Origin of the sequence: Lyngbya aestuarii BL J, from assembly GCF_000478195.2 — a bacterium.
In the GTDB taxonomy this organism is placed as follows: domain Bacteria; phylum Cyanobacteriota; class Cyanobacteriia; order Cyanobacteriales; family Microcoleaceae; genus Capilliphycus; species Capilliphycus aestuarii.
In genome coordinates this window covers 1-57,671 of the sequence record NZ_AUZM01000011.1, presented here as the reverse complement: position 1 = coordinate 57,671, position 57,671 = coordinate 1, and the positions used below count along the sequence as shown (strand labels likewise).

The window sequence follows — 57,671 nt, the reverse complement described above, 5'->3', positions numbered from 1 at the left end:
CACGATTTTAGAAGGAAAACACGTCGGTGAAAATTTATTTCCGGGCGTCATTTTAGAACTGTCAAATAAAGGGGCGTTAATTCTCGCGGAAGAAGGAAGTGAGTCTTTACCCACAATGTTAACTAATATTAAACTAAACCTCAAATCAGAATTACCTGAAATGCGCGAAGATATTTATGCTAAAGTGTCAGAAAAACCTGCTGAAAATGAAAAGTTTTATATTCGCTTTACTTCCAAACCCCCCGCAGTTGAAGCCAAACTTGATGAAATTTACAAGTTATGTAGTCAGTAATTAAAAGTTCTACTATTTTTAGAGTAAAATGAAACACAGTCAGTTATTAGGTCATCTAAACATGAAAGCTAGTCATTTTAAAATGATATTCAAATCTATATTAACGCTCTCATTTGCACTAATGATTTTGTTGCTTTATCCGGCAAAAGCCTATGCTTGTGCTTGCTGTGCCTATGCTGGACAATGGTTTAATATAACACAAAATCTTGATTCCTCCGTATTAGAACGATTGAATGGGTTAAAATTTGATCAAACAGCGAATCTTTACACAACTGGGGCAGAATTAGAAGAGACGATTATCGGAATTACTTCTCCCTCAGTATCCTACACTTTATCTCACTCTAAAAACAAAAGAAGTTGGAATTTTCGGTTTATTAATCAACAGGGAAAAACCGTCGGTAATTTGTCTTTCTCATTACCCCAAACCTTCATTTCTTTCGGCACCGATTTATATGACAAACCCACACCAGACAATCGACTCTACAAAGAAGAACGTCTGAGCGGTAGAATCACAGGAAGTGGAATTTTTATCCCCGGAATGACCAGTGATACTCAATACACATTTATTACACAGGGTAAAGACAATACTTTGTGTTCTAGCCCCTCAGAACACTGGATTTTAAAAGTATCTGGCTCCAAAGCCTCCTACTCTTTTTATGGTAAATTTAGACAGTGACACCTATCTACCTCGCCTATATTGCCATGTCGTTTTCGTCGGGTTCAAACTGAAATATGCCGCGCGACTTATTATTGAGGGGTTGACAACCGGGGCGCAATCACTTATAATTAACTTATAGAGTCCGCTTGAAAATACACTTGATTATTTATTCAACGTTTTGAGGTCAAACCCTAAATGAGTCGTCAAAAACCCTTTTCTTACGAAGAATTTAAAGCCATTTATTCGCAAGTTCCGCGACTGGTTGTCGAAGTGGTTGTTCAAACCGAAAATGGAATTGTTCTGACGTTGAGAAAAGATGCGTCTTGGAATAATCTTTGGCATCTTCCGGGGGGAACCGTTTTTTATAAAGAATATATTGAGGAGGCTATTCAACGCATCGCCCGAGAAGAACTCAGTATTGAAGTCACAAAACAAAAATTTATTGATTATCTCGAATATCCCAGTGAAGAACAGGAACGAGGCTTTGGTTGGTCGGTGGGGTTAGCATTTCTCTGTGTTCCTAATTCTCCCCTACCTGAGTATAACCAAGAAGGGGAAAAAATACAAGTTTTTGATCACATTCCCGATAATATTGTTGAGGAACATCAAAGGCTTTTAAAAGGATTGTCAGTGTTTAAATAGACACCCATTATGGCGTATCGGTTGAGAGGTTGGAAAGGTTATCAAAAAATTGGTCAATAATCATCCGGGATTTTTCATCCAGACGATTCCACTCTATATCACCTGTCTCATCAATTAAACTGGTATCAATCTCAACTTCTTGACTTTCTTGGGGGGCGTGAGTAGGTTGATAATCTTTGAAACAGACTTGATAACATAATTCCCAGATATCTAGACTCACTTTTTGGTTGTTATGTTCGAGATCAAGTCGATAGCCTGGATAGGGAGTTTGAGTATTGTGGTAGGTTCCCGTCCAAACTGAATCTTCTAGCTTTTTTCGGATGTTGTCTAGAAGTCGGATTAAGACGGGTTGCATAAGTAATTCTGCCTGTTGCCAAGCCACTTGATCTTTAATCTTGGGTCTCATAAAAAATAAATTATACCTTTTTTCTCTATCTGTCTTAAGTTTATCTTGTTGACTTCCCTTCGATAGAATTCTTCGGAAAATTATAATTTTTAGCGGAACTCTCCCCGAACATCGGGCAATGTTTATTCTTGATTCACTTTGGAGATCATAAATTAAAATCTAATTTTGTTCAAAATGAACTTGAAAGTTGAGCAAAATTTTGCTCTAATTAAATCAGCAGTTATTCTAAAAAATATCAATTTTTACGATTAACCTGACTAAAATCTCTAAAATCTCTTAAGATTTAGAGTGGTCAAATCTTGTTAAACTCAATCTCATTTGATCTCAATTTGAACGCGATCGCGAACCAACTCTTGAAAATGATCATATAAATCTATATGGAGTTAAGTTTATGGGATCAAGTGTTGAAAACCAGCTTGAAAAAGACTGTAATATTTATTGTAAAATAATCAAGTATATTGATATCCTTGTACAACAATCTGAAATGGTTTGAGTCTGATGGAGAAAAATTGTAATTCCCGAGAGTTGTAATACCATCAAGCACGCCGAACTGATTATCCCAGTGAGTTAACTCTGTATTGAGGACGATCCAAAAGGCATGAAAATTTCAGATAATATCTAGAGCGAAGCGCACCAGGAGAACAATGCCACACCTGAATCTAGTTGACAACCATCATCACGGACAAACTGCATCTTCACTTCACTCGACAGCCCATCGAGAAGGAATTGCGATTTCTCCCCTGCCAAACATTAACCTCGATCAGATTAACGATCAACTGGGGGAAGCTGAAGCCCATCAGATCATTGAGTGGGGGGCTGATACCTTTGGGGAAGGTTTGGTGATGAGTACCAGTTTTGGCATTCAGTCCGCCGTCATGCTACATCTCGTTACTCAGATTGTACCGGATATTCCTGTCATTTGGATCGATACAGGCTATTTACCGACGGAAACTTATGTATTTGCAGAGGAATTAACCAAACGCCTAAAGCTCAATCTCCAAGTATATCAGTCTACAATCAGTCCAGCCCGAATGGAAGCCTTGTATGGTCGCCTCTGGGAAAAAGAAGATATTGATGCCTTAAATCGTTATGATTATATCCGCAAAGTCGAACCGATGCAACGGGCTTTGCACGAACTCAATGCCACCGCTTGGTTAGCCGGACTGCGATCCAACCAAACTGAACACCGCAAAAGCTTACGTCGAGTTGAGAAGCAGTCGAGTCGCTACAAAATTTACCCGATTTTATCATGGAGTGCCAAGGATATCTACAAATATCTCAGTACCCACGATTTACCTTATCATCCTTACTTCGATCTGGGTTATACTACCGTTGGAGATTGGCATTCTAGCCGTCCGATTAGTGCAGCAGATACCAACGAACGAGATACACGCTTCCGAGGCTTGAAGCAAGAATGTGGTTTACATTTACCCAAAACCGAAGAAGAAGCCAGGAGTTTGGACTCCAGTTTATTGTAGTTTACGGGTAGGGGCAATTGATCAATTGCCCTTCGACTAGGAGAGTTCATCACACAAAACCATCGCATGATGACGAATATGATCCTCAATAAACGTCGAAACAAAATAATAACTGTGATCATATCCCTGTTGCATTCGCAGGGTTAAAAGTTGTCCGACTTCCATACAAGATTGTTCAAAAACTTCAGGTAATAATTGTCCTTGGGCGAGATAAGGATCAGCCGTTCCCACATCAATTAAAATCGGATGCTGAAAATCTCCTCGTAACACTAACTGACTGGCATCATAGTCCCGCCATTTTTCGCGATTAGAACCCAGATAGTGACTAAAAGCTTTTTCACCCCAAGGTGATTGTATCGGGGCGGCGATGGGTGCAAAAGCAGAGACTGATTTATAGGTTTGCGGGTTTTTTAACGCACAAACCAGCGCCCCATGTCCCCCCATTGAATGACCAAAAATACTTTGTTTATCAGGGAAAACGGCGAAATTTTTGTTAATCAGTTCGGGAAGTTCCTCAATCACATAACTATACATCTGATAGTGAGCTTTCCAGGGGTCTTCTGTCGCATCAATATAAAATCCTGCGCCTGTTCCGATATCCCAGTCATTATCTTCTCCGGGAGTTCCTGTCTCACGCGGACTGGTATCGGGTACCACTAACATTAAACCATACTTTGCCGCTAACCGTTGAGCGCCCGCTTTAGCCATAAAATTTTCTTCACTACAGGTTAAACCCGAGAGAAAATAAAGCACTGGAACCTGACTTGACTGGGCTTGTGGGGGTTGATAAACCGAAAACCGCATGACACCCTTACAGGCTGAGGAGTGATGGCTGTAATATCCCACAACACCCCCAAAACAAGCACTTTCACGAATTAAGTTTGGGGAAGACATATACAATAAAGTCTAACAAAATTAAGGGTCTAGAGACTATGCGATCGCAAGCTGAGTTGATTTTATTACAATTTTGCCTCCTTCTGGTAAAATTAAACTCAATTCCTTATTCTGGCCATTGTCCACCCCGCTCACAACTCTTTCGATCTTTTAGGTCTTAATTTAGCAGTTGAGATTGACGTAGAAAATTATGAATCGTTTGATTGATTTTTTGTTCTTCAGAAGCGTTAAATTGTCCATGTCCACCCTGGGGAATTGTTAATAATTGGTTGTTCACTTCAGCTTGATCTAAAGCTTGATGCAGTCGCACCGCATGGGAATAGGGAACAACGGTATCGGCATCACCATGAATTGTTAAAATTGGTGGCAGGTTGGGTTGAATATAATTTAGTGGAGAAACTCGATCTGCAATTTCCAATTTATCGGGTTGATTTCCTAACCAGGTAACAGCATATTCTCGGGTATTTGAACCTGTAATTAAATCTTGAACATCAGTAATTCCATACCAATTAATAATGGCTGCGACTTTGAGTGTTTCTTCTCCCGCATTGGGTAAATTCAATTCCGTAGAAGCGGGAATTAGTCCGGTTGTTAAAGCCAGATGACCTCCGGCAGATTCTCCAGCTAAAATAATTTTATCGGGATCAAAATTATATTTTTCTGCGTGACCAATTACCCAACGCAACGCACACAAACAATCTTCAACCGCAGCCGGGGAATGGGCAATATTAGCCAGTCGATATTCTATATTCACAACCGATAACCCCATTTCTAAATAAGGAATGAGTTTCCTCACCTGTAGTCTCTTTTCTCCGTCTATCCATCCTCCCCCATGAATAAAAATAAGAGTTGGGTTGGGTTGAGAGGTTTTGCGTTGATAGAGATCAAGTTTCAGACGATAGCCGTTAACCGTGAGATAGTTAATATTGACGTGAATATTATATTGATTTGAGAGTTTTGTCATTTTTAATGCTGAACCAGGGCGCTTTCCCCAAGCCCGTTCGAGAAAAAGCGTCAAGGCAAGGAGAAAAATCAGAGTAATCGCGATCGCTGTAGATATAGGTTTGAGCATTGATCGTAACGGATCGGTTGTTTTCTATTCAATCAGTTTTTGGGGTTGTCTGGGGTGAGAAATTTGATGAGCGCAGCAACATTCCCAAGATAACGCTAAGATATTTAAGGATCATTTGGTTGTGTTTTCTATGTTCGACTCGGCTAACCTAACGCCTGATCAAACGCATCACTCCCCCAACGGCTATTCGTTTAACTCCGGCACTGAAAATACTATTCGCATTCGAGGGGCGAGACAGCATAACCTGAAAAATGTTGATCTGGAATTGCCTCGTGATCGCTTAATTGTGTTTACGGGAGTGTCGGGTTCGGGTAAGTCTTCTTTGGCGTTTGATACGATTTTTGCTGAAGGTCAACGCCGCTATGTCGAATCTTTGAGTGCTTACGCTCGTCAATTTCTCGGACAGTTGGATAAACCCGATGTTGATGCTATTGAAGGGTTGAGTCCAGCAATTTCTATCGACCAAAAATCAACGTCTCACAATCCCCGATCTACGGTGGGGACAGTCACGGAGATTTATGATTACCTGCGATTGCTGTTTGGACGAGCGGGTGAACCTCATTGTCCGGTCTGCGATCGCAATATTGCCCCCCAAACGATTGATCAAATGTGCGATCGGGTGATGGAACTTCCAGACCGCACTAAATTTCATATTCTCGCCCCCGTTGTCCGGGGAAAAAAGGGGACTCACCGTAAGCTATTTTCGAGTTTGGCCTCCGAAGGATTTGTTCGCGTGAGGGTAAATGGAGAGATTTTTGAACTGTCAGATTTGCCCGACTTAGATAAAAATTATACACACACTATAGAAATCGTTATTGACCGCTTAATTAAAAAGCCCGATATACAGGAGCGTTTAGCCGATTCCCTGAGTACCTGCCTGCGGTATTCACAGGGGATTGGGATTATCGATGTGTTAAATGATACATTGGGGGGGGTATCCGCGTCGCGATCTGATAGTAAGTATAACCCAACTGACGAAAAAATAGCAAGTTCTGAGAACAAAAGTTCTGGGGAAAAAGCCGATAATTCCTATCAGCATCACCCTTTACCAGAAGTGGGAAAAACCTCTTTATCTCAACTGATCTTTTCTGAAAACTTCGCCTGTCCTGAACATGGGGCGGTGATGGAAGAACTTTCTCCGCGTCTGTTTTCGTTTAACTCTCCCTATGGGGCTTGTCCGAGTTGTCATGGGTTAGGACATCTGCAAACCTTTTCCCCGCAGTTGGTTGTCCCTGATCCAGAGGCACCGCTTTACAGTGCGATCGCCCCGTGGTCAGAAAAAGACGATTCTTATTATTTTTCGTTGCTCTATAGTGTGGGTCAAGCGTTTGGGTTTGATATCAATACCCAGTGGAAGCATTTAACCAAACAACAGCAACAAATTGTCTTGTATGGGTCAGAAGAACCGATTTGGATTGAAACCGATTCTCGTTATCGAGAAAAGCGGGGGTATGAGCGTCCGTATCCGGGTGTAATTCCCTTATTACAACGTCAATATGATGATAGTAGTTCGGAGTTACAAAAGCAGAAATTAGAACAATATTTAATCGATCAAGCTTGCGAAACCTGCAAAGGAAAACGACTTAAACCCGAAGCGTTGGCGGTGAGGTTGGGGCAGTCTGGGATTACCGATTTAACAGAAGTTTCGATTCGCGATTGTTTGCAGCGAATTCAACAATTAGACTTAACCGAAAGACAAGCGCAAATTGGGGATTTAGTATTGAGGGAAATACGCGCCCGGTTGCAGTTTTTATTGGATGTCGGGTTAGATTATCTCACCTTATCTCGAACGGCGGCTTCATTGTCGGGAGGAGAAGCCCAACGAATTCGATTAGCGACTCAAATTGGTTCGGGTTTAACGGGGGTTTTGTATGTCTTGGATGAACCGAGTATTGGGTTACATCAACGGGATAATGGCAGGTTATTAAAAACGTTGATGAAATTGCGGGATTTAGGCAATACATTAATTGTAGTTGAGCATGATGAAGAAACCATTCGCACGGCAGATTTTTTAGTCGATATTGGGCCGGGTGCGGGTTTACATGGCGGTGAAATTGTCGCTGTTGGAAATTTTGACAATATTTTATCTAGCAAAACTTCTTTAACGGGCGCTTATTTATCAGGAAAACGTCAAATACAAACTCCCGCAGAACGTCGTCCGGGAAATGGGCGATCATTAGTTCTTAAAGATGCTCACGGCAATAACCTTAAACATCTTGATGTTGAACTGCCTTTAGGAAAGTTGGTTTGTATTACCGGAGTCTCAGGTTCAGGAAAATCAACCTTAATTAACGAGTTACTTTATCCAGCTTTACAACATCATTTTAGTCGTAAAGTTCCCTTCCCCCAACAGTTGAAAACGTTGACAGGGTTAGAGGCGTTAGATAAGGTGATTGTGATTGATCAATCTCCCATTGGTCGGACACCTCGTTCTAATACGGCGACGTATACAGGAGTATTTGATATTATTCGAGCAACCTTTGCAGAAACTATCGAAGCCAAAGCCAGAGGATATAAACCTGGACGTTTTTCTTTTAACGTTAAAGGTGGAAGATGTGAGGCTTGTAATGGACAGGGGGTAAATGTGATTGAGATGAATTTTTTACCCGATGTTTATGTTCAGTGCGAAGTGTGTAAAGGCGCGAGATATAATCGGGAAACGCTACAAGTTAAATATAAAGGTCAGTCTATTGCTGATGTTTTAAACATGACGGTTGAGGAAGCTTTAGGTGTGTTTGAAAATATTCCCAAAGCCGCAACTCGTTTACAAACTTTGATGGATGTGGGGTTGGGTTATGTGAAATTAGGTCAACCTGCACCAACGCTTTCGGGAGGAGAAGCCCAACGGGTAAAATTAGCCTCAGAATTGTCAAAACGGGCGACGGGAAAAACCTTATATTTAATAGATGAACCAACAACGGGATTATCTTTTTATGATGTACATCAACTGTTGAATGTTTTACAACGGTTGGTGGATAAAGGGAATTCAATGATTGTGATTGAACACAATTTAGATGTAATTCGATGTGGGGATTGGATAATTGATTTGGGACCGGAAGGGGGAGATAAAGGTGGGGAAATTGTGGCAGAAGGAACCCCGGAAGCTGTGGCGAAAAATAAGCGATCGCATACCGGACAATATTTAAAACACGTTCTCAAACAATATCCACCTGTTAAAACAGAATGAGGTGCAATTTAGACTAAATTATGAATGATGAATGATGAATTATGAAAAGCGTGAGGATTATGAACAAAACACCCTCTAACCAAAATAACAATTCTGAAGACGAGCTTTTAGCTGAATATTGCTTCGATTATCAAAAAGCAAAATCTAATCGATTTGCTACCCGTAGTCAAGTACAAAAGTTAACGGTTGTCGTTCTAGATGAGGATGTAGCTCCGGTTTTCACGCGCACCTGAAGCGGTTAATCAAGCCCTCAGAGGATTAATTGAATGAGTGCATAATTGAATTCAAATGATAGCCATTCCAGAAGGTCAATCTATTACTCCCGAAGAATACCTCGAATGGGAAGAAAAACAACCCCTTAAATATGAATATCTGGACGGTCAAGTTTTCGCAATGACAGGAGGAAGTATTTCTCACAATGATATTGCGGTTAACTTGACAACAATCTTAAAAAATCATCTGCGTGGCAAAGGATGTAAAGTATCAATGGCAGATGCCAAACTTGGAGTATCTGAAATCGGACCCTTTTATTATCCAGATGTCATGGTCACTTGCGATGAAACAGACCGACGCGCCACCAAGGTTATTTATCATCCTTGCTTAATTGTTGAAGTGTTATCTCCGGGAACAGAAGCGGTAGACCGGGGTAGGAAATTTCAAAACTATCGTCGAATCTCCAGTTTAAAAGAATATGTTCTAATTGAGACAAGGCAGATTTTCGTTGAAGGGTTTCGCCTCAATCAAAATGGAATTTGGGAACTTTATAATTATGGAGAAGGAGACGAAATCAATTTAACTACCGTTGATTTGAGTTTTCCGATTGAGATGCTTTATGAAGATGTCATTTTGGAGGGGGTAGAAGAAAATTAAAACAAATGGATAAGTTAGAATATTATCGGTCTTGTATTCAAACTTTGTTAGAAAAATATAGTGAGTTCAAACATCAAAATGAAAATGTATAAAACCAACTATTTTTTGACTCCATACGAGATCATTATCAATTAATGCGAGTCGGTTGGAAAGGGTTGCAAAGAGTTTACTATACGGTTTTACATTTCGATATCAAAGATGAAAAGATTTGGCTTCAGCACAATGCAACTGATATTGATGTGGGTCAAGAATTAATCGAAATGGGTATTCCTCAAGAAGACATTGTATTGGGTTTACACCCTCCCTACAAACGTCCTTATACCGGATATGGTGTTGCTTAAAAAATAGAATTGAATATTTAATAGTAAATAACGTTAGCCGCCCCCTAAATCCCTGCCCCCTACTGTCCCCTCCTCGCGCGTTCCCTAAGATTGCAAAGTTGCTCCACTTGGGGAGACCCCAAGTGGAGCAACTAACGAACCCTTTAGGGGGTCGCTCGTCAATTCTGGGGGACTTTTAAAGATGGGAGACTTGAAAATTCCAGTTCCTACCAATTTTGGCTTGCTCGGGGGGCAATCTAATGGGAGACTTGAAAAAATTGGGGACTTTGAAGTTCTTGCTCCCCCAAATTTGGGGGCTGGGGGGCGGAAAAAACTTTTGTCTGGCTACCCATATTTCTAAATATTAATTCAATTTACCAACCGCCTTAAATTTAAGCAAATCAACAACCCAAACAATTGACAAAATCTCAACTCTACCGATATAATACTTATACGGTTGAAGCTATAACTCAATACAACTCAAGCCCAAAACCACCTCAGCACAGAACAACAAAAAACCCTAAAATAAATGAACGCGCTTGGCGCGATAAGGGCTAAAAAATAAGAGTAAAGGGCTAAGTGCTAAAGGTCAAAGGAGAATCCTGAAACGCACAACACACGAAAACCAACAACATTGCTGAAGTCGTCGCGCAAATCATTGAGGTTGCGGTAGGCAGAACGGCAGTAATTAGAATTGAGGAACCAGGAGCCGCCCAGCAGCAACACTTTATTACCCATATCCATTAAGTTGACCAAACTATCAACATAGTTTATATAACGATTACTATTAACAGTTTCACCCCAAACGCTACCAACATTAGTTGACGTTCATATAAAACCATTTGCTTTTCTGACCAACGTTTGTATGTCTGTTTTTTTCTTAGCCACTTTAATTCATCGCGTAGTTTTTCTCGCCAATAACGTGATTCAATCATTTTATTTTTTTTATTTACTTTTTATGTCTGATAAACTTTTGAGAAGACTTTCTTGTTAAAATAGAGATTCCCATCTTAGAGTGAAACAATAGCAGGTTCCTCCAAATAGGCGGGAAATCCTGAAAACAATTGATTCAAATATTGATGAACTTGATCGGCTAGTTCCAAATTTAAACGATAGAGTTGATCACCGTCTTCAATGAATAACTTTTCCTGACTGAGAGACTGATAATCAGGAGTTTGTCGAGAAGCTGGATGAATCAAGACAATTTCTGGTTCTTGGGGAATTAAACCCAGCCGAAGCTGATCTTTCAAAATAGACTGAAGGCGAGATTTACAAGAACGTGTATTAATTCCGCGACTTTCTAAGACTTGGATCACCTGCTGAATAGATAACGTTTGTCCCTCCTCAAAGCTATTTAACAACTCTTTCAGTAGAAAATAATCCCGATATTGGTGTCGGGAACGATCCAAAACTTGAGGATATAGAGGTAAAGTGGCTAACCCCATCGCCACCTGCACCTGATCCCATAGCGATCGCGGATCAATACTGCTCTGTTGGCTATCATTTTGGCAGATCACAGCATTAGGTAATTTTTGTCGCAACCAGCGATTTAACCCCGTCCAGACTCCATTTCCGCCCATACAAAGGGCTTGATTAATACCAATACTTGATCGACCTGCTTTAACAATAACGTGATTAAGTTCAGTATTTAACTGATTGATAAACGGCACCAACACCAACCGTTCAAAATCAATAAAATCGAGTTTCCAGTGATAATCCTCAATCTCCAAAGTGTAATATTGCTGTTGGCTTAAAATCACCTTCAGAGACTTCGCCGCAGCCAACAACGCCACCCCCAACGGTTGACTTTGTAGCTGTTGTTGAAGACAATAACGACGGTGTAAGTCTGGATGTCCTGGTTTAGGCCAAATCAAATCCTGATCCGAAAACTGATCCAAAAGAAGCTGTTTTCCTGTCGGAGAATTGAGTAATAACTGACAAATAATATCTAGATCTAACGCATCTCCTCCATAAGCCCAACTGTGACAGATAAAATGATCATGAGTTAAGTCTTCTATCCGATCCGGAAGTTCTACGATCGCAATTTCTGTCGTGGTTGCTCCCGCATCAATCACTAACGCACTCCCAAACGACATCGAAATCATCCCATCAGAATGAAGTTGGCCAAGCAACGTGGCGATCGCATCTTCTAGCCAAAAAATCTGTTGAGAACTTGGGATCAAGTTAGCGCCCAGGATCGCCGTCTCTACATTAAACCGATAGGCTTCTGTCGCCTGAGAGGGAAAACCAACAATAACGCCTGCTAACCCCCGGAGAACCTCATGCAGCGCTAAGGCGTCCAAACCCACCGATCCACAGGTGTACAATTTTGGTAACATCAACCCTTTCAATGACGGTTGAGAAACAGGCGTTAACGTCGAGAGTAACAGTTGTAAAGCCCGTTGAAACTTACCTAAAAAAACCGTTTGATTGTTCGATAACTTGATTAACGGTATGGGAACTTGGCTAACTTCCGAAGCACTATCTTGAGTAATGCGAATATAGGGAATTGCAATATTGAGATAAGGCTTAAAATTTTCTAACTTTTGGCGTAATCCGTTGGGTGTTTCCTGCCAGTCTACTTCACACCTTAAACGAAATGTGACCTGATCAGAACTGTGATTTTCTTGATCGGATGAAAGTATTGTTTTAGCTTTCCAATAAATGGGATAGACTTTCTGACTATTGCGATTTAGTAAACAGGCTGATACTCCGGCTCCGATATCAAGTGCAAGATACCATTGATCATCGGGGTTGATTTGTGCTTCGTGGCTATTGTCAGGTGACGACATAGTTTATTTAGTGTGGCAATTTGCGATTCAAACTCTCAAAATTAAAATCCTCTAAATCAGACTCATTCTCTGAGTGATTGGTTTTTACCTCATCCTCATCGATAGTTGTGAGTATTTCATCAAGGGTCATCTCAGACGCATTCGCTTCAGCAAAGGGATTAATTTCGCTGAGAGAGGTTTGAGACCATAAATCCTCAAAGGTTTCTACTGTTTTAGCAGTTGCGATCGCCCTTGAGGAAGGAGTTGAAGAAGGAGTTGAAGAAGAAGTTTGAGATGTATCTTCAACCGTGGAAAAGTCTGAGTTAGGATCTTCTTCCCCGATAAAAGATTGCTGTTCTAGATTGATTAAATCTTCTTCAAGCAGTTGTCGGATACTTTTACCCACCATCAAATGAGAGTCTAGCGGTTCATCATCTTCTTCTTGAGCGCGAGGTAAAAGATCTTCATGGGGTGAAGCCTGAATATAGCCTTCTTGATCAAGCAATTCGTGAATTGGATTAGGAATATCGGTGGACTGAGTGGGGATTACGGATGACGAGGGTTCGACTGGAGATTCTAATATAGATTCGCTGAGATCAAAGACTCCAAAGACATCGCTGATCTCATGGGGGCGATCTGCGGGAATTTCCAGGGGTGTTGGTTCTGGATGCTCGGAGAGGGGGGAATTTTCCAGTTCAGCTTGAATTGACTCAGTTTTGGCAATTTCTTCATCGCTCTGAGTAGAAGGGGATTCTACTGGTTCGGAGGGGGTGGAAATTTCCAGTTCAGGTGCGACTGATTCTAAGGAAGTGGTTTCGGTTTGGGTGTTGGGCGTGAGGAAAGATTCGGAAGTCTCGGAGAGGGGGGAATTTTCCAGTTCAGCTTGAATTGACTCAGTAGGGAGAGTTTCCTGATCAGTTGCCGTTGCAGTGGGTTCTAAAGGTTCTGAATGGGTGGAAATTTCCAGTTCGGGTGCGACTGATTCTAAGGAAGTGGTTTCGGTTTGAGTGTTGGGCGTGAGGAAAAATTCAGCAGTCTCGGAGGGGGGGGAAATTTCCAGTTCAGCTTGCATCGACTCAGTTTCGGGAGTTCCCTCATCAGTTGCAGTAGAAGTGGGTTCTAAAAGCTCTGTTGGGGGGGAAATTTCTAGTTCTAACTCTTGAGGTTGACTCTCTTGAGGTTGAATAGCAACACCCGGAGTAACTAAAGACTTGAACTGAAAAGAGGGAGGAAGTTCTACCCCTGCATAGGGGAACAATTCCGGCGCTTGTTCCTGGCGAGAAGGATAAATATAGGGTTCTGTTTGGGGAATCACCGTCGGAACAGGGGAGGGCGACGGCGGAGAGGGCTGAGTCGTCTGTTGAGTTGTTTCCGCTTGTTGTCGGTGCTGTCTCAACCCCCGCAATTCTCGAATCAAAATCCGCCGCTCTTGGCGCATTGCCTGAATTTCTGCTTGAATAGTTTCTGTAAACTGAGTCTGTAACCCCTGTAATTCTTCACGAATGATCAACCGTAAAGATTGTTCTAACGATTGCCGTTCGAGATCAGAATAACGCGGTATGATATCAGAATTATCTGTTGGGTGACTTGGCTCTAGGGATTGCAAATAACTTCGCACCTGTTCTAGAACTTGACGCGAGTGCATGATGCTATCCCCCATAACAACCAAAGGCGGCCGAGGATTCGATCTTGTCAAGGCTTCATCGATATTCGAGATCAAAGCTTTTATACGATCAGGCTGAACACTCACGGCGGTCACCTCCCCCTAGAACTGATACCATGATAGGCTAGGGAAAGAGCCTACTCAAGTAGAATAGACTATTATTTTAGACCCTCTCTCAATCCTCGCCTAAGCGCAATTCACAACAGTATGATACCCTCATGCCAGAGTATATGTCCCGCGACACACAATCTGAAATAATTCAGATGATCCTCTCCACATCTTTCTTTGAAGGTTTGCCGACTGAAGCAATAGATAAAGCTACAGCTCATATTGTCGGCCGCCAACATCCTCCCAATCAAGTGATTTTATTGGAAAATGACTGGGGAAGTTCCGTCTATTTTATTCTGGATGGTTGGGTCAAAATTCGCACCTACAATTTGGACGGGAAGGAAGTTACACTCAATATTTTGGGTAAAGGCGAGATCTTTGGCGAGATGGCTGCCTTAGATGAAGTTCCTCGTTCGACTGATGTGATTACCCTCGCACCGACTATGATCGGAAATATGCCCGCCCAGGATTTTGTTGAGTTAATTACCACTGAACCTAAAGCCGGTATTCGACTGGCTCAATTGATGGGAAGACGCCTACGCCAAGTCAACCGACGACTACGCCTGCGAGAGTCTGATAGTACGTCGCGCGTTGCAGATATTTTGCTATTTTTGGCAGAGGGACAGGGTAAAACCACAGAAAATGGTACGCATATCCCTAACCTTCCTCATCGGGAGTTAAGTGGGTTGAGTGGACTCGCACGGGAGACAGTTACCCGAGTTCTTAGTAAACTGGAAAAAAAAGGATTAATTTTTCGCGATAAAGATATTCTCAGAATTCCAGATGTTCATGCTTTAGAGCGAACATTGGTCTAGTGAGAAAGATCCCCCAACTGGTGATCGTGGAGATCCAATTCATCACTTTCGCTCAAGGTTCTACTATTTAATCCTATTCGCTGTTCTGTGTTCTCCTCCCCCCTAAATTTTTTGTGACTAAGACCAAAAAAACTCAAAATTCTTCTCCCTCTGTCTCTCCCCACCCTAATAACTCTCTGGCCTCCGAGTCCTCTCGTTCTCCCCTGCGGATGGTGGAAACTGCATTTTTAGCGAGTACAGCGAGTTTGATTTGGTTTGTTAATTATTATTTTCCAATTGGGCCTGTATTACGAATCTTTTTCCCTTTACCCATTGCTTTACTTTATTTACGGTGGGGAAAACGAGAAGCCTGGATGGGTGCTTTAACTTCTCTACTGTTGTTAACGGTTTTAATGGGGCCGACTCGGAGTATTATCTTTCTTATCCCCTATGGTTGGATGGGGGTGGCGATGGGAGGATTATGGAAGCGGGGGGCGAACTGGTTTGTTTCGATTGGTGTTGGGGCGATTATCGGTTCGATTGGGTTCTTTTTTCGCTATTGGCTATTATCGATTTTACTGGGTCGAGATCTATGGGTTTATGCGACGACTCAAATTACCGAATTAGCGGAATGGATTTTTATCAAGTTAGGAATACTCGCTCAACCTAGTTTAACGCTGGTACAACTTATTGCTGTGGTCATGGTTGTTGTTAATAGTGCGATTTATCTATTTGTGGTTCATTTGGTGGCATTGTTAATCCTTGATCGCCTCAAAAGCCCGATTCCTCGCCCTCCTCATTGGGTACAAGTATTACTCGACTATGAAGGCTAATTGACAACTGTGAGTGTTCGTATCTATACTCAACCCCAATCCGCCAATCAATGGTTACAGCAATATCGAGGATCTCAGCCGATTTTTGCCTGTGTTTTGGGTTTTACAGAAACCGGACTAATTCCCGGTATCTCGGCGGCGGGCGCTACTCCAGAAGATCGAAAATATACTTGTGTTGCGGATGCTGAATTTCTCTACAATGGCCCTCAACTCACTCCTCAATTTCCTTTACCGCCTCTGAGTGCAGGTGCTTCTCCGGTGTTGATTTCACGAACTGTTGTTGATGATCTCCAGATTCCCTTTCATTTATTTAATGCTGGATTACCGATTGTTCCCACTGTTCCTCATATTGATCTCGGGGGAGTTCCAGCAAACTGTCTGAGTTCGGGTCATGCTCTCGATTTGATCACCGTCAAACACCTGTTTGAACAAGGGTTAATTTGGGGTGAACGACTCGCTCGCCAAGCCACAGGACGTTATATTCTAATCGGAGAATGCGTTGTGGGCGGTACAACTACGGCTTTAGCGATTTTACTGGGTTTGGGGTTTGCGGCTCAAAATAAGGTCAATAGTAGCCATCCTGACTGTAATCATACTCAAAAATTGGCGATCGCTATGGCTGGATTACAAGCGGCGAATCTACCCGGGGTTGAGAATGTAGATCCGCTTCAATTAGTTGCGGCGGTCGGTGATCCGATGCAAATTGTTGTGGCGGGAATGACAATCGCGGCGAGTCGCACGGTGGGAGTGCTTCTAGCCGGAGGAACACAAATGCTGGCTGTTTATAGTCTGAGTCAGGCGATCGCAGATTATTTCGAGTTGGACTGGCATCCTCAACAGGTCGTTGTCGGTACAACTCGTTGGGTCGCCGAAGATCCCACTGGAGATACGGTGGGACTTGCTCAAGAAATTGGTGGTGTTCCCCTCCTGGCAACCTCTCTCAACTTTTCAACGTCGCGTTATGCTCAACTTAGAGCCTATGAGCAAGGATATGTCAAAGAAGGAGTGGGGGCTGGTGGATGTGCGATCGCGGCTCATTTACTCGGTTGGAACACTGACCAACTTTTACAAGCTATCGAGGCTTTAGCGGATCAATATCACAAAATTAGAAATTGAAAAATATAGCGCTACGCGAATACATAATTGTTATTTCTAAATCCTAAAACCCCTTCACCGTCTACTGTTCCCTCTCTTGGTGCGCGTTCGTGATTGCAAGGAAACCTCGCGCCTAGTCGCACCGCTGTTCCCTGATCCGCTGTTCCCTGTTCCCTAGCGCTACGCGCTATAGTGACGAATAGGGGCGGGTTTCCCATCACCCTATCACCCTATCACCCTATCTCCGGAGAATTTAATGAGGGGTTCTTTGGGAGAGTAACCGTTCTTCTAAAGCAGCGATACGATTGTAAGCGGCTGTGAGTTGGGCTGTGAGTCTCTGAATTTGAATGTCAGCAGTGATACTGGGTTGTTCTCGATGAATCATCACTGTGCTGGTGACATAATCATCATCGCTTAAAACATCTTTATGTTCTAATCCCGATTCCAGTGAAAGGTGTTGTCGAGTCAATGACTGATTAGGAGAAGGGTCTAGATGAGAGTTGAAATTGTCTGTTTGTCCTACGGGTTGGGATGCGATCGAGTCACTCAGTCGATCATTAACTTGCATCAAGATTTCGTAAAGTCGATCAACTTTGTGATTCAAGGCTCCAACTTGTTGATTGAGGTTGTCCATAAATATTCCTTTGCTCTCTTTATTACTGATTTCTCTCTTTTATCCTAGACAGAGAATGGCTCAACTGGGAAATTACTTATAATTTATTTAACTATTACTATCAAATTTTTATGAGAGAAATTTTAATTTTGGGGTTTTGACTTCGACCAGAATCAAGGCAAATCTGAGTTCTGATTGATGTCGGAGTATTAAGCTGTTTCATTTCTGGCTAGAAAAAAATCAACCCCTATCATTTGGCTATGCCGAACCCCCAAATTCTCAGTTTTTGAGAGATTTGAGTTCAGTCATTTGGATCAAATTTTTGAGTTTTTTCAGAAAAATTTTCTGAGAATTTATTGCTGCTCAATGGACAAAAACAATCCAGATTGGTGAGTGTTCTATTGATTAAAAAATTAATTTTACTCCGGGTTGATGATTAAATTTACTAATTCCGGAATTGTGAAAATGCCGATAAATCATCAGTTTTGATTAAAATTTAATTCAAGATCGACTTAAATTTAACCGCAATAAAAATCTTTAGATCTCTAGCCTTTGGGGGATTAACTTGTCCGGTTTTTAAATTAAATTTTGTGACAATCTGAAACAAAAATCCAATCTTTCTCATAAAAATAGAGTTTAAATTCGTCAAATCTAGGCGGTAAATCAGTGTTTTGTATCAAGGGCAACTGCACCCTTATTTTTAAGTCTTATATCCTCAGTTATGAATCAATATCAGCAAATCTCTTTCTAATCCGGAAACGAATAGATGACTCTTGTAGTCAAAAAGAAATAACCGTTGAGATTGCCAGATTGAGGTTTTTGTGTGTATATTAAGAATTGTAACAAAATGAAAACCAGGGGACTAAACATAGAGTTTTGTGCCTCAGTAGAACCGAGTGGAGGACTTCTCTAAATGAAATCACCGATCCAACAAATTCAACTAGAGACTACATCTCAAATCGAACAATACCTGCGCCAATCCGAAGGGATGTGGCATTCTCAACGACGGTATTACACCCTACCTGACGGAAAAACCCAAGAATGGACGAGCCGTTTGACGGTAAGATTTTTAGAGCAAGGTAGCCCCGAATTGATTAAACTCGCCCAACTGCATCATCTGGGCGATCGCAATATTTTAGTCTGTGGTTCCTATGTAGAATGGGAAAGTACCCAGTCCGCAAGCAATCGCCCCAACTCAGAAGGATCAACAATCTTTGGGGTATTAGGAGACATTCTGTATCGCGATCGCGGTTTTGCAACCAAAGATCCGATCAACGCCAAATATTATCTCCCCAATCCAGACACATTATGCTTGCGAACCGAGTACAATAGTTCTGTATTCGAGGAAGAAATCAAGCATATCGGTACGAAGTACCGCACTCGTCAATCGATTATCAGCCGTGCGGGCGAACAGCAAATGATTGGTCAGTATCTAGAAAAACGAATTCAATAACACTGTGAAGCGACGGAATTTTCTCCTGGGAACAAGTGCGATCACATTAGGAAGTCTCACGATGGGATGTCGTCAGACGACGGCATTAAAAATCGAACTCTTAAAAGGTTCGGTTCCAGTTCAAATGGTGAACAAGTTCCGTCGGGAACTCTCAGCAGATCGTCCGGTGATCGATTTTGTTCCGCAGGCGCAACTCAAAGACTTGTACCAGTTGCTGCAACCAGAGGAGAAAAAATCCAGACCTGAAAATCACTCCTCATCTGATTTGATTATGATTGGGGATTATTGGCTCACTCAAGCCATTCAACAGCAATTAGTCCAACCTCTCGATCCCCAAGTTTGGCAACGCTGGAACCAACTTCCTCCACAATGGCAAGCTTTAGTGACTCGCAACGCTCAAGGGGAGTTAGATCCCCAAGGTCAAGTCTGGGCTGCGCCCTACCGTTGGGGAACGACAGCGATCGCCTATCGTCGAGAACAGTTTGAAACTTTAGGATGGACTCCTCAAGATTGGGGTGATTTGTGGCGAGAAGATATCCGTGATCGGATTTCTGTGCTGGATAATCCTCGGGAAACGATTGGTTTAACGTTAAAAAAACTGGGTTCATCTTACAATATCACCGATCTTGATCTAGTTGTCGATTTAGAAGATCAATTTCGTCAACTCCATCGCAATATCAAGCTTTATGACTCCAATACCTACCTCAAACCCTTAATTACCGGAGATACTTGGTTAGCGGTGGGTTGGTCTACCGATTTTTCGGAAAAATTTCGCCGTCAGCATAATATTGGAGTGGTTATTCCAGCTTCGGGAACGGCATTGTGGGCGGATCTGTGGGTACAACCAACCTCTGAAAAGCCGATCTCTAATCTTCCCTTAGCCCAACAATGGATTGATTTTTGTTGGAAACCGGAAATTGCTACCCAAATGTCAATCTTAACGGGTACAACTTCTCCTATTGTTAATCAATTACAACCCAGCGAGTTACCAGAAACCCTACAAAATAATCCGCTTCTGTTTCCAAAAGCGGAAATTCTAGAGAAAAGTGAATTTTTACTTCCCTTACCCGAATCTACTTTAAAACAATATCAAGCTTTGTGGATAAAAATTCGTACAGAAACAGTCGGGAGTTGAATATAATTTACTTCAGTTAGAAAATCGGATTTCGTTGGATAAAAGCAGTCATTGTCGCCACATCAACCGCAGGAGAAAATAGATTTCCTTGTCCGTATTCACAACCAATGTGCTGAATGAGTTGTTTTTGTTCAACCGTTTCAATCCCTTCAGCAACGACACTAAAGCCTAAACTGTGAGCAAAATGAGCAATCGCCTCGACAAATTTAGAATTAGGATCTGGGGAAGTCATTTGAGCCACAAAAGAGCGATCAATTTTGAGAGTATCAATCGGAAACCGTTGTAAGCGATCCAAAGAAGAGTAACCTGTTCCAAAATCATCAATTAAAATTTGAACTCCCATTTGTCGGAGTTGACTTAGACGTCGGGCTACCCATTCTAAATGTTCAGCAATTGCACTTTCCGTAATTTCTAATCGCAAATTTTTTGGAGATAATTCCGTTTCTTGCAAAATTTGTTGGACTAAGTTGACAATTTTCTTTTGAGAAAACTGTTGTCCAGCGACATTCACACTCACAGAGACATTCAGATCAATCCACCCTTGAATTTGCCACTGTCGGAGTTGTTGACAAGCGGCTCGTAAAACCCATTCTCCGAGAGGAACAATTAATCCCGTTTCTTCAGCAATCGGAATAAATTCACCGGGAGAAATCAACCCTTTTTTGGGATCAGGTAAACGAACTAAAGCTTCAAAACTCTTAATTTTGCCTGTTTTTAAACAAACAATGGGTTGATAGTAAACCTTTAATTGGGAAGATGCGATAGCGGCTCGCAGATCATTTTCTAAACGTAATCGTATCAGCGTATCCATCTGCATTTTGCTGTCAAAAATTGCATATTTTGAGGTGCTATGATGTTTAGCATGATACATGGCGATATCCGCATCTCGAAGAATATCTGTACTATGTTTGTAGGAATGATTGGCTGTATAATAGTGGCTGAATGTAATTCCAATACTCGCCGTAATCGAAACCGTTTGATCTTCGAGAATAAAAGGTTGTTGTAAAATTGTGAGAATCCGTTCAGCCACGATAATACTATCAGAAATCCCTTGAATGGGGTCTAATAAAATGGCAAATTCATCGCCACCCAAACGAGCCAAAGTGTCGTGAACACTAATACATTGTTGGAGTTTCTGTCCGACTCGAATGAGTAATTCATCTCCTGCTAAATGTCCTAAACCATCATTCACTAATTTGAAACGATCTAGATCAATAAATAAAATTGCAAATAGATGCTCAGAATACTGACGAACTTGTTCGAGGGCTAAATGCAATCGATCCATAAAAAAAGCCCGATTGGGTAAACGAGTTAGAGAGTCGTGATAAGCATAATAAAAGAGTTGAGTTTCAACTTGTTTTTGCTCACTCAAATCAGTTTGAGAACCGACCATCCGAATCGGATCACCTATTTCATTCCACAGGGCTTGACCCCGATGTAAAACCCATTTGTATTGACCATCTTTACAACGAATTCGGTATTCGGTACTATAATATTCGGTCTGTTGATCTAAATGATCCCAAATCGCTTTCAGCACCCGTTCTCGATCATGGGGATGAATCTGTTTTTCCCATTCGGCTAGATGGTTTGTCGTTTCACTTTCTTCATAGCCTAACATTTCTTTGGCACGAGGTGAGAAGAAAATTTCATTGGTTTGTACATTCCAATCCCAAATCCCATCGTTGCTTCCTTGTAGGGCTAATTGCCAACGATCTTCACTAATTTTGAGGGCTTGATCGAGTTGTTGTAAACTACTGGTTCGCTGTTCAATTCGTTGTTCTAGTTGTTGATTAATACGTTTGAGTGTGTTCTGAGCATCGCGATCGCAATGATAATCGTCAGATGGAATACTTTGTACAAATTCTGATTCGGGAGTGACAAAGACAATCAACCAGTTTAAACCCCGACCATCATCAAAAGGAAAAATATCGATTAACTGAATTTGATTATCCCAAATCAATTCGAGTTGATAGTCACCTTTAATCTGGGTAAGATCATTAAATTGACTGTAGACACGAGTCATGATTGCTTGAATGAAGCGATCGCCACTTTGGAGAGTATTAAAGCCGATGATAGTTTGATCATCATCAATATTAAACGGCTGAGTTAGCGTTGAACTGGCGACTAATTTTCCAGAAGGTTCAACAATAAAGCAAATCCCTTTATGACCTATATTGAGCGTTTTCAAAAATTGGCTAATATGAGACAGAGACAGATCACATCCCAAAACCCCAAGCAAGTGATTGTTCGCATCATACAAGGGGAGAACCGCCGTTAAACCCAGTTGAACTTGAATCGGGCTAGAATATTGATAAATTGAACTCCAAGCTGCACAATTGGCTTGTTGAGCGCTGAGATACCAAGGACGAGAACGGGGATGATAGTTCGGACATAAACCCATTTGTTCAAAGGTGCTAATTCCCTCTTGATCGAGAGCATAGATGTGTTTATTTGCACCTGTTGTGTCGTTTTTTAGTTCTAGAGTCGGTGTGCGATCACTCAGTAGAGTAATTCCGATATAATTCCCGGTGTTGTCAGCCCAGTTCATCCCGCTAACAGTATCAAAAATTTTGATTTGTTGCCAAAAATATTGTTGTAGACTGTCGATATTTTCAGGATCGATCTGATCCCATTGCATCACGTTGGCATTGATCTGATTAACTTGGTGAGGTGTATTGAGATAGGTTTTGAGGTATGCTGAGATCTGAGCTGCAATTTCACGGCGCAATTGAGCCGCTAAATCGAGAACTGCTCGCTGTGTAGTTGTGAGGGATTGTGATTGCATTGTGTGACCTGATGCAGCTTGACTAAAACAAAGCTCTAAAAAAGACATCGATAGCATTACGAGTCGAACAATGATTCTATGAACCGGAAAGTCAATATTTCCGATATTGACCGCTTTACCTCAAAAGTTAATTGATCGGTAAATTGATCAGTCGATTCATTCAAATCGTAACAAAGCACTACACATTTAGGATCGTTGTTTTCCGGATTTTGAGTTCACGCTGTTGCAGTGGTCGTTTTTATGATTAAAATTCTCCATCTGTCTGATATTCATATGGGTAGTGGGTTCTCCCACGGACGGACTAACCCAGAAACAGGTTTAAATACTCGTTTAGAAGACTTTGTGACGACTTTGGGACGGTGTATTGAGCGGGCGATCGCAGAACCTGTTGATTTGGTCTTGTTTGGGGGAGATGCGTTTCCTGATGCGACTCCACCGCCATTTGTTAAACAGGCTTTTGCGAAAGAATTTCGGCGTTTAGTGGATGCTCAAATTCCAACGGTTTTGCTTGTGGGAAACCATGATCAATATTCTCAAGGACAGGGGGGAGCGAGTTTAGGGATTTATCGAACTTTAGGTGTACCGGGGTTTGTGGTTGGCGATCGCTTTGAAACTCATAAAATTCACACGCAAAATGGGGATGTTCAGGTGATTACACTTCCTTGGTTAACTCGTTCGACTTTGTTGACTCGTCCTGAAACAGAAGGGTTAACATTAAGTGAGGTGAATGATTTATTAATTGCTCGACTGAAAGTAGCGATGGAAGGAGAAATTCGACGTTTAGATCCTCAAATTCCGACGGTGTTATTGGCTCATTTAATGGTTGATAAAGCCAGTTTAGGGGCTGAACGTTTTTTGGCGGTGGGAAAAGGGTTTAATGTTCCTTTATCATTACTTATTCGTCCTTGTTTTGATTATGTGGCGTTGGGTCATGTTCACAAACATCAAAATTTGAATCAGTCTAATGATCCGCCGATTATTTATCCGGGAAGTATCGAACGGGTGGATTTTAGTGAGGAGAAAGAAGAGAAGGGGTTTGTTTTGTTGGAGTTAGAAAAAGATCGAGTTAAGTGGGAGTTTTGTGCTTTACCTGTGCGTTCTTTTTGTACGATTAAAGTTGATGTTTCTGCGGTGGAAGACCCCCAAGAAAAGCTGATCAAAGCGATTGATAAAAAAAAGATTAACGATCAAGTGGTACGTTTAATTTATCAACTGCGTTCAGAACAGATTGATTTGATTGAAAACTCTCGTTTACATGAAGCGTTGAGTGCTGCTCATACTTATAGTATTCAAGCAGAATTGGTGAGTCAACTGGCTCGTCCTCGTATTCCTGAACTTGATCGTCATAGTCTTGATCCGCTTGAAGCTTTAAGAACTTATTTAGGAAGTCGTGAAGATCTCAAAGAAATTGAGCAGGATTTGATCAGCGCCGCTCAAGAGTTGTTAACAGGTACAATAGCCGAATCAGAGGTTTAATTGTTTTTATCTTCTGCACATTTTAATGCCCGCTCTATCGTGTGAATAATATATTGAGCATCGGTTGAATCATATTGAGCATTTTCTTGATGCGTCAAGGATGAATGAACAAACTGTTCTAACTCGACGATAACATTTTCGGCTTGTTCAATATGAGAGAGAATTGAGCAGGAAATACGCGCATCTTCTAGTGCAGATTCTCTCAGTTCTTGTAGATGAAATTTGAGTTGACTGGCAATACTATTGGTTTGATCGCTGACTTTTGAGGTTTCACTCACGAGGCGATTAATTTCAAAGCCGATTTTACTGAGTCCTTGCGGTTTTGGAGAATCATATTGATAGGTAACAACAGCAGCTTGTACGGCGAGATGACGAACTTTTTGGATAATTTCTCCGAGCATTTGAGAGGTTGAATTTATCGCCTCAAGATCCCGAGAGATTGCTTCACTAATTTCAAACAAATGTTCAGTATTACGATAGGTTAAATTTGCACTTAAAAAGATCGAATGAAAAGCTTTATGAGTTTCGGCTAAAATTCGTTCACTAACTCGAACAAAATGCTGATTGAGTTGAAGAATTGATTGAGTATACTGGGTTAACTTCGCTTTTTGCTTGCTATAATCTTCATTATACTGTTGATGAATTAAGCTGTTTTTTTGCTGAAGTGATTCTTGATATTGTTTAACTTTGCTTTTTTCTTCCTCAAACTTTTGACCACATTGATTTAATTTCAAGTTTTGTTGTTGTATTTTATCATAAGAAAAGTTTAAAAGCTGATTTTGAGCAATCAGTAAATTTTGAATATCTACAAGTCGAACCTGTCCAGGTTCCAATTCAATTACCAGAGGTTCATAGATGAGTTGTTTAGGTCGAGTCAATGCTTGGTTAGCAGCGACCAAAATTGTACAGTATTTGGAGAGGATCAGTGGGGGAATTCGGATGACATCTACGAGTAATTGAATCGGTTGACTCAAGTATAAAGTTTTGCGATTTAGATGATTCATTTGTTCCCGAAAGTTAGCCCGAGAAATCATTCCAGTGACCTGATCTTGATCAACAATAATCACCCCAGGTATTTCTGGATTTTTATGAAATTCTTGGGCAACGACTCGTCCAGGGGTAGTAGAGTCAATCTGAAACGCATAGGAAACAAGGTCTTCAAGGGTAGAATTAAAGGTGATTCGAGGTAAGTTGCTCATTCAACTGAACTTATTTTAGGGATTGTAGGCTGAACCATTTTCTGATATCATACATAATGATTGTGATAATCCTATTCTGTCAAGTCAAAAAAAGAACATCACTACAAAGCTATATATCGACTTCGATCAACCGTTAACATTCTGAGTGGTTGAAGCAGGACAAAGGAGCGTCACTGTATTTTTTTACCTTTGTTTTCTTAACGTCCTTCCTGTCTCGATTTAGATCTGATGTATTTAAAGTTAACATAATATTCAGATTTGTTGAAGGAATAATCAGTCTGTTAATCTGGTAAAATGATAGAGTGCTGTCTTAATAATCGAATTAAAATAGCAATCAATAGACGTAATCCCTTTCAACTCGCTTTGCTGTTGATTTTGATACAAATCTGTGGATAAAGCCCTAGATCAACAACTCGAACAAGAGAGGCTCCTAAATCAAGTTACCAGCCAGATTCGCCAGAGTCTGGAACTATCGGTTATTTTGTCAACAACAGTGAAACAGTTGCAAAAATTTTTGCAGGTTGATCGGGTGTTGATCTATCAGTTTGACTTTCAATGGTCTATTCCTTCTCGGGAATGTAGCCTAGAATCAGGATTGGATCTAGAGGAGCAAAATCGCGATACACGACTGCCCCCTCCACTTCCTAAATATTCTAGTCAATCTAAACCGAGTGAAAAGGGTTACAAAGGATGCGTCACCTATGAAGCTCGTTCCTCAGAAAAGATTTTATCTGTCCTTCATTTAAGCGAAACGGATAGCTGTTTTTTTGATACACCAGAAGCTCAAGCCAAACCTCAAAACAGTCAAACTTCTTTAATTATTCAAGATGTTGATCAAGCCTATGTTGATTTTCCTTGTTTTTTAGAGTTTTTGCATCGGATTCAAGTCCGATCTAAGGTCGTTTTTTCGATAGTCGTACAGGATAAATTATGGGGATTATTAATTGCTCATCAATGTTCTCAAGCCCGTTCGTGGACGGATGACGAAACACAATTTATTGCTAAGGTAACAGAACATTTATCAATCGCCATTTATCAAGCCCAACTCCACACTCAATTACAACAGCAAAAGTACACTTTAGAGCAACGAGTCACAGAACGCACTCAAGCCCTTCACGATGCGCTTTTGGCGGCTCAATCTGCAAACCGGGCGAAAAGTGAATTTTTAGCAACAATGAGCCACGAGTTGCGAACTCCACTCACCTGTGTTATTGGCATTTCCGCAACGCTATTGAGACTCTATTCAGAAGCTGCGGGTATTAAACAACTTCCCAGAAAAAAACAACAAGAATATCTTCATAAAATCCACGATAGCGGAGAACATTTATTAGAGTTAATTAATGATATTCTAGAACTTTCAGAGGTAGAAGCCGGAAAAACAATTTTACAAATTAGTGAGTTTTCCTTAACTAAACTGGCTCAAAAAACCTTATATTCTTTTCGAGAAAGAGCGCAAGAACATAATGTGTTGCTCATCAGTGATATCCAGATAAAATCGGATGAAGATCTGTTTATTGCTGATCAACGTCGCGTTAAACAAATTGTGTCTAATCTTTTGAGTAATGCTATTAAGTTTACCCCAGAAAGTGGACAAGTTACCCTCCGAGTTTGGGTCAATAGAAATACAGCAATTTTTCAAATTCAAGATACCGGAATTGGAATTTCTGAAGAACAACAGCCCTTATTATTTGAAAAGTTTCAACAACTTGATTCATCTTATCGTCGTCAATATGGGGGAACAGGTTTAGGATTAGCTTTGACTAAACAATTAGTTGAACTTCATGGCGGAGCGATTAAATTAACCTCGACTGAAAATGTAGGTTCAATATTCACCGTTCAGATTCCTGCTCAACCCACTCTCTCTCAAAAATCTCAGCAACAAGTCAAAGATTCTGCCTTCAAAACATCTCTACCCACGACCTCCAGAAATAATTCTTTAGGTCGATTTATTTTGATTGAAAATGATGAAGAAATCGCCACACTGATCTGTGAAATTCTGACGGCAGCGGGTTATCAGGTTGTTTGGCTAGTAGAAGGATTAACTGCATTAGGACAAATTAAACTACTACAACCCATAGCGGTTATTGTTGATATGCACTTACCCGGTCAAGATGGCTATGAAATCATTCATCACCTAAAAAATACAAAAGCCACACAACAGATTAAGATTTTAGCCATTACAACTCATCCTGAATCTAGCTTATCTGAAAGTGTTTTAGCCACTGAAGCTGATGACTTTATTACTAAACCAATTCAACCCAATCAGTTACTCAATAAAATCATCAGTTGGAACCTAGATAATTTAAGAGGTTAAATCGTCTACAAAAGCTAATTGTTGACATCTAACCGTGTTTACCTGACGGCGTTAAATCATTCCTTGTACAGCTTTCTGTTGGGTAGTTTTGCCGAGACGGGTTGACTAATAATTTTAGTGGAAAATTGTTCTACAGTCAATAATTGAGAGGTTGAATAGTTTTTATTAGTATGCTTTATTATAAATATTAGCATAAATTATCAAAAAATAATATTAAAATAAATTGATTAAAGTTGTAGGGCTTTAGCCCTTCTTTACTTTGGTGCTGAAGCGCAACAACGACATAACAGGGTGAGAGTATTCATTAACTTATAATGTCAATATCTGTCATTCCGAATTTGAGAAGTAATACGTTACCCTCAAGCCAGGTGCAGGAATATTCAAGTCAAAGCCAAGAAACTGTGGAAATTAAAATTGAAGTAATTGATGAAAAATCTCCCTATTTACAGGATGTTATCAGACTGGGAGATGCTAACAAAAAGACTTTGGGATTTTTTCCTCGTAAAGCTTTTGTTGAGAAGGCACAAAAGGGGAATATATTTGTCGCAATCGATTCACAAGCGGAGTGTATTGGGTATATTTTATATGGATACTCCAAAAGACACAATCGTCATCGCTTAGTTCATTTGTGCGTTGATTCATCACAACGGGGAAAAAGAGTAGCCAGACAGTTGGTTGATTACCTCAAAGAAAAAACTAAAGAATCGAGTGGTATTGGGTTACATTGTCGCGAAGATTTTAATTTAGAAAAAATGTGGTCAAGACTAAATTTTGTTGCTAAACATGAGAAACAGGGAAAAAATAAAGAGGGGAAACTGCTAACCTATTGGTGGTTTGATCACGGCCATACAAATCTATTTTCAAACGCTCCCAATCAAAAACTTGAATCCCGGCTTTGTGTGGTTATTGATACGCAAATCTTCACTGAGATTTATGCCGATAAAGAAACCGATTTTGAAGAATCAAAGTCTTTATGGGCGGATTGGCTAGCAACAGAATTAGAATTATGTATTACCGATGAAATATTTAATACAATAACCCTGCTAAAAAACCAAACAGAAAGGAAGAAAAAGCGTCGATTTGCTCAAGACAGATTTACCTGTTTGTCCGGCGATAAAAATTTAGATCTTATTATTGATTCAGTCAATAGTTTATTGTCAAAAAAAGCGTCAGAAGTCAATGAGTTTGAGCAGCGAAATCTCGCCAGAGCCATTACTTCAAAATCTCAAGTTTTTGTAACTTTACATCCCCAACTCTTAGAACTGAGTAGCGAAATTTATGAACAATTCCGAGTTTCCATCATTCGCCCCAATGTTTTAATTACTCACTTAGATGAATTTCGGAGAAAGCTGGACTATCAGCCCGTTCGTTTGGCGGGGACTACAGGCTTAGAAAAAATACCCGTTCAGAAGGGAACAGAAAATGTTTTAAGTCAATATTTTCAGTGCGAAGAACTGGGAGAAACCAAGATAGAATTTCAACAGCAGCTTTTACGATTTCTAGCAAAATCTGATAAATTTGACTGTTGGCTTGTTCAACAAGGAAAAGGTGAACTCCTGGCTTTGGTTGTGTATGACAAACAAAAACAACATGAACTAGAAATTCCGATGTTGCGGGTTGGAAATCATCCGCTATCGGGAACACTTGCACGCCATTTAATTTTTCAATCTATATTAGGTTCGGCTCGTGAACAACGACAATTTACCCGAATTACCGATTTATATTTAACAGAAACCGTAATGACGGCAATTCAAGAAAATTCTTCCTTTCGACGGGTAAAAAACGGATGGTTAAAAATTAACTTGGCAAGCGTTGAAACCGCATCGGAGTTGTCACAGCATCTCATCACTCTAGGCTCTACTTTCGGAGAAGACTATCAAGTTTGTCTGCAATTTGCAGATGGTCTAAAAGCCGAAAATATTATAACAGACGTGCAAGCATCGGTAGACTTTGAACGCCTGCTTTTTCCCGCCAAAATTCTCGATGCTGAAATTCCAACATTTATCATTCCCATTCAACCCCGATGGGCATCCGATTTATTCGATCAAAATTTGGCAAATCAAACTTTATTAGGAGCCAAAACTGAATTAGCATTTAACTGTGAAGCCGTCTACTATCGCTTCGCAAACAATTCAATAAGATTACAACCACCCTGTCGAATTCTCTGGTATGTAAGCGGAACACAAAAAGAGGGTAAAGGGAAAGGATTCTACGGAGTAAAATCTGTTCGTGCTTGCGCTTATGTAGATGAGGTGAGCGTTGGAAAGCCCAAAGAACTTTATCAACGTTTCCAGCGCTTAGGAGTTTACAATTTGAGCGATATTGAGCGGGTGAATCAAAACAAGTTCGGTCATATAATGGCGATTCGCTTTAGTGATATAGAGTTATTTGAAAATCCCGTATCCTCGGAGAAAGTTCAGGAGTTTTCCCCGAATAAATTAACTTTTCAATGGCCAGAAAAAATTTCAACAGAATGCTTTGTTAAAGTGTATAATTTAGGAATTCATTCTTCAAACAGAAGTTGAATTGCTATGTTACCAACTATACTTCTACTGTCGATTAAACCCGAATATGCTAAACAAATATTTGAGACACAAACAAAAACAATTGAGTTGCGTAGAGTTCGGACAAGACTCAAGGAGGGAGATATCGTTGTTGTGTATGTTTCATCTCCTGAAAAAGTTTTTGTAGGTTCATTTGATGTGGAGAGAATTATTGAAATTAAAGCATCCTGTCAAGAACTCAAAAAATTTTGGGATGAATATAAAGACAATCTTGGTATTAGTCGCCAAGAATTTTATAGTTATTATCAAGGAGCATCTATCGTTGTTGGTATCCTAATCAAGAAAATAAAACCCTTTGAAAAGCCCGTTAAATTTGAACGTTTATCCAAAAAGTTGTCTGACTTGCGTCCACCCCAAAGTTATCGTTACTTAAATAAAAATGAATATGAAATTATTAAAGCTTTAGGAACAAATTAAACCCGAATACTCTTTCAAAAATCAGGCTGAAATTAACCGATTCTATTGCTGTTGTCGAAAAATATTGGGGATTCATGTTAGTAGAAAAGAAAGCCGAATTTGTTAGACTGTTTCACGAATTTATCAACTCCTATCCCAACACCCCTGCGGGGATACGTCATACAACCGCCTACAACGAACAGCGTCAGCAAGGAAAAAGGAATTTTGAGGCGATATCTTCCGACTCTCAGCCAGTTGAAGACCTCACAGAAGCCGTTTTGCTACAACTACTTCCTTACTCAAAAAGTGCGAATAATCTTCAAAGAGGCGCCTGGATACATCACGCACCAGCTATCAAAAAAGATTTAAAAGAATGGTATGAGGGTGCAAAGTGGACAAAGCCGGAAGACTGGGAAAAAGTAGCATCATCGATTTTAAATTTTATTCGTTGCTGCTATCAAAATCCAACTCAATTATCGGCAGCTTGTCAAAAATTCTCTAAAAAACCTTACTCCAAAGGTTTTCAGACGGGAATGCTTACCCCTATTCTGAACGCACTTCGCCCCGATAATTTTCTATTAATTAATAATAAATCCCGGCAAGTTATCAATTATTTCGCCAATACATCTTACAGCACAAAATTAACGGATTATCCGGCCCTAAATCTCGTCGGACACCAATTGATTAAAGAATTGACTCCAGAACTCAATCAACCCGGTATACCTGCCCTGAGAAATGATGACTTGTTTGATATGTTTTCTCACTGGTTGGTTGGCGTGAAAAAATACGAGTTTTCTAAAGAAAAATTAGACCCGGAAGATGAGCCAATTGAAACCATTTTTGAGATTGAAGAAATGAATTTACAACCGGAATATACTTTAACTCAATGCGCCGAAGATACGGGAATAGAAACAGAAACGTTAACGTTTTGGTTGCAGGCACTCAAACGCAAACAACAGCTAATTTTCTCGGGGCCACCCGGTACGGGTAAAACTTATCTTGCGAAGAAATTAGCCAAACATTTAGTCAGTGGCGGGAACGGTTTTATAGATGTTGTTCAGTTTCATCCGGCTTATGCTTACGAAGACTTTGTACAAGGTATCCGCCCGCAAAAAACCGATGGGCAATTAGATTATCCGGTCGTGAATGGAAGATTTCTTGATTTTTGTCAACGGGCTAGAAATTGCGAGGATATTTGTGTTTTAATTATTGATGAAATAAACCGGGGAAATGTGGCTCGTATTTTTGGAGAATTGATGTATTTATTAGAATACCGCAATGAAGAAATGTATTTAACTTCAGGTGAACGATTCGGCATTTCAGAGAATGTACGGATTATCGGTACAATGAATACAGCAGACCGCTCTATTGCCTTGGTAGACCATGCCCTGCGTCGCCGCTTTGCTTTCATTTCTCTATCCCCAAATTACGAAGTTTTGCGGCGTTATCATCGGGGAATTGACTTCTCAGTTGAGGGATTAATTAAAACGTTAAAACAAGTCAATCAGCAGATTGGAAATCCTCATTATGAAATCGGGATTAGCTTCTTTTTACTGCCCGATATAAACCAAGAAATCGAGAGTATTTGGAAGATGGAAATCGAGCCGTATTTGGAGGAGTATTTCTTTGACCAAGCAAGTCTAGTTAATCAATTTCGTTGGGATAAAGTCAAGCAACAGGTGGGACTATGAGTGCAGCATCTATCCAAATTGAGGTTAAATCTCAAGAAAGATTTTACGTCTGTCAGGGTTTATATTTTGATATTGATTTGGTCTTGCAAGATGTAGAAACGGGGGTAACTAAATATGTGTTGGATACTAAGTATAAAGCTCCGAATCTACCCGCATTGAGTGACATTGCTCAGGTGGTTGCTTATGCGGAGGCTCGGGAATGTCAGGAGGCAATTTTGGTGTATCCCACACCTTTAATTGAGCCGTTGGATATTAGAATTTGTCGGGTTATAATTCGCAGTTTAACCTTTTCTTTGGTGGGGAATTTGGAGGAAGCAGGTTATAGATTTTTAGAGGGTTTGCTAGAGATTAGCTTTCAAAAATACAATGGGGAATAGAAGCAATGCGATCACTATCTTGGGGTCAGACATACAATCCATAATGACTGCTTTGTCGTTGCTGAAAATCTCTGGAGTTTGGAACACTCAACCCCGGAAAAATACAGGTGTCAACTGTAAACACCCCGCTCTATATTTGTACTTCTATCTGCTTTAAAATAATATTTTTTTAGATCCAAAGTTCAAACCAAAAGCAATATTAACATTTTCAAGAGCTTCAACTAACCAAAAGACTTTATCTTGAGAAAAGGTCGCATAATGATTGAATAAAACAGAAAAACGTTTTTCTAAATCTCTTTTAACTTTACGACAAATTAAAACCAACTTAAGTAAAGTCCCAGTGACTGAGGTTGCTCCCAAGTTATTGAGTAAATCGACAAAGACAAAGTGATTGGGTTGTTGCGAACTCTCAACCACCATAAAGTTAAATAATTTACGACAGGTTCCCGCGAGTAAAGAATCATTTACTTTTTGGCTATCGTTGTGATTTAAAGTGTCTTGTAAGACTTGATATAAACGTTTATTAAAACGATTTTTACCATATTTAGGGTCAATAGATGTGCTGAGATATTCGTAGAGTTCTTCTTTGAAGGTTCGGTAGGAACGAGTTCTCCGACTTTGTTGAACGAACTGTTTTGCTAACTCGGGATAGGTATGATGACCATCGACTTTACTGGTAAAATGATTAATCGCAGAGTAATATTTTTTGTCTGAGAGTAGAGTGGGGTTTTTTGTCGGTAATAGGATGAGTCCTTGTTCTCGGCTGTGAGTCTGGTTGGTTACATACTGATGTAAATCATGTTCAAACCGTAATTGATTGCGATTTCGCATCATGCGAATTTCTTGGCGCTGTTCATCGCTGCTGTCGTCGGTGAGAAAAAAATGTTCGTATAAATAGGGATATCGAATAATCAGTGAATCTAAGTTTTTAGTTTCACTAGACTCAGTATTTTTACAATCTTTAAAGGCTTTAGCCAGACGACGTAAAGCGTGATATTGTTCTGATTGAATAAAGTGTTTAACAAGCGATCGCAAACGTTTAGCAGTCCAACAAGGAGGGAGTCCAGTAGGTAAGACTTCAAAGAGTTGTACTAATTCATAAATTGCCCATTGCAACTTACGACGTTTCAACCAACAGTTAATCAAAATATAGCAACAACGGTTAAGAACATGGGAAAATTCTTGCTGAGAAAAATCCCCGTCAACAATCTGACTTAATATCGCCCAAACCTCTGGATCTTGATATTCGACTTCGCCTAAAAATAAATTGCGAAAACGCTGAATCAACTGTTGAGGTGACTCCGTTTTGGCACAATTTTGTAGATGAGTATAAAGTTTCTGCTCATCTAATGACTTATAGGAGTTGAACCCGATAGAGTTAATCACAGTTAGCCCTCTCACACTCAGAGAAAAAAATTTTAGTTGACTTAAGAAATATTAAATAGTGTACCCAGAATTTAAAAATGAAGATTGCAAATTTTGATTCTTCACGACTACAGTTTTCGGTTAATCAAACCGTCTATTAAACGATGCGTCCCGAGTTGATGATGGAATAGGCGTTAACTGAAATCATTTTTTATCCCTCACGTCAGTCAATTTGTGATTTTCTGGGGGGGTATGCAAAAGGAGATCCAGATTTATTTAGACTCAATCCAAGCGGCAGATGTGAACGAAGTATATATTCATCTATACGTGTACAGTTTAATAGAAAACTTAATCATTCATCGTAAAGCTTTCATCAAAATACTCCCTCTAATTGTAAAGATTCAGTAAAGGGAGTTGGAAAGATGGGACAATTTAGAGTAAAGCAGCAAAAGCAATATTTCTGGTTTAACTAATCACTACTGTTAAGATTGATTGCGCCTAAAGCTTTCAGGGTTGACTTTTGAGCCGTGGTAATTCCGGTCACTCCGGTAATATTCATGCCGTGATAAGGCTTGTCTGTCCTGAGAATTTGCAAACATTCGCCTGTTTTGAGATCCCAAATCCGAATGGCTTGATCACAGCTACCACTCGCTAAAGTCTGGGTCTGAGGATTGAGATCAATCGACCAAACCGGACTATCGTGATCAGCAAACATCCTAACACATTCTCCAGTCTTGACATCCCACAATCGCACTTCACCCTCATTACTGCCACCGACCCAAAGTTGACCCTCAACCCAAAACATTAAAGCTTGAAGATGTTCACTTTCAACGAACCGACTGTTTTGGCATTTTCCCGTGCAGACATCCCACACCTTGACGGTACGATCATGGCTAGCACTGGCTAAACTTTGGCCATCAGGACTAAAAGCCAACAAATCAATTCTCTGAAAGTGTTCTTCTAGGGTCTGAAGACATTTCCCCGTCTGGATGTCCCACAATTTCAGACTATGATCATGACTTCCACTGGCTAAAATTTGTCCATCGGGACTAAACGCCACAACTCCCACCCAACGGCTATGTCCAGTTAAAGTGTGTAGACATTCCCCCGTTTGGACATCCCAAACTCGCACCGTTTGATCATCACTCGCACTGGCCAACATTTTCCCATCGCCACTAAAAACCACCGTCTCAATGCGATCGCTATGGCCATGTAATGTTTTTAAAGCTTCTCCAGTGTAGGTATCCCACAACTTCACGGTACTGTCATAACTTCCACTCGCTAACATCCGACCATTCGGACTAAAGCAAACAGACCACACCCAGTCAGAATGTCCGCTAAACCGCTTAATACATCGACCTGCGTGAATATCCCACAATCGAACTCGGTGATCATCACTCCCCGTGGCGAGGGTGTTCCCATCGGGACTCAGAACAAATGACCACACTTGATGTTTATGTCCTCGCAGGGTTCTTAACCGTTGACCTGTGGCGATATCCCAGAGTTGAACCATCTGTTCTTGACTTCCGGTGGCGAGAATTTGATCATCGTGACTAAACGCCACAGAACACACTTGACTTTCAAATCCTTTCAAGGTTTTCAGACAAGTCCCGGTTTTCGTCTGCCAAACTTTCACGGTTTGATCATCACTACTACTGGCTAAAAGTTGACCATCTCGACTAAATGCAACCGCCCAAACTGAATCAAGATGACCTTCTAAACTTTGGAAACATTGACCCGATTCAATATCCCACAAACGCACCGTATTCTCATCGCAACTACTCGCGATCCAGGAAATTTCTGAAGGGTAAAACTCGGGTAAAACTGGAGTTGAATTCTTACAATGTCCGTTTTTGAGTTGGGGATGTTTAGCCACTTCTTCGATGAAAGCAACCGTCCAATTCCAAGTCGAGTTTCCGGTAAAGGTTCGTAAACATTCACCCGTCTGAATTGACCATAATCTCACAGTTTGATCATCGCTACTACTCGCCACTATGCTATTATCTGGACTAAAAATTACAGTTCTAATTCCTTCACGATGTCCAGTCATCACCTGTAAACAGCCCCCTGAATTGACATCCCAAACCCTTACTGTTCGGTCATCGCTGCCACTGGCTAGCATCTGACTATCTGGACTAAAATTCACACATTTAATCGTTTCTTGATGCCCACTCCAACGATCTAGACATTCGCCTGTACTTACTTTCCAAATTCTCACGGTTTGATCATCGCTTCCACTGGCGATCAAGTCACCTTCTGGACTAAAAACAATCGATTTAACCCCTTTTGTTTTTCCTTGAAAGACGAGCAATTTTTGACCGTCTTCACTATTCCAAAGCAAAATTTTTCCATCCGCATCTCCCGTGGCTAAAGTATTCTGTGGCCCCAAAGCAACGGTCAGGGTATTTCCTAACGTTTCTGCAAAGATAGAACGAGATAAATCTGCACCAGAAAAGTCAACATTTTGTAAGTTGACATCTTGAAGATAAGCTTGCCAAATCGCTAAATTAGAAAAGTCATAGTTAACTAAATCTAAGTGTAATTGATGACAGAGATTAATTAGATTTCCGCCCGCATATCCAGATTTTTCTGAAACCTCATTTCTGAGTTTTACTAATAAGCGATGAATTTTTTTTTGTAGTTCTTTAAGCAGGGAATAACGTTCTAAAATGCGTTGAATAATCGGGTTGAGAATCACACGAGTTTGGCTTTCTCGAATGTAATCTTTAGTTTGAGATTTAATCAAGGCATATCGATTTAAAAGATCTATATTTTCTGATTGAATTTCTCGAAAAATTTGTTCAATAAACTGTTCAATCATGTATTCCATGACTACAGGTTGTTGGGTAAAGCCCCGAGAACTTTTTTCAATTAGCGATCGCCGCTTGAGAGATTCTAATGATTCAATAGCTTCTGTCGGAGAAACAACCGAGAGTATATCTTTTCGGAGTTCGGCTAGAGAAATAGGTTCTCGATTAATCGCCAGCCAATACATGATTTCAAGTTCTAACTCCGATAAGCGTCCGAGTTGTTGTTCGAGTAAATCTCGAATATCTCCAAAGATAGCCGTTCCTTGTTGAATTTGTTCGAGAAATTCGGCAACTTCTCCCCCAAAAAGATCATCAATTGTAGTGGTGACAATTTTAATCGCCAGAGGATTTCCGGCGTAGCGTTGAATTAACTGATCCCATTGTTGGGTTGAGGCTGAAACTCCTTTCGCTTGAATTAAAGCTTGACAGTCTTCGGTTGTTAATCCCGTTAATTGGATGGAGTGAACATCGAGAGATTTTCCTTCTAATGCAGCGATTTCACGAGGCTTTTCTCGACTGGTCAAAAGTAGACAACTTTGATGACGAGTTTCTCCTAAGCGTTTAATCAGTTCACCATAACTTTCGTAGCCTTCACAATAGCGTCCAACTCGATCCCCTTCTTGTAAGATTGACTCGGCATTATCTAAAATAATTAAGCAGCGAGATTGTCGCATTAAGTCAATCAATTGAGAAATTTGGCGATGAACATCAGAGGATAAATTAATATACTGTTTATCGGATAAAAATTGAATAATTTCAGTTAAAATTTCGGATAATGGAGGAGCATTCCGAAGACTTCGCCAAATCACATATTCAAAGTCAGACTTGATTTTTTGAGTGAGTTGTACTGATAAAGAGGTTTTCCCGATTCCACCCATTCCTAAAATAGCGACAACCCGAAATCTCTGAGTCACTATCCATTGTTCGAGTTGGAATAGTTCTTGGGAACGACCATAAAAAAATGAAACATTGGTGGCTTCTCCCCAGTCCACCTGTAGAGATGATTTCTGAAGATCAAGATTCAGCGATGGAGGGTGAGAAGCGAAGGAAGACTGAAGAATGGGTTCAACAAGGTTGATCTGTCGTTCCAGAACAGTCCGAAAATTGGTTTTACTGACTTTTTCTCTAAATACATCAGAGAGTAGACGCCATAGTTTGGGGCCAACGTCTTGCTTGAGATATTCGGGAGTACAGCGATAGGATAAGGCAATTTCGTGATATTTTTGACGATACCAAGTTCCCTGAACGACAGCCCGTTGAGCATCACTCAGGTGTTTACCTGTCTTTTCAAAAACGACAGCATCTGTTATCGTGAGTGCCTCTTCAAAGTTCATAACATTGGTAATGCCTTCAGCCCCATCTTTTTCTTTCAGTTTAATCTGAAGTTATCCTTCTTTTTAGGCGAGCAACCTGATTAGACGGAGATTTGGGCTGAATCACGAAGGATTGGTTCTATTTTAGAGGGAGAAGAGGAGTTTAGACAAATTTAAACTGATTATTTAATATTATTCTTGATTTCCAATATCAAAGTAAGCCTCATCCAAACTCATTATTCATCTTTAATGTTTATTATTTTGTAGGCTTTCTTTTTAGATAAAAAGAAGATTATTTAAAGCTTTTGATCTCATTTTAAATTTTTGACTTTTACCTCATTCCCGCTAAGATTTAGCATTTTTTCACATTCATTCTATTTAAAGTTAAGCAACGAAAGAGGCTGAAGACAAATCGACTGATTCATTGAGTAATCCGTTATCTGGATCTACACGGCTAAATTTGGGTTGACTTTCTACAGAAGTTCCAAAACGTTCTAACCAGTCAAAAACCCGATCTAACTGTTCTAAGCTGATTAAGCCATATTGCCACAAAATCATCGGTAGTTGACCGTAATCTTGTTCGGGATGACGCAGGGCCATTGCGATAGAAGCGGCAGGGATCGACAATTCAAAGCGTAAAAACTGAACTAATTGAGCTTGTTTGGTAGATAGCATTTTTATTTCCCCTTAAATCTCTAGTAGAGAAGATGTACATAACCGAATTGGAATTTTACGATCTTAAGTATTATTGATGCTTCCCGACTCTACCGTGACTGAAAACATCTTCTGCTTGTGATTGTACTCGCTTTTTTAGGTGATCCCCATCACACTTAAGTAGTAGATCTCTTTAATTCGCTTTATTTACTTTAACTATAATCCTAAATTAACGATAAGTTGCGTATAATCACTGAATAACATCCTATCAAACAGGCTTTATTCAATCTTTATAATCTTTTAATTATTTGTAAAGCTATTGTAAATCTATCCAATGAGAGATCATACTGTCCACGTGGAGACGACTGAGAGTTTTGTTTATCAACCTCCCCAAACCGCCAGAGACGCAAAACGGATTTTGGTTAAGCCCAATTTAGGGTATCCCGTCGGCCCACCTGTAACCATTAGTCGAGGGGTTTTAGGTCGAGTGTTAAACACACTGAGGGAGTTCAACCCCACAGCAGAAATCTTCGTGGTTGAGGGAGTTTGTTCACCCGTATCGCTGCATGAGATTATTGATCGTAATGGTTTGTCTGATTTGTTTACAGATAGAATTCAACTCTTAGACGCCGATCAACTCCCATTGATCGAGTACCCGAACCTTTCCCCTCAACCTGTACGCTTCCCCTCGATGTACGCCCCAGCGATTCTTCAAGAAGTAGACTGTCGCATCAGTATAGGCGCCCTCAAACGAACTCACCTCAAAGGAGAACCGTTAATTTCTGCTTCGCTTAAAAACCTTTATGGGTTATTTCCTCGTAGCAAATATAAAGCCAGAAGTCCCAACTCACGAGGACAGTTACATCGTCCCTCAGTTCCGTTGATTTTGCAAGATGTTTATTTTTGTATTGGACATTTATTTGATGGGGCGGTTGTAGATGGCGATCGCAAATTTATTAGTCGTGACTGGAAACCCGATAAAGGAAAATCGATTGAGTTCGGAAAAGTGTTTTGGGGGGACGATTTAATTAACGTTGATACTGAAGCCTGTCGGATTGCAGAAGAACCAATTCCTAACTATCTCCACTGTATTAATCAACTCAGGCAAAGTCAAATCAAAAGCTAAACAACTCGATTTTGACGAATACATTCAGCATACCAATTAAAACTCATTTTTGGAATACGACGTTGTGTAGGATAATCAATATAAACTAAACCAAACCTGCGATCATAACCCCACGCCCATTCAAAATTATCCATAAAACTCCAAACAAAATACCCCTGTAAAGGATATCCTTCTGAAACCGCCCGATAAGCGGAATTAAAATGTTGACGTAAATAGAAAATGCGATCGCTATCAATCACTTCTCCTTGTGGGTTCAGTTCATCTTGGGCGGCGCATCCATTTTCGGTAATTAATATCGGTAAATTAGGCTGGTTTAACGTTTCGCTAATGTGGCGAATTCCCCAGTAAATCGATTCGGGGACAATATTTAACCAAGGCATATTCATCCGAGGATAACCTTTGGGTAAGCCTAAAAATTCAAAACCCAATTTATTATTCGCCGCCCGAACATAAGTCGCTGAATAAACATTAAACCCCAAACAATCTAAAGGTTGATGAATGATTTCTAAATCTTTCGGTTGAATATCCGGTGCATTTTCACCTAAAAGTTCTAACAAAATCGAACTATAATTTCCCGTTAAAGCCGGAAAAATAATTCCGCCATTTTGTCCGCAAAGATGAAAGGCTTTTTTTGCCGCTAAAATATGTTCAGATGATTCTATAATAGGAACCGTTACCGCCCAATTATCCACCAACGCCACCGAACACGCAACGGGAGAAGCCGCGCGAATAGCTTGCACCCCTAAACCGTGGGCGAGTAACGCATGATGAGAAGTTTGCCAAATGTCTTTGAGGCGATTTACACGAGTTCCGGGCGCATGAGGTGGATCACTATTTACCGCATAACTAAGATGGGTAAAACAGGGGATTTCATTAATTGTAATCCAGTGAGTAATTCGATCACCTAATCGACTCACAACAGCGCTAACATAGTCTGCAAAATCTTGTGCCATTTCTCGACTCCGCCAAGACCCATATAAGTCTTCTAAAGCTTGAGGAGTATCCCAATGAAATAAAGTTGCATGAGGAGTAATTTCGTGTTGGAGTAAGCAGTCTACAAGGCGTTTATAAAAGTCTATTCCGGCTTGATTAATTTCTCCTCGTCCGTTGGGAATAATACGAGGCCAAGCAATACTAAAGCGATAATGTTTAACCCCGAGTTTTGCCATCAGTTGAATATCGGTTTCGTAGTGATGATAATGATCGCAGGCGACTTCTCCAGTATCTCCATTTAATACTCGTCCCGGTGTCGCGCTGAAGGTATCCCAAACACTCGGTAAACGTCCATCTGTTAGGGCTGCACCTTCAATTTGATAGGATGCAGTCGCCGCGCCCCAGATAAAGTTTTCTGGAAATTGATCACTCATGGTTGACCTCTGATAGAATTTTTCTCAAGTTTGTTCTGTTTCTAAGGTACAATACAGAAGCAGAAAATAAACTCGTTTAATTTTATAATTCGGTGAGGTTGATTATGTTTAAGAGAGTATCATTAATCAGAGGTTTAATTGGATTGATTTTGGGACTGATTTTATGTTGGGTAAATTCTCCTGTTTTAGCAGCTAATTCTTTACCTCAACCGAATGAGATGGGAGATTATAGCGGCAATTTGAATCATTTGTATTGGCAGGTTGTCGATCCAGATCCGGAAGGTTTAAACTGTCGGATGGGTCAATTTTCGATTAAAGAAGTTTGGAGTCTCGATAATCCAGGTTATCCTGAAATTGGCAGTTGGCCTGTTGTAACTACCTTAAAGAAAGATGATATTTTTCAAGCCCAACGGACTTATGCGGGGTTTGTGGTAACGTTTGATGAGAATTTAAACCCCTGGATTTTTATTAAAAATAAGAGTGATGGTACGCCTGCAAATTGTTTTGTTAGGGCGAATACTGCTTTTGTGCAACCCATCGCAGAATCCGAGTTTAAACAAACTGTATCTGTAATGGACTTAGACACAGAAATTTTTAGTAATATTGATGATCTGTAGTCTTTTGACTGTTTGTAGAATCGAGGAATAAAACTGAATCGTATTCACGATCAACTTCTCTGTGATTCTATCATTAGCCATTGCGATCGCTATTTGTTTTGAACCATCCGGGAAATATTGAACTTATAGTATTTGCCGTATTTTCTAAATTTTTGCTGGCTTCCGATTTCACATCCTCTCCCCACTTCTGAGTTGCTTCCATCACAGAATTAACCTGTTGTTCAACTGCTTGACTGGTATTTTGACTGGCTGCAATAATCTGATTTAAAGTAATTTTTAGGGGTTTTGGAGTCGCCTGATCAACGGCTTTAGCAATTTGAGAAGTTCTTTCTCCCAACCAGTCAGAGGCGACATTAAACATTTCAGTTGCTTTCTCTGTTGTAACCCCATAGGCAACTTTAACTTGATCGGGTGCGGAACTATTAATTTTTTCAACAATGGTTTGACGTTGTTCTTCACTGAGATTATCCCAAACCTGTTTTCCAATAATTCCTACGCCTGCGATCGCAATAACGGCTCCCCCCGTAGACACCGCAGACACAATTGCTGTTCCGGCTGCTACACCACCCCCACCAGATGCTAACGTTCCTCCGCCTAACCAGGCTAAAGCCGCATTTGTCGCCGCAGCACCACTCAGGGAGCCGATCGCTGTTCCGGTAGACGCAGCAACACCCAAGGTTGAGGCAACTGTTACCACCGTTCCTGCCGAGGTTCCCACTCCGATCATGGCTCCTCCAATAATAGTCGGAGTGGCAAATTTAACCGTTCCCGACTGAGTAGAATAAGCCTTCCCCGTCACCATCAAAGTCGCCCAATGTTCGCAGTTAAATTCTGTGGGATGATAGGAGCGAATATTTCCTTCTTCTACAGCTATTTTGAACGATTTAATGTTTTGTTTAATTGTATCAAAATCAAAAACTTCTCCTTTAACTTTAACTAAACTCCATCCTTCTTCTGTGATGGGTTTCACTTCTAAGGTTGAATTGTTCACCCAACCCACAGTTCGATTTTCTGCGATGACAATTGCATAATGTGCGATCGCACCGTAATTTTGTTTCACAATTTGTCCGAGTTTAAAATTATTCATTGTTCTCCTTTTTTTATTAAACTTGAATTTTTATTATTCTAAAAGCATATCTAGCTCATTTTGTAACGCTTGCATTTCCGCCGTCGATGCAGCCGAAGATGCAGCCGAACTTCCTAACAAATCCCAAGGATTTTGATTAATATGTTTAACTCCAGCTTCCACTCCTTTGTAAGTTGCGTTAACAGTTGTTTGAGCGGTTGTTATGATAAATTTCTGCCATTCGGGGTCGATTTCCTGCCAAATTGCTTGCAAAATAGATACACTCAATAATGCCGTGCCAACCGGAGGGAAAAGAAGAATAACAGTTGTAATTAAACCCGATGTCAAGACACGTAAACCGACTTTATTAATCGCACCTTCTAGAGTAATTTTATCCTGTAAAACCTCAATTAAAACCGGAAAAACCTCTGCACTTATTGTAAATCCTAATGCTGCAAATGGATTGCCTTTCATTAGTTTTTGTAATAATTTAATAGCGACTCCCCGTATCAAACCCGTTTTTAAACCATCAATAGTAACGGACAATATTTTATCAAGTTCTGAAGCGGCGAGTTCTTGTTCTCCCCGACAATAAGCGCCTAAAGTTTTAATTGATTGCAATAAAATATTAATTGCTGCATTAATTGCCGCACCTTCAACACCTGCACAACCTATTTCTCCAACCCATGCCGCCGTTTGCATGACTTCAGCGGCGAGATAGGGATTTTCAGCCACCCAAACAGCAAAATCTTGACTGACGGGAAAACTTTTAATCCCATCAACCTCGATAACAATTGTGGTGTTATTCACCCCTTTATTTTCTAAATTGGTGAGGATTTGACCTTGATAATGACCGGAGTTTGCCTGTTTTTCAACATATTTACTTGCCCCGGCTTTGGCTTGAATTTGAGCGATTACTTCTCCAACTTGATCAATATAAATATCGGGGCTATATTTCGTCGTTCCATCAGCCGGAATTTGATAAGCCCGAGCCTCGGAATTTTGAAGTGCAGCATTAATATTAAAACCGATTGCTTGTAAATGTTCAAAAGCAAATCCAAACGCTTGGGGATTTTGGCTAATTTCACCATTTCCTTTATTGATTAAACCAGCACCAGGGGTAAGCAGAGTGGAAACTCCATCTTGTACCGTTTGAGCGGCTGTAGAAATATTTTGAGTCAGGCTGGGAAGAAGGCCATTGAGAATTGAATTAATTTGATCTTTCATCAGACAAAGGGTAAGGAAATCTAATCTCAAGATTAAATTAAAAAAACTAAAATATCTACGGGAGAATTACTGAACTTTGAAAAGTTTTCCAAAAGGAAAATTGAAACTTTCTCAGTATAAACACTGATTCCCCTATCAAATTCTTGCTATACTGCCTTAGCGTAACCTTAATATCTCTGCGAATGAATTGGAAAATTATTTTAATCTTTTTAATGAAATGCCTTCATTTTTTGATTTTATTTTTTGTGTTGTTTGGATGGATAATTCCCGGTCAATTGTGGAGAATCATTCATCATCACGCTGCTATACAAACCCCAATTGGGATCAACAAGGATTTAGGCGATCGCTCTCAGTTCTTAAAAATTTATATCAATAAAATCCTCTGCTGAAATCAGGTCAACAGTCAGCCCGGTTCCATTGCCATTCAGAACGCTTAGAACCTCCCCTGAATTTGCCAAACGAATAAGGATATCAGTTGGTTCATTTAACAAGAAAGATCCTAGCGCATCCAAAGCGGCTGCATCTTCTCCCACTTGAGCGATCGCCAAATCTTCAAACGAGACGCCCACCGGAAGTATCAAACGATCAACACCATCCTCAAAGTCAGTAATTAGATCAAACTGACCAGTGATTTCCAGAGCAAAAAAGTCCTGAGCCTGGTCAGGTGAAAAACTGGAGAAATCGTTTCCTGTCAAAATGTCAAACCCGGAGCCGCCTGTTAAAGTATCGCTTCCGGTTCCGGCGGTCAAGCCATCATCTCCTATGTCTCCCCAGAGGCGATCATTACCATTCTCGCTTTCAATCCGATCATCTCCCTGACCTCCATAAAGAAAATTCTCATCACCTTCTGTACCACCCCTATCACGAATAATGTCGCCATCCATTCCGCCCAATAGGGTATCACTTCCGGCTTCACCATCCAATCTTTCTGAACCCAGTTCCCCAAATATCAAATCATTACCGGGGCCGCCTGCAATACGCTCATCTCCGTGACCCCCATAAAGGGTGCTATCTCCATCTCCACCTGTAAATACATCGTCTCCAGCATTACCAAAGACTACAGCCCCCGATCCGGAAATATAAAAGCTATCTCCATCCTCTAGACCAAAGATGGTCTTTGCCCCGTCATCAGTCACTACGATTTGATCTAGTAATGCTGTCCCAATGAAAATCCCCGACCCTCTTAGCTCCACAGACCTTCCGAATCCTGGTGTTCCATCCGGGGTTATGCTTATTGACCCTCCACCCGGTAAAGGAACTTGAATCTGTCCTGCCGCTATTGGGATGACTTCTAACATTTATTTTTCCATAAGTAAACTCATCAAAGAATAGTTTAACTCAGTTTAGCTGCACATAAAATAAGCGATCGCGTCTTAAACTTGCCTTTACAAAAATCACTGAATACCCTATATATAGCGTTTTGATAATTCAAATTAACTTGATGTAAATGGGATTATCTCTAGCATTTATTTGTTCATTTGCCAACTCACCAAAGAATAGTTTAACTCAGTTTAGTTACACCAAGAATAAGTAATCAAGCCTTAACCTTAATATAAAAAAAACTTTCTTTAGATGTATTGCCATTGTAATTTTTGCTGTTATACTTTTGCTTGTGGAAATTCAACCACGCCATTTCAAGGAGAAAACAACAATGGCGATTTATAACGGCACACCCGGCCCCGATAATTATTCGGGTACATCTGGGGCGGACAGTATCTTAGGTTTCGCCGGAAACGATTTCCTTTCAGGAAATGGAGGAAATGACACCATCAATGGTGGGATGGACAATGACAGTCTATTTGGTAATGCAGGATTTGACTTTCTCTTTGGTGACAATGGCAACGACCGAATTGACGGTGGTTCAGAAGCCGATGATTTGTTCGGTAACGCCAACAATGATCTTTTATTTGGCAACAGCGGACAGGATGAGATGTACGGTGGCTCTGGGTTTGACACTGTTCAAGGAGGCGATCAAAATGATCTCCTTTTTGGAGACAACGATGCCGACCGTCTTGAAGGTGGCAATGGTGATGACATTTTAACGGGCGGCTCCGGTAATGACTACCTGGCCGGAAATGCAGGGACTGATAATTACACTGGAAATTCCGGTGCTGATACATTCTTTATTGAAGCCGCAGAGCTTGGAAGAATTGGGGATCGAAACATTAGTGAGGGAGATGAGATTGTATTCGACGGCCCTCCACCACCATCACCTGCTTCTGCTAGCACTAGCTCTTTTGCATTAAGCGAGAGTGAAGCAACACTAGAGGAGCCATACATTATTGAATTCGCCCGACAAGGGGATGACCTGTTGTTCAGAACCTCCTGGTGGGAAGAAGGTGAATATGATGTCATGCAAAATGCTGGTGGCGACATCGACAACATTCCGTTGCTACTAAAGTCTATAGGTTCGTTTATCAGTGCAACTCCAATTGAGCAAGCTCCTGACCCGGTTGAATCACCTGAACCAGAGGTAGATATTCTGACTGGCCTTTTAGAGGGAAGGGCGTTTTTCCAGGAACAACTGGATAACTACGTTCCTGGTGAGAGTGGTTTCACTGAGCAACTGCTCATAGAGATGATCGCAGAGATGGATGCTCGAATCTCTGGGGACAGTGCCTTTATCCCTGTTGAGGAAGTTGAACCGGATTTCTCTCTGATTACAGAACAAGTGTTTTTGATGGAAGCTCCTGCCTCTCCTGCTATGCCGCGACTTTCTGGTTTCAGCGATTCAGCCATGGCAGACGCTGCAACAGCTAATCTTGACTTACCAGAAGGTAGCGAGGTCTTTTTCGTTCCATCGGGATACTTTGATTTTGTGTAAAAGTTTCACCTGACAATTGAAAGTTAAAGGGAAAGGGGTTTGGGAGTACATCTGTTTAGCAAAGGTGTTACCTCCAAACTTATATTCAGGGTTAATCAAATAATCTTTATTAATGACTTTTCAGTATTTTATTTTTCAGTATTTTCTATATGATCTCTGCGAAACTTACCAAGCATTATCAAACTTTTCCAGTTCAATTTGAACTTGAATTAACAAAACTGTGAACTCTATCAATTAAGTAGATATAGCAATGTTACCTGATTTGTAAAAAAGTAATCGAGATCACCGTATAAACACCGATTTCCTTGTCAAATCTTGCTAGAGTAAGTAGCATCACTTTAAATGTTCTACTGCCTTAGCGTAACGTTAATATCTTTTCTGATGAATTGGAAAAATATTCTAATCTTTTTAACAAAATGCCTTCATTTTTTGATTTTATTTTTTGTGCTATTTGGATGGATCATTCCCAGTCAATTGTGGAGAATCATTCATGTCATCTTTGTTCCCGCCATGATTTTACAGTGGCAATTTAATCAAGGAACGTGTTTGTTAACGAATATTGAAAATAAACTGCGGGGTGAACCTTCAGAAAAACAACAGCAGCAAGGTCAATTTATTAAAAGTTTATGGGTAAAGTGTTTTAATTCTTTACCTTCTGATCAAACCTTAAAAAAATTGGTTTATGGGATAATTAGTATATCTTGGTTACTCTCTGCAACAGGTTTACTTTTCTTCTCCGTTTAACTGAATAATTAGAATTGAGGATTAGTTTTGTTGTCGCATTAACAAACGCCAATCTCGAATAATCGCATTTGTCCAGAGCCAATTTTGACTTAATAAATGAGGTTTAAATTCTTCGGGGGCTTCGCTCAAAACTTTATTACAGAATTTCACCGCTTTACTCAAACGTATAGCTTGTTCTGGGCGCGGTAACTCGGCTGTAGATTTCATCAAAACTAACCCTAACCCTGCATAAGCCGTTAAAATTTGCGGTTTATTCGTATCTTGGAGTTGAGCAAGTTTTTGTTGAACGGTTTGTTCATTAAATGTGGGTTCTTCTAAATCTAAAACTTGCAACCAAGTTTGATACGCTTGATCGAGTCTTCCTTCAGAATAATAAGCAAATCCTAAAGCATTGCGGTACTCTAAAGAATCAGGACGTTGCTGCACAGCCCTTTCCCAATAGCGTCGCACATCATCCATCATATAATCTGCACTACCTTGATTAATCGCTTGCCACATTAACCGACCCCAAAGAAAGTTAATTTCAGGCTTGTCACTATCTCGAACCGATACCGCAGCTAAAGCCGCTTTGGCTTCGGTAATTGCACCGCGATTGAGTAATTCTGTTGTGGCTTCGACTCCAGCTAAAAGATTTTCTTGATAAAACTGTTCGACTGCAATTCCCAATACATAATCGGTCTTGGCTGCACTTAAATCAAGGGGTTGTTCAGAGGGTAAGTTGGGGGATGTGGAGTTAGGTTTTGTCGGTTTAGATAAGGCAATTTCTGGCTCAGATTTCCCGAACTGAAGAATACTACTGTAAAACAATCCTACACCTAAACTCATCGGAATTAACAGCAACGCTAAAGGTAGCCAAGACTTAAAAGCGTTGAGGTTGAGCAGCTTTGCAGACAGAACCTGAACGGTTGTATTTGTTTTGCTTTGAGGAAGTGGAGAACGATTAGACCGAGTGATTTTTGCTTCAGAAATTGGGTCTTGTTTCTCAACAAACTTCTGATTGCTTTTTTTGCCACCTAGTGAAGAAGAAGGTTGAGAACTTTTTAACTGACGTAAAGCATCACCAATAAATTCGAGATCTTCATCTTCTTCGGCTAAATCATCGACATACTCAATATCTTTGAGAAATGGATCAATTTCTGCTTTAGAAAAGGCAAATTCAAGGTTTTCAGTTTGCTTTTTTTCTGTTTCTTTCTCAATCGCCCGAAGACTAGACTCTCCCCAATTCTGAGTCGAAATGGGGGCAAACAGAGACGGAGATATCGCCTTAACAGTCTGAGGTTCAGCAGAATCGGCCGTCAAATAGCCATCAAACTTGCGATGCAGATATAAAATCGGCAAACCCCAATAGAGTTGGTGTGACCCATAAGCAGAAACTAATCCCTGTCGCGCCCGACTCAAACTAATATCAATGGGATGACCTTGATTGAGATTTCGGTAGAGTAAGCGAGTCAGTGTCAGTGCGACTTCATCAGGGATACGTTCAGCCATAGCTAACACACCGGGAATTCCGCGTCTGACCAGGCTTTCGGCGAGATTGAGTTGGGCGGTTTCTTCGTCGGAATGGGAACCATGAGCATAAGCCCCCCGACAGGAGTTTAACACCGCCATTTGTACACCATTATTGACGAGTAATCCGGCTAAATCATCACCACTGAGGGTTTCAGTTAATCCAGTACGACTGCTGACGAGATACAGTTCACCGCCTGAGACTCCTAAGTTACTGTGTCCGGCGTAGTGGAAGACTTGATATTGACCTTGTTCGAGGGCTTGGGTGAGTTGATGACCGTCGGGTTGTTCGAGAATGGTCAGTTGAATTTCAGGGCGAGGTCGGCTACGCTCAGAACTGCGTTGAGTATCGCGTTGCAGTTCTTCTTGCAGATGCAGAACTTCTCGTTTGAGTTGGAGGCTTTCTTGATCGTTGGGAGCGGAAATCGCAACTAAAATTTTGAGGGGTTGATTAGAGGTGAGGATATGGGAGTAGTTCGGAGAAACAACACCCGGTTGATACCGTGAAAATCCCACATCAGGGCCAGTTCCCAGGGGGCGATCTCCGGCATACAAGACTTCCCAGGGTAAACTGCCTAAGTGCTTTCCCTTAACTCCTAAACGCAAGTGTAGAAACTCACGTCGATTTTGAGCAATGGCTTGGGCGCAAGTCCAACTTTCCCGCATTGTTCCTTGAAACAAACCGTTATACAGTTGGCGTCCGAGTTCGACTAAACTAATTATGCTTGATTCTGGGGATAACGCCGAGTTGGAGGCGGTACTTACTCCTCGGGTACGATATCGAGTTAGGGTTTGTCCCTGGAGAACCCCGAGTATGGGGTCTTGCATTAATTGACGAGTGTAACCTAGCCAGGTCTCTACTGGCCAACTAACCTGTTCTTCTGCTAAAGGGACACCGGATGCAACTTCTTCAGTTCGCACCAAGTATTCATTATTCCCAACGGGGGTAACAGAGATATGGAACTCCTGAGTCATCATGTCCAATCCGCTATTTGTTGTTAAGCTAAGGGAGGGGAAGCCAGATTTCGATGCCACGCCGTTGAGTTGACCGTTTTGATTAAAGGCAGAAGAATCCGATTGGCTCCCATATCAAGATTAGCGAATTTATCTAATTTATTCCCTAAATTGCCTCTACACCTTCGGGGTGATTAATTCAGGAGGAAGTCACGGGTGATTGTTTAGGGCATACATTTTTTGATGGCGGCTTCTGTGGTTTGAACATAGGCCGAATCATTGCCGTACAATTGCGTGAGGATCTCTACACTTTCCTGAACTAAAATCAGAGAATTGATGGTATTGAGCCAAGCAATATCTCCTTCGGGCAAAATCATCCCATAAAATTCACAGGTGAGGGGTTCAGAGGGAACGAGTGCGTAATCTGCTTTGCTGACTTCTGGCTGTCTCAAAACTTCTCCGACTAATAAAAGTCCGTCACTGGCGTGCAGCATTAATTTTGCCCCTGAGAACATCTTGAACTGCGGCTTCTCGCCCTGAAGTTCCCGGATACTCAATGGGTTGAGCAAGAGAATATCGACTGGTAATAAACTTTTGGGTTAAAGAAGCCGGAAGCACACCGATGGAAATATTTTCGCGCTGCACCTGATGGGTTAATATAGCCTTTATTATCCGGTCGTACTAACAGATACACACCTGTAATTAAAAATCGATCTGAGTAAACGATCCCGGATTGGGGTGTACGAGTGACGGTATTGGGGCTACATTCTAAGTGAACAGTTTTATCCCTGACGATCTGTTCGCGATTTTCCAGCGTGGACTTTATATATTCTATCTTAATCGGTTGGCTTAAATTTAGTTGTTTTTGCAGTCGGTTAGCGAGCAATTCGATTAGCTCGAAGCAATATCCTTCCCATTCTCCTTTAGCGGAACGATAGCCGAGTGGCGCAGCATCCTGCCTGACTCCGGCTTTGAGAATGCCTGTAGTTTTGATCTCTTCTAATACGGTCGCCCCAAAACTGGGTAAAGGAAAAAAATAGATCAAGCTAAACTCAGTGCAATTTGAGCCAGTTTTTTTCTCATTGGGTGTCAGATTCAAACAAAGCTAGATTTTAACCGAGTCTAGCTTACCTTAATTTTAATCCTTTCTGTTGACCTTTACTGAGCGCGAAGTTGAAAGGAATTAAAAAATTGGCTAATATCTTGTGTCGAGCCTCCGTCTTTGGCTTTACTCACTCCTAAAACATAAACTCGTTGTTGGACGAGGTAAACTCTAAACTGGTGATTTTCCAGGAAGCTGGATAAATTAATTTCTCGACCCGGATAACGTTGTAGCGCAATATTGCGTTCTCCAACTAATTCTACAGGTCTACCTTTAATATAACTGTCTCTAATTTGGTTAAATAAGGCTTGAGGTTCACCTAAACGAGTCGAGTTTAAAGGGATCGAATAAGCAACCGTAAACTTGGAATCACTTTGACGAGTCGCTAATACCGTGAATTCAAGTTTTCCGTCTGATGTATCCAAAATTTCCCGGCGTTCTCCTCGAAAAGATCCTGGCATTGCTACGATGATATTTCCCGGCAGTTGGGTAATTTCTTCGCTCGGTTTTTGAGCTTGTTCAAAGGAAAGAACGGGTTCGGAATGTTGTTTTGAGGGGTGATCAATGCGGTTAATTTCTTGTTCAAGTTCCCGATCTCCATCACTGAAAAAGGTGGGACGATCTGGACGATATTGAGCCGTTGTGGGTGCAATAATACTGAGGAGACTCGCAGTTGCAATAACACTGACAATTCCTAAGTTTCGTTTCATGTGATTTTTCCTAGCCTGTCTGTAGTTTTCCATTTGTTTGTGCTGTTGAGGCTAATAATGTGGGTCAATATCAAATTCAGAATTTACATCTGACGCTGATATTCTTCTAAGATTTTGAGTAGATCGCTTTGCACTGATGTTGGGATCAAATCTGCCAGTGATGCTGTCATTTTGCCGCCCCCTAAAGGAACAGAAATTCCTTGCAAAACTTTGTTGATTTGATCGGCTTCTAAATTTTGATCTTCGAGTAAAGGATAAAGCTGTTCGGCAACTGATGTATGCAGATGAGCATCTGATAACAAAAGATGCCATTTAGCAACGTCAATATAAATATTTTCGCCAATTTCAGAAGCTAGTTTTTCGATTTCTTGTGTAGTAGCCATAGCTTAATTTTTGAGTATTACTGACACAATAAGTTTAAGAGCTTTCGCTCCAGCCATTCCCCCTTATTTTAGATAATGTATCTCTAATTGGGTTGATTTTGTCGAACAGAAGAATAGTCCGCGATCGCAAAAATGTAAATTCCGTGCATCCCCAGGACAAGTAGCCAAGCTACTGTTACCCAAACTGCCCAGGGCCATGTTGCCGCTTGAATTTTTTGAAAAAACCATAAACCGGAATTGCACAGTGCAAAAAATGCTACATGAACAGCAAAGTTCATGCGGTCATCTAAGCGTCTATAAGCAGGATCTTTACGGTCGGGTTGTCGAGGCCAACGGGGAGGCATTCCTTTCACTCCTGAGCAATTCTATGTATCTTCATTTTAAGCGAGATCTGTTTTTCCCGAACATTTATTTATTATATTTATTCACAAAAAATTCACAGCAAATGTTAGCTGAGAACTATTTTGCTATTTTTCTTCTGACAGACTGTAATAGTCTCCCGATTTTCCCCCCGTTTTACTCACCAGGCGAATACATTCTATTTGCATTGATTTTTCTAGGGCTTTTGCCATGTCATAGAGGGTTAACGCTGTGACAGACACCGCAGTTAGCGCTTCCATTTCGACTCCGGTTTCTGAAGTGGTGACGACTTGAACGCGAATTTGATAACCCGGAAGTTCGGGATAGGGGGTGAGTTGAACATCGATTTTACTCAAAGGTAAGGGATGACACAAGGGAATTAACTGAGCGGTTTGTTTAGCTGCCATAATTCCCGCGAGTTTGGCGGTTGTGATCACATCTCCTTTGGGTGCGTTACCCGCGACCAGTGTTTCAAAAGTTGAGCGAGACATCCGCACTTGACCCGCTGCAACTGCTTCTCGACGAGTAGAGGCTTTGGCCGAGACATCGACCATATTCACTTCTCCTCTCTCGTTGAGGTGGGTTAACGATTGTGGATCTTGAGAGAAATTGTTTGTCATTGCTGCAAAAATGTGTTATTATAATGACTCAGGCGATAAGTTAAGGATCAGTTTGAACGGTCAACTGTGACTTCAAATGTGATCTTAAATCTTAGAGTCGTCAGGGCTTGTAGCTCAGTGGACTAGAGCACGTGGCTACGGACCACGGTGTCGGGGGTTCGAATCCCTCCTAGCCCGTCCTTACTTAACGGTAATTACTCCGTTTTTGTCGCCTTCCCTTACATTTCCATCGGGAGATACTATTCTAACAAAATGGCGAGGGACTGTTTCTTCATTGATTTTATGATCAATAATGGGAGAACTTCATTTCTGTCAAATCTCATATTCAACCCCAACTCAAACCCTTAATGACAACAGGGTTTTATTTTTATTATTCTCCTAACTTCCGTCACCATCGGGTTGTACATCTTCCCTGATTTTTCCCTCACTCAATTTTCAAGGTTCAAGTCTGAGGGATATAAGGTTACGGTAGAATCAGAGTTCCAGGGGTGTCAAGGTTTTAAATCCCTCTCTCTCCCTTCTACACAAGGTTTCAAGCTTCTATATCTCAAAGAAAAGTTAAGTCTAGACTGCGGAATCAAATGATTGTCTTAAGTCTTGATGTCTTTTGTCGTGAGGATGAATCTCATCCCGTATTTTAGCTTCTCAAAGTATTCCTTTTTAAGCGGATTAAGTTGATTCACTTCGATCAAAACTTAAACTCTAAACCCGGATCAATTGCACTGGGAACCGATCACTCATAACCCTCAATATTCTACCCCTTTGTAAAGATTTATGGGATTTTTCCCGAGATGATCCTGTTGATGTCGTTTCAGACTCCAGATCAGTGGGGACACGCCAAAAAATTCAAAGGTGCAGTTAGAGGGTAAAATCAATAAGATGAGAGTACAGAGATGACCCTTGTGGGCGGAGCAAATTTTTGAACTGAATGTAAACGGTCTGCAAAAATGATATGCTACAGTGGTTAAATGTGTAAGAACTCCATCTAGAGAAGTAAATTGGTCTAATTCAGTTTAATATTAATGTGGGTTCAATGATTGTAATTTTAAATTTAATTAATAAACTCAAACAAACTCTAAAATTAAATTAAAAATGTCAGAGCAAATCGAGAAAATTCAAAAGTTAATCAAGACAGCTACAAATCCCAAGCAAAAAGCGATGTATCAAGATTTGCTAGCGAAGTTGCAATCTGAGTTAAGTGAGAACGCAGAGTCAACTGAACCCCCACAAGAACAAATTCAACCTTCACTAATTCCTAAACCAAAACGAACTTCTTCGTCCTCTCCCGTTTCCCCACCCAAACCGTTATCTGTTAAACCTTCAAAAATTAAAAAAGTTGAAACTATTTCTCCGACGAACAGGCAAGAAAAATTAACGCCTGAAACAGTCAATGAAGACTTGAAATCTGAACCGGAGTCTTCTGATCATCAAGAAGTTAAAGATACTGATGCTCAAACGGAGACTGAACAATCAGAATCCGGAGAGTCCCAACGTTATTTTCAAGGAATTGGTATTATCAGTGGTGTAGTAACATTAACCGAAGAACGTTCAACGGTCATGTTAGGGGATAAAGAGTATCGACTCTTTTATATTCCGAATAGACGTCGGAAGGCTTATGATGCCCTTAAAAAAGAAATTGAAACGACAGGGAATACCACTCAAAAGTTAATCGTCTATCCAAAAATACTGCACTTTCCAAGTCGAGATCAACCTCATCAAGTGGCTTTTCAATTAGTCGGATTTGTGGGGCATGGCGCTTCATCAAGTCCACTGAATACAGAGTTAAATGATTTTGAATTCAAATTCTCAGGATTATGGCAATTTATTCCGGTTTGTAGAACCCCTTGTATCACGGTGATGCGTAACTTTTCTCAAGATAGATTAGCTTGGATTAAAGAAGCAGAAGCCGCTAAAAAAGTCAAATTTATGAAAGCTTCTCATGTGCCTTTACTCTGGAGAGATTCACCTGTAAAGCCGTTTAGATTCAATCCGAGATTAGAAAAAGACCAGCAAGGTCAAACTTATTTTGTTCAAGTCAAGGCTAAGTTTCTTCCGGGGCGGGATGTCTTTGGATTTGTTGAACAGTTGAATGAACCCACTGAAGAAGCCCCAGGATTCTTGAAAGCTTCTAAGAAGTTAAAAGCAGAAGCCCTCAGAGAAACCAAGGAACGCAAACAACAAAAACAAGTTGAAGTCAAAGAAAATGTGACTCCTCAATCGGAGTCGTCAGATTCTTAGTTAAGCTCAGAAAAATACACTTTCAATTTGTAGAGATGTAATCATTTTGGATGTTTATGATTGATTATAATTTAATAAAATAAATAGATCTTATTGATTTTCTATCTAATCCTCTAAGTTATGACTCTTGTCAACGAAAATTCTAATTCTCAGTCTTTTGAGGATCAACTAAATCAACTGTCAAACCAAGTTAAATAACTGGAAAGTTAGCTTGAAAATGTTTTAAATTTTTCGGCAAAAATTGAACAGATAGAAGAAAACTTGATGCTGGTTTCGGATGTCAACCGTTACAGTAAATTGCGAAATTATCTAGAAGAAAAACAATGGTTTAATGCAGATATTGAGACTATTAATTTAATTATGGCGATCGCTGGTCATAACCGTTTAGGGGAATTAAGACCAGAAGAAATTCAAAAATTCCCGTGCAATTCTTGACCTGTGATTGATAACTTGTGGGTTAAATACAGTCAAGGTCGGTTTGGGTTTAGTGTACAACTCTAAATTTATAAAAGTTGTGGGGGCGATCGCGAAGCCACTATCGAAGAAAATCAAAAATTAGTCGCACAATGGGGTAAAAAGTTAGGATGGCGAAAAAATGATCAATGGTTGCGGTGTGAAGATCTCGACTATAGCTTAAACGCGCCTTTGGGTTGTCATCCATCTCAATGGTGGAACTCTCCTAATGAGTTGTGAGTTTGTCAACAAGTCCAATAAAAGTCAATAAAAAAAGACGTTTTCAGTGAACGCCCTGGGAAGATTTCACAAAAATACTTGGTATGATTTGAGTGCGTGAAAACTTATGCACTAATACCAGAGAGGATAAACCTGACTAAGCGTTGAATTAAATTATCAATCTCTTGATCAGATTTTTCTGATAAGGGATCAGAATATTCAGTTTGTTTTAAAACTCGAACAATCATTGCCACAATTAAATCTAGTTTCCACTCTAATTCTGTAAAAGATTGATGGGGTAGAGCCTTGTGTATGAGTTCCAAGAAACGTTGATGGCTAGGGTTAAATTCTACTTCAGCTAGTTCTTGAATTGGACGGGGTTCTGTACGACATCGCCCTACAAATTGAGCATGAACATAGCAAGATTCTCCCCGTTGTTTCAAAATCATCTCTAATGGTCGGGCAACAAATGCTTGAACAATATCTACAACTGAAGGGTTAGGATCAAAATTTTCTAACTCATCTAAATGCCGCATTTGTTCTCGGACAATAGGTTCGGCAACCCGCTGCACAACTGCCTTAAAGAGTTCCTCTTTTGATCCAAAATGATAGTGAACTGCGGCTAAATTCACATTTGCATCTCGTGTCACGGCTCGTAATGAAGCACCCGCAAAGCCAAAAAGTGCAAATTGACGTTCGGCAGCATTGAGAATTTGTTCTTTAGTATCGGTTTTCGGCTCGGTGGAAGGAACACGACTCATTTTGGGTTAAACGTTGGTCTTTATTCTATAGTACGCAGATCTGTTCATTCAAACAAAAATCTATTGCGATCCTTGCAATTTTTTTAAACGTGCGTTTTAATTATATCAAACGACTGTCTTAATTTATTGAATTAGAGTTATGCCACTCAACGGTTAGACCCATGAG

At 40.6% G+C, this 57,671-nt stretch carries 47 protein-coding genes, 1 tRNA gene and 2 pseudogenes (1 of these 50 running past the window's edge); 26 read left to right on the top strand and 24 right to left on the bottom strand.

Features of this window, described 5'->3' with window-relative positions:
• The 3 genes from M595_RS07020 to M595_RS07010 all read left to right on the top strand — a co-directional run.
• Positions 1 to 292 carry the final stretch of a CHASE2 domain-containing protein gene (locus tag M595_RS07020; protein ID WP_023065412.1) on the top strand. It extends 1,943 nt beyond the left edge of the window, so 292 of the gene's 2,235 nt are visible here — the last part of the coding sequence; the start codon falls outside the window, past its left edge; the stop codon is at positions 290 to 292.
• Positions 293 to 413: 121 nt separating this feature from the next.
• Positions 414 to 968, top strand: coding sequence for a hypothetical protein (locus tag M595_RS07015; RefSeq protein ID WP_023065385.1), 555 nt, complete (start codon positions 414 to 416; stop codon positions 966 to 968).
• 177 nt (positions 969 to 1,145) lie between these two features.
• Positions 1,146 to 1,592, top strand: coding sequence for an NUDIX hydrolase (locus tag M595_RS07010; RefSeq protein ID WP_023065441.1), 447 nt, complete (start codon positions 1,146 to 1,148; stop codon positions 1,590 to 1,592).
• A gap of 7 nt (positions 1,593 to 1,599) precedes the next feature.
• On the opposite strand, the gene M595_RS07005 is transcribed toward M595_RS07010, so the two are convergent.
• Positions 1,600 to 1,998, bottom strand: a complete 399-nt coding sequence (locus M595_RS07005) for a hypothetical protein (protein ID WP_023065457.1) — start codon at positions 1,996 to 1,998, stop codon at positions 1,600 to 1,602.
• A gap of 644 nt (positions 1,999 to 2,642) precedes the next feature.
• Between M595_RS07005 and cysH the strand changes: the two genes are divergently transcribed.
• Positions 2,643 to 3,476 carry a phosphoadenosine phosphosulfate reductase gene (gene cysH / locus M595_RS07000; RefSeq protein WP_023065378.1) on the top strand — a complete coding sequence of 278 codons (834 nt, stop codon included), beginning with the start codon at positions 2,643 to 2,645 and terminating at the stop codon, positions 3,474 to 3,476.
• A gap of 36 nt (positions 3,477 to 3,512) precedes the next feature.
• Here cysH and fghA read toward each other — a convergent pair whose 3' ends face one another.
• Together fghA and M595_RS06990 are read right to left on the bottom strand one after the other, a co-directional pair.
• Positions 3,513 to 4,370, bottom strand: coding sequence for an S-formylglutathione hydrolase (gene fghA, locus M595_RS06995; protein ID WP_023065421.1), 858 nt, complete (start codon positions 4,368 to 4,370; stop codon positions 3,513 to 3,515).
• Positions 4,371 to 4,527: 157 nt separating this feature from the next.
• Positions 4,528 to 5,442 carry an alpha/beta hydrolase gene (locus M595_RS06990; protein ID WP_023065476.1) on the bottom strand — a complete coding sequence of 305 codons (915 nt, stop codon included), beginning with the start codon at positions 5,440 to 5,442 and terminating at the stop codon, positions 4,528 to 4,530.
• Between the two features lie 130 nt (positions 5,443 to 5,572).
• Between M595_RS06990 and uvrA the strand changes: the two genes are divergently transcribed.
• From uvrA to M595_RS06970, 4 genes and pseudogenes are all read left to right on the top strand, one after another.
• A complete protein-coding gene (uvrA, locus tag M595_RS06985) occupies positions 5,573 to 8,629 on the top strand; it encodes an excinuclease ABC subunit UvrA (RefSeq protein ID WP_023065431.1) in 3,057 nt (1,018 codons plus the stop codon).
• A 59-nt stretch (positions 8,630 to 8,688) separates the two neighbouring features.
• A complete protein-coding gene (locus tag M595_RS06980) occupies positions 8,689 to 8,862 on the top strand; it encodes a hypothetical protein (RefSeq protein WP_023065413.1) in 174 nt (57 codons plus the stop codon).
• A 55-nt stretch (positions 8,863 to 8,917) separates the two neighbouring features.
• Entirely contained in the window at positions 8,918 to 9,499 is a 582-nt protein-coding gene (locus M595_RS06975; protein ID WP_023065396.1) for a Uma2 family endonuclease, read from the top strand.
• Positions 9,500 to 9,606: 107 nt separating this feature from the next.
• Positions 9,607 to 9,840 (top strand): annotated as a pseudogene (locus M595_RS06970) (XisI protein); the annotation flags it as partial.
• Between the two features lie 561 nt (positions 9,841 to 10,401).
• Here M595_RS06970 and M595_RS31060 read toward each other — a convergent pair.
• From M595_RS31060 to M595_RS06960, 3 genes are all read right to left on the bottom strand, one after another.
• On the bottom strand, positions 10,402 to 10,563 hold the full coding sequence (locus tag M595_RS31060; protein ID WP_161809809.1) for a hypothetical protein: 162 nt from the start codon (positions 10,561 to 10,563) through the stop codon (positions 10,402 to 10,404).
• Positions 10,564 to 10,829: 266 nt separating this feature from the next.
• Entirely contained in the window at positions 10,830 to 12,611 is a 1,782-nt protein-coding gene (locus tag M595_RS06965) for an acetate and sugar kinases/Hsc70/actin family protein (protein ID WP_023065462.1), read from the bottom strand.
• Between the two features lie 7 nt (positions 12,612 to 12,618).
• Positions 12,619 to 14,340, bottom strand: coding sequence for a hypothetical protein (locus tag M595_RS06960; protein ID WP_152983542.1), 1,722 nt, complete (start codon positions 14,338 to 14,340; stop codon positions 12,619 to 12,621).
• A gap of 176 nt (positions 14,341 to 14,516) precedes the next feature.
• Between M595_RS06960 and M595_RS06955 the strand changes: the two genes are divergently transcribed.
• The 3 genes from M595_RS06955 to cobT all read left to right on the top strand — a co-directional run bounded on the left by M595_RS06955 (position 14,517) and on the right by cobT (position 17,104).
• Positions 14,517 to 15,176, top strand: a complete 660-nt coding sequence (locus M595_RS06955) for a Crp/Fnr family transcriptional regulator (RefSeq protein ID WP_023065459.1) — start codon at positions 14,517 to 14,519, stop codon at positions 15,174 to 15,176.
• A gap of 113 nt (positions 15,177 to 15,289) precedes the next feature.
• Positions 15,290 to 15,988 carry a DUF2232 domain-containing protein gene (locus M595_RS06950; protein WP_040483715.1) on the top strand — a complete coding sequence of 233 codons (699 nt, stop codon included), beginning with the start codon at positions 15,290 to 15,292 and terminating at the stop codon, positions 15,986 to 15,988.
• Positions 15,989 to 15,997: 9 nt separating this feature from the next.
• Positions 15,998 to 17,104, top strand: a complete 1,107-nt coding sequence (cobT, locus tag M595_RS06945) for a nicotinate mononucleotide-dependent phosphoribosyltransferase CobT (protein ID WP_023065418.1) — start codon at positions 15,998 to 16,000, stop codon at positions 17,102 to 17,104.
• Positions 17,105 to 17,336: 232 nt separating this feature from the next.
• Here the strand turns inward: cobT and M595_RS06935 are convergent, their stop codons facing one another.
• Positions 17,337 to 17,717 (bottom strand): hypothetical protein, encoded by a 381-nt coding sequence (locus M595_RS06935; protein WP_023065437.1) that lies wholly within the window; start codon positions 17,715 to 17,717, stop codon positions 17,337 to 17,339.
• An 892-nt stretch (positions 17,718 to 18,609) separates the two neighbouring features.
• Here M595_RS06935 and M595_RS06930 point away from each other — a divergent pair.
• Positions 18,610 to 19,149: a phycobiliprotein lyase gene (locus M595_RS06930; protein WP_023065390.1), complete on the top strand. Its 540-nt coding sequence runs from the start codon at positions 18,610 to 18,612 to the stop codon at positions 19,147 to 19,149.
• A gap of 61 nt (positions 19,150 to 19,210) precedes the next feature.
• Positions 19,211 to 20,284 (top strand): extracellular solute-binding protein, encoded by a 1,074-nt coding sequence (locus M595_RS06925; RefSeq protein WP_023065466.1) that lies wholly within the window; start codon positions 19,211 to 19,213, stop codon positions 20,282 to 20,284.
• A 16-nt stretch (positions 20,285 to 20,300) separates the two neighbouring features.
• Here M595_RS06925 and M595_RS06920 read toward each other — a convergent pair whose 3' ends face one another.
• A complete protein-coding gene (locus M595_RS06920) occupies positions 20,301 to 23,069 on the bottom strand; it encodes a bifunctional diguanylate cyclase/phosphodiesterase (RefSeq protein ID WP_023065376.1) in 2,769 nt (922 codons plus the stop codon).
• A gap of 240 nt (positions 23,070 to 23,309) precedes the next feature.
• Between M595_RS06920 and sbcD the strand changes: the two genes are divergently transcribed.
• Positions 23,310 to 24,545: an exonuclease subunit SbcD gene (gene sbcD, locus M595_RS06915; protein WP_023065472.1), complete on the top strand. Its 1,236-nt coding sequence runs from the start codon at positions 23,310 to 23,312 to the stop codon at positions 24,543 to 24,545.
• Here the strand turns inward: sbcD and M595_RS06910 are convergent.
• The gene (locus M595_RS06910; RefSeq protein WP_023065434.1) at positions 24,542 to 25,744 is read right to left on the bottom strand and encodes a hypothetical protein; all 1,203 of its coding nucleotides are present in this window, start codon (positions 25,742 to 25,744) and stop codon (positions 24,542 to 24,544) included. The genes sbcD and M595_RS06910 overlap by 4 nt on opposite strands.
• 388 nt (positions 25,745 to 26,132) lie before the next feature.
• On the opposite strand from M595_RS06910, the gene M595_RS06905 reads away from it, so the two are divergent.
• The 5 genes from M595_RS06905 (at position 26,133) to M595_RS06885 (ending at position 33,086) form a co-directional block, all read left to right on the top strand.
• The gene (locus tag M595_RS06905; RefSeq protein ID WP_023065405.1) at positions 26,133 to 28,058 is read left to right on the top strand and encodes a hybrid sensor histidine kinase/response regulator; all 1,926 of its coding nucleotides are present in this window, start codon (positions 26,133 to 26,135) and stop codon (positions 28,056 to 28,058) included.
• A gap of 314 nt (positions 28,059 to 28,372) precedes the next feature.
• On the top strand, positions 28,373 to 30,583 hold the full coding sequence (locus M595_RS06900) for a GNAT family N-acetyltransferase (protein ID WP_083492796.1): 2,211 nt from the start codon (positions 28,373 to 28,375) through the stop codon (positions 30,581 to 30,583).
• Between the two features lie 6 nt (positions 30,584 to 30,589).
• Complete coding sequence (locus M595_RS06895; RefSeq protein ID WP_023065442.1) at positions 30,590 to 31,039, top strand: ASCH domain-containing protein; 450 nt, start codon at positions 30,590 to 30,592, stop codon at positions 31,037 to 31,039.
• A gap of 74 nt (positions 31,040 to 31,113) precedes the next feature.
• Entirely contained in the window at positions 31,114 to 32,709 is a 1,596-nt protein-coding gene (locus M595_RS06890) for an McrB family protein (RefSeq protein WP_023065397.1), read from the top strand.
• Positions 32,706 to 33,086: an McrC family protein gene (locus tag M595_RS06885; protein WP_023065407.1), complete on the top strand. Its 381-nt coding sequence runs from the start codon at positions 32,706 to 32,708 to the stop codon at positions 33,084 to 33,086. The genes M595_RS06890 and M595_RS06885 overlap by 4 nt, the downstream gene beginning before the upstream one ends.
• Before the next feature lie 153 nt (positions 33,087 to 33,239).
• On the opposite strand, the gene M595_RS06880 is transcribed toward M595_RS06885, so the two are convergent.
• The 3 genes from M595_RS06880 to M595_RS32865 all read right to left on the bottom strand — a co-directional run bounded on the left by M595_RS06880 (position 33,240) and on the right by M595_RS32865 (position 39,249).
• Entirely contained in the window at positions 33,240 to 34,472 is a 1,233-nt protein-coding gene (locus tag M595_RS06880) for a Sll1247 family protein (protein WP_023065447.1), read from the bottom strand.
• Positions 34,473 to 34,920: 448 nt separating this feature from the next.
• Complete coding sequence (locus M595_RS06875; protein ID WP_023065463.1) at positions 34,921 to 38,595, bottom strand: WD40 domain-containing protein; 3,675 nt, start codon at positions 38,593 to 38,595, stop codon at positions 34,921 to 34,923.
• A 363-nt stretch (positions 38,596 to 38,958) separates the two neighbouring features.
• The gene (locus M595_RS32865; RefSeq protein ID WP_023065423.1) at positions 38,959 to 39,249 is read right to left on the bottom strand and encodes a DUF2949 domain-containing protein; all 291 of its coding nucleotides are present in this window, start codon (positions 39,247 to 39,249) and stop codon (positions 38,959 to 38,961) included.
• A 313-nt stretch (positions 39,250 to 39,562) separates the two neighbouring features.
• Here M595_RS32865 and M595_RS06865 point away from each other — a divergent pair, with 313 nt between their 5' ends.
• Complete coding sequence (locus tag M595_RS06865) at positions 39,563 to 40,354, top strand: DUF362 domain-containing protein (RefSeq protein ID WP_052001712.1); 792 nt, start codon at positions 39,563 to 39,565, stop codon at positions 40,352 to 40,354.
• Here the strand turns inward: M595_RS06865 and M595_RS06860 are convergent.
• A complete protein-coding gene (locus tag M595_RS06860) occupies positions 40,351 to 41,721 on the bottom strand; it encodes a GH1 family beta-glucosidase (protein ID WP_023065455.1) in 1,371 nt (456 codons plus the stop codon). The genes M595_RS06865 and M595_RS06860 overlap by 4 nt on opposite strands.
• A gap of 104 nt (positions 41,722 to 41,825) precedes the next feature.
• Between M595_RS06860 and M595_RS06855 the strand changes: the two genes are divergently transcribed.
• The gene (locus M595_RS06855) at positions 41,826 to 42,338 is read left to right on the top strand and encodes a hypothetical protein (protein ID WP_023065399.1); all 513 of its coding nucleotides are present in this window, start codon (positions 41,826 to 41,828) and stop codon (positions 42,336 to 42,338) included.
• Between the two features lie 73 nt (positions 42,339 to 42,411).
• On the opposite strand, the gene M595_RS31540 is transcribed toward M595_RS06855, so the two are convergent.
• The 3 genes from M595_RS31540 to M595_RS06840 all read right to left on the bottom strand — a co-directional run bounded on the left by M595_RS31540 (position 42,412) and on the right by M595_RS06840 (position 45,929).
• A complete protein-coding gene (locus M595_RS31540) occupies positions 42,412 to 43,425 on the bottom strand; it encodes a hypothetical protein (protein WP_023065479.1) in 1,014 nt (337 codons plus the stop codon).
• A 33-nt stretch (positions 43,426 to 43,458) separates the two neighbouring features.
• Positions 43,459 to 44,631, bottom strand: coding sequence for a hypothetical protein (locus M595_RS06845; protein ID WP_023065424.1), 1,173 nt, complete (start codon positions 44,629 to 44,631; stop codon positions 43,459 to 43,461).
• 356 nt (positions 44,632 to 44,987) lie between these two features.
• Positions 44,988 to 45,929 (bottom strand): calcium-binding protein, encoded by a 942-nt coding sequence (locus M595_RS06840; protein WP_023065468.1) that lies wholly within the window; start codon positions 45,927 to 45,929, stop codon positions 44,988 to 44,990.
• 353 nt (positions 45,930 to 46,282) lie between these two features.
• On the opposite strand from M595_RS06840, the gene M595_RS06835 reads away from it, so the two are divergent.
• Together M595_RS06835 and M595_RS06830 are read left to right on the top strand one after the other, a co-directional pair.
• Complete coding sequence (locus M595_RS06835) at positions 46,283 to 47,455, top strand: calcium-binding protein (RefSeq protein ID WP_023065406.1); 1,173 nt, start codon at positions 46,283 to 46,285, stop codon at positions 47,453 to 47,455.
• Between the two features lie 381 nt (positions 47,456 to 47,836).
• Complete coding sequence (locus M595_RS06830; protein ID WP_023065446.1) at positions 47,837 to 48,199, top strand: DUF2784 family protein; 363 nt, start codon at positions 47,837 to 47,839, stop codon at positions 48,197 to 48,199.
• 21 nt (positions 48,200 to 48,220) lie between these two features.
• Here the strand turns inward: M595_RS06830 and M595_RS06825 are convergent, their stop codons facing one another.
• The 7 genes from M595_RS06825 to moaC all read right to left on the bottom strand — a co-directional run bounded on the left by M595_RS06825 (position 48,221) and on the right by moaC (position 53,834).
• Complete coding sequence (locus tag M595_RS06825; RefSeq protein WP_040483712.1) at positions 48,221 to 50,680, bottom strand: CHAT domain-containing protein; 2,460 nt, start codon at positions 50,678 to 50,680, stop codon at positions 48,221 to 48,223.
• 203 nt (positions 50,681 to 50,883) lie between these two features.
• Complete coding sequence (locus M595_RS32170) at positions 50,884 to 51,153, bottom strand: type 2 periplasmic-binding domain-containing protein (protein ID WP_238987034.1); 270 nt, start codon at positions 51,151 to 51,153, stop codon at positions 50,884 to 50,886.
• 59 nt (positions 51,154 to 51,212) lie between these two features.
• Positions 51,213 to 51,704, bottom strand: a complete 492-nt coding sequence (locus M595_RS32165; protein WP_023065448.1) for a transporter substrate-binding domain-containing protein — start codon at positions 51,702 to 51,704, stop codon at positions 51,213 to 51,215.
• Positions 51,705 to 51,817: 113 nt separating this feature from the next.
• Positions 51,818 to 52,471, bottom strand: coding sequence for a hypothetical protein (locus M595_RS06815; RefSeq protein WP_023065474.1), 654 nt, complete (start codon positions 52,469 to 52,471; stop codon positions 51,818 to 51,820).
• Between the two features lie 83 nt (positions 52,472 to 52,554).
• On the bottom strand, positions 52,555 to 52,854 hold the full coding sequence (locus M595_RS06810; protein WP_023065456.1) for a DUF3181 family protein: 300 nt from the start codon (positions 52,852 to 52,854) through the stop codon (positions 52,555 to 52,557).
• A gap of 83 nt (positions 52,855 to 52,937) precedes the next feature.
• Positions 52,938 to 53,198: a 2TM domain-containing protein gene (locus M595_RS06805; protein ID WP_023065436.1), complete on the bottom strand. Its 261-nt coding sequence runs from the start codon at positions 53,196 to 53,198 to the stop codon at positions 52,938 to 52,940.
• 123 nt (positions 53,199 to 53,321) lie between these two features.
• Positions 53,322 to 53,834, bottom strand: coding sequence for a cyclic pyranopterin monophosphate synthase MoaC (gene moaC, locus M595_RS06800; RefSeq protein WP_040483711.1), 513 nt, complete (start codon positions 53,832 to 53,834; stop codon positions 53,322 to 53,324).
• 103 nt (positions 53,835 to 53,937) lie between these two features.
• On the opposite strand from moaC, the gene M595_RS06795 reads away from it, so the two are divergent.
• From M595_RS06795 to M595_RS32160, 3 genes and pseudogenes are all read left to right on the top strand, one after another.
• A tRNA-Arg gene (locus tag M595_RS06795) sits at positions 53,938 to 54,011 on the top strand.
• 915 nt (positions 54,012 to 54,926) lie between these two features.
• On the top strand, positions 54,927 to 56,072 hold the full coding sequence (locus M595_RS06790) for a hypothetical protein (RefSeq protein WP_023065416.1): 1,146 nt from the start codon (positions 54,927 to 54,929) through the stop codon (positions 56,070 to 56,072).
• Between the two features lie 264 nt (positions 56,073 to 56,336).
• Positions 56,337 to 56,765, top strand: a pseudogene (locus M595_RS32160) (GUN4 domain-containing protein).
• A gap of 104 nt (positions 56,766 to 56,869) precedes the next feature.
• On the opposite strand, the gene M595_RS06780 reads toward M595_RS32160, so the two are convergent.
• Positions 56,870 to 57,505 (bottom strand): TetR/AcrR family transcriptional regulator, encoded by a 636-nt coding sequence (locus tag M595_RS06780; RefSeq protein WP_023065389.1) that lies wholly within the window; start codon positions 57,503 to 57,505, stop codon positions 56,870 to 56,872.
• Positions 57,506 to 57,671 lie beyond the last annotated feature (166 nt).

Coding starts and splice junctions, on each gene's coding strand:
- M595_RS06975 (WP_023065396.1), top strand. CDS start 8,918: ATGATAGCCATTCCAGAAGGTCAATCTATTACTCCCGAAGAATACCTC.
- M595_RS06890 (WP_023065397.1), top strand. CDS start 31,114: ATGTTAGTAGAAAAGAAAGCCGAATTTGTTAGACTGTTTCACGAATTT.
- M595_RS06885 (WP_023065407.1), top strand. CDS start 32,706: ATGAGTGCAGCATCTATCCAAATTGAGGTTAAATCTCAAGAAAGATTT.
- M595_RS06830 (WP_023065446.1), top strand. CDS start 47,837: ATGAATTGGAAAAATATTCTAATCTTTTTAACAAAATGCCTTCATTTT.
- M595_RS06875 (WP_023065463.1), bottom strand. CDS start 38,595: ATGAACTTTGAAGAGGCACTCACGATAACAGATGCTGTCGTTTTTGAA.
- M595_RS06895 (WP_023065442.1), top strand. CDS start 30,590: ATGTTACCAACTATACTTCTACTGTCGATTAAACCCGAATATGCTAAA.
- M595_RS06965 (WP_023065462.1), bottom strand. CDS start 12,611: ATGTCGTCACCTGACAATAGCCACGAAGCACAAATCAACCCCGATGAT.
- M595_RS06840 (WP_023065468.1), bottom strand. CDS start 45,929: ATGTTAGAAGTCATCCCAATAGCGGCAGGACAGATTCAAGTTCCTTTA.
- M595_RS06845 (WP_023065424.1), bottom strand. CDS start 44,631: ATGAAAGATCAAATTAATTCAATTCTCAATGGCCTTCTTCCCAGCCTG.
- M595_RS32865 (WP_023065423.1), bottom strand. CDS start 39,249: ATGCTATCTACCAAACAAGCTCAATTAGTTCAGTTTTTACGCTTTGAA.
- M595_RS07005 (WP_023065457.1), bottom strand. CDS start 1,998: ATGAGACCCAAGATTAAAGATCAAGTGGCTTGGCAACAGGCAGAATTA.
- M595_RS31540 (WP_023065479.1), bottom strand. CDS start 43,425: ATGAATAATTTTAAACTCGGACAAATTGTGAAACAAAATTACGGTGCG.
- M595_RS32170 (WP_238987034.1), bottom strand. CDS start 51,153: ATGCTGCACGCCAGTGACGGACTTTTATTAGTCGGAGAAGTTTTGAGA.
- M595_RS06900 (WP_083492796.1), top strand. CDS start 28,373: ATGTCAATATCTGTCATTCCGAATTTGAGAAGTAATACGTTACCCTCA.
- M595_RS06790 (WP_023065416.1), top strand. CDS start 54,927: ATGTCAGAGCAAATCGAGAAAATTCAAAAGTTAATCAAGACAGCTACA.
- M595_RS06930 (WP_023065390.1), top strand. CDS start 18,610: ATGAAATCACCGATCCAACAAATTCAACTAGAGACTACATCTCAAATC.
- M595_RS06920 (WP_023065376.1), bottom strand. CDS start 23,069: ATGCAATCACAATCCCTCACAACTACACAGCGAGCAGTTCTCGATTTA.
- M595_RS06835 (WP_023065406.1), top strand. CDS start 46,283: ATGGCGATTTATAACGGCACACCCGGCCCCGATAATTATTCGGGTACA.
- M595_RS06825 (WP_040483712.1), bottom strand. CDS start 50,680: ATGACTCAGGAGTTCCATATCTCTGTTACCCCCGTTGGGAATAATGAA.
- M595_RS06855 (WP_023065399.1), top strand. CDS start 41,826: ATGTTTAAGAGAGTATCATTAATCAGAGGTTTAATTGGATTGATTTTG.
- M595_RS06805 (WP_023065436.1), bottom strand. CDS start 53,198: ATGCCTCCCCGTTGGCCTCGACAACCCGACCGTAAAGATCCTGCTTAT.
- moaC (WP_040483711.1), bottom strand. CDS start 53,834: ATGACAAACAATTTCTCTCAAGATCCACAATCGTTAACCCACCTCAAC.
- M595_RS06925 (WP_023065466.1), top strand. CDS start 19,211: ATGGGATGTCGTCAGACGACGGCATTAAAAATCGAACTCTTAAAAGGT.
- M595_RS06815 (WP_023065474.1), bottom strand. CDS start 52,471: ATGAAACGAAACTTAGGAATTGTCAGTGTTATTGCAACTGCGAGTCTC.
- M595_RS06990 (WP_023065476.1), bottom strand. CDS start 5,442: ATGCTCAAACCTATATCTACAGCGATCGCGATTACTCTGATTTTTCTC.
- M595_RS06810 (WP_023065456.1), bottom strand. CDS start 52,854: ATGGCTACTACACAAGAAATCGAAAAACTAGCTTCTGAAATTGGCGAA.
- M595_RS31060 (WP_161809809.1), bottom strand. CDS start 10,563: ATGGATATGGGTAATAAAGTGTTGCTGCTGGGCGGCTCCTGGTTCCTC.
- M595_RS06910 (WP_023065434.1), bottom strand. CDS start 25,744: ATGAGCAACTTACCTCGAATCACCTTTAATTCTACCCTTGAAGACCTT.
- M595_RS06980 (WP_023065413.1), top strand. CDS start 8,689: ATGAACAAAACACCCTCTAACCAAAATAACAATTCTGAAGACGAGCTT.
- M595_RS07015 (WP_023065385.1), top strand. CDS start 414: ATGATTTTGTTGCTTTATCCGGCAAAAGCCTATGCTTGTGCTTGCTGT.
- sbcD (WP_023065472.1), top strand. CDS start 23,310: ATGATTAAAATTCTCCATCTGTCTGATATTCATATGGGTAGTGGGTTC.
- cysH (WP_023065378.1), top strand. CDS start 2,643: ATGCCACACCTGAATCTAGTTGACAACCATCATCACGGACAAACTGCA.
- M595_RS06860 (WP_023065455.1), bottom strand. CDS start 41,721: ATGAGTGATCAATTTCCAGAAAACTTTATCTGGGGCGCGGCGACTGCA.
- fghA (WP_023065421.1), bottom strand. CDS start 4,370: ATGTCTTCCCCAAACTTAATTCGTGAAAGTGCTTGTTTTGGGGGTGTT.
- M595_RS06935 (WP_023065437.1), bottom strand. CDS start 17,717: ATGGACAACCTCAATCAACAAGTTGGAGCCTTGAATCACAAAGTTGAT.
- M595_RS06865 (WP_052001712.1), top strand. CDS start 39,563: ATGAGAGATCATACTGTCCACGTGGAGACGACTGAGAGTTTTGTTTAT.
- M595_RS07010 (WP_023065441.1), top strand. CDS start 1,146: ATGAGTCGTCAAAAACCCTTTTCTTACGAAGAATTTAAAGCCATTTAT.
- M595_RS06955 (WP_023065459.1), top strand. CDS start 14,517: ATGATCCTCTCCACATCTTTCTTTGAAGGTTTGCCGACTGAAGCAATA.
- M595_RS06780 (WP_023065389.1), bottom strand. CDS start 57,505: ATGAGTCGTGTTCCTTCCACCGAGCCGAAAACCGATACTAAAGAACAA.
- uvrA (WP_023065431.1), top strand. CDS start 5,573: ATGTTCGACTCGGCTAACCTAACGCCTGATCAAACGCATCACTCCCCC.